We start from the raw sequence: 57671 nt of genomic DNA, 5'->3' as shown, positions 1-57671 counted from the left end.
CTTCTGCTCGAACCAGGAGAGTACCAGAGACAGCGGCAGGTCGTTCACGCCGCAGCCCAATTTTTCCGCCAGGGTGACCGCAAGAATAATGGCTGAATAGGCGTCGTTACACTGACCGGCATCCACCAGGCGCGGCAGCCCTTCAATGTTGCCAAAGTCCAGTTTGTTGAAGCGGTATTTCCCGCACGCCAGGGTCAGGATCAGGCAATCCTGCGGGACGCGGGTGGCGAAGTCGGTGAAATAATTACGTTCACCGCGCGCGCCGTCGCAGCCGCCAATCAGGAAGATGTGGCGCAGTTTTTCACGGCTGACGAGATCAATCAGGGAATCTGCGGCGCCGAGCAGAGTTTCGCGGCCAAAGCCCACGGTGATGAGATGCGGGATCTCGCTGTACGGGAAGCCTGCCATCTGCTGCGCCTGGGCAATAACCGGACCGAAATCGTCGCCTTCGAGGTGGCTTACGCCCGGCCAGCCGACGATGCTGCGAGTCCAGATGCGGTCGTCATAGGCGCCGACGGTCGGGTCGATGATGCAGTTAGAGGTCATCACGATAGGACCAGGGAAGCGGGCGAACTCAACCTGCTGGTTCTGCCAGCCGCTGCCGTAGTTCCCAACCAGGTGTTTGAATTTACGCAGTTCCGGGTAGCCGTGTGCGGGCAGCATTTCACCGTGGGTATACACGTTAACGCCGGTGCCTTCGGTTTGCTGCAGCAGGTTGTAGAGATCCTTCAGGTCATGGCCGGAGATCAGGATGCATTTGCCTTCAGTCGCTTTGACGTTGACCTGAGTCGGCGTTGGATGGCCGTAGGTGCTGGTTTCACCGGCATCCAAAATGCTCATCACGCGGAAGTTCATCTGGCCGATTTCCATTGAGCATTCAAGCAGCGCGTTCATATCGGCAGGCCAGGTTCCCAGCCACGCCATGATGTTGTGGTACTGCGCGTAGATGTCGTTGTCGTACTGACCCAGAACGTGGGCGTGCTCCATATACGCCGCGGCACCTTTCAGGCCGTACAGGCACAGCAGGCGCAAGCCGAGAATGTTCTCGCCAATCGCCGCTTTGTCTTTGTTCGGCGTGAACTCTGCCGCCTGACGCTGCAGGTCGCCCAGATCGTCGCTCACCAGCTGCAGCGCTGACATCGGGTTTTCAACGCGCGCGCTGGCATCGGCATTCAGGCACTGTGTTTTCAGCGCTTCGCGCAGGGCAATCGCTTCGCGGGCATAGCCGACGATGCGTGGGGAATCAAAATTGACGTTAGTCAGCGTGGAGAAAAATGCGCGCGGGGCAAAGCTGTCAACATAGTGGTCGACGATGCCGTACTCGCGGGCTTTGGATGCCCAGGCAGACAACCCCTGCAGGGCAGCGATCAGCAGGTCCTGCAGGTCTGACGTCTCAGCCGTTTTGCCGCACATGCCCTGCGCATAGGAGCAGCCATTGCCTGCTGGGGTACGGATAGTTTGTTCACATTGCACACAAAACATAATCACACCTGTTAAAGTTATATTTAATATACATGTTTAAGATTATGCTTGTGCCGAAAGGGAGAAAAGTCCTTTCTTCTACAAAGTCGAGGGATATTGATTTAGCGCAATTTTGGCGGCAGGGATCCTACCGCCAGAGGAGTATCAGGCAGAGAAAAACGCCATCAAAATGGGCACCAGCAGGCTCAGGATAAAACCGTGCACGATGGCAGCAGGCACCATCTCAAGACCGCCCGAACGTTGCAGAACCGGAAGGGTGAAGTCCATTGAGGTGGCTCCGCATAGCCCCAGTGCGGTCGAGCGGCTGCGGCGGACCAGACCCGGGATCAGCATGATGGCAATCAGCTCACGCGCCAGGTCGTTAAAGAAGGCGGCGCTGCCAATCACCGGTCCGAAAGATTCGGTCAGTAAAATACCGGAAAGGGAATACCAGCCAAAACCCGATGCCATCGCCAGCCCTGTTTTCAGCGGCAGGTCGAGAATAAAGGCGTTAATCACGCCCGCGACCAGGGAGCTGGCAACCACGATAACGGCAACGATCATTCCCCGACGATTAAGGACAATCTGTTTCAGCGTCATGCCGTTATTTCGCAGCTGGATACCAATCAGGAACAGCAGGAAGATCAGCGTATATTCACTGGCTTCTGTGGCGTGCTGTAAAAAAGCCCATCCGGTGAGCCCCAGCAGAAAACCGATGACCACCACGCCGCATAATTTTAACGATTCCAGCGCCATTGCAATTCGCGAAGGCAGTTTTTCCTGATGGTGATGATTTTTCCACGGAATAGTGCGTTCGAGCCAGAAAAGAGCGGCGATATTGCACAGCAAAATAACCACAACCGTGACGGCAGAATAATGAAGAATGGACAGTAAATTAGCGGCAAGATTATCCAGGAAGGCCAGGCTGATTCCCATGAAGAAAAGAATGACGTAGACAATCCAGCTCAGAAAACGATTGATCAGCCGTAATGCGGATTCACGATGCAGCGGGATGAGGTAGCCCACGATCAGGGGCAGCAGAATAATGAGAAGTCCTGAAAACATGAACAGCCGGTCCTTTTGAGTATTCGTTGAGCGCCAGAGACACTACCCAATAAAGGCTGACCAGTAAAGCAGCATTAAAAGCCGGGGGCGGTTACGCCACCCGGCACACGCTTAATTAATCGCGTTTTTCAAGCAGGGTGCGATACAGCACGCCGCCCAGAATACCACCGACGATGGGCATCACCCAGAACAGCCACAGCTGTTGAAGCGCCCAGCCGCCCTGGAAAATGGCAACGGCGGTACTCCTTGCCGGGTTAACGGAGGTGTTGGTGACCGGAATCGAGATCAGATGGATAAGCGTTAGCGCCAGACCAATGGCAATGGGGGCAAAGCCCGCAGGCGCGTGTTTGTCAGTCGCACCGTGGATCACCAGCAGGAAGCCTGCGGTCAGCACAATTTCAATGACGATGGCAGAGAGCATGGAGTAGCCACCCGGAGAGTGCTCACCAAAGCCGTTAGAGGCGAAGCCGCTGGCTGCCGCATCGAAGCCTGCTTTACCGCTGGCAATGACGTACAGAACAGCAGCAGCAATAATGCCGCCCACAACCTGGGCAACAATATAGCCAATAACGTCTTTAGCCGGGAAGCGGCCGCCGGCCCATAAGCCTAATGTGACTGCCGGGTTGAAATGCCCGCCGGAAATATGTCCCACGGCAAATGCCATGGTTAATACGGTTAAGCCGAATGCGAGTGCAACGCCGACAAAACCAATACCTAATTCCGGGAATGCTGCTGCCAGAACGGCACTACCGCAGCCGCCAAACACCAGCCAGAATGTACCGAAACATTCTGCCGCTAATTTTCTAAACATAACCACCTCAATAATAAACTTCTGCACGCTTTCCCGCGCGCAGGCTATATCGCCATAAAGGGATGACGACTCAAAGAGCCATTATTTTAAAAACTAACAACACCCCTTCGCCACTTAAATAAATTCGATAAATTTGATTTAAGGCAATGTGATGTTAATCCTTGTTCAAACCGGAGGTAAACAGAGCATAGTCCAATTTGCGGGCGATAGTATCTTGTGCAGCTAGCGTTATTTCAAATGATACGTCATGGGTAAATTCTGAATTTTTCGTGCTTACGCGAAGTAATCGAAACGGATTACAGTGTCCAGCCAAACATCCTCCCGCTATACTGCTGATAACTTAAAGGAAAAAGTGAACATTTTTCGGGGGATTTATGCTGCTCGAACGTGTGGAAATTGTCGGGTTTCGCGGTATCAACCGTCTGTCGCTACAGCTGGAGCAGAACAACGTCCTGATAGGGGAGAATGCCTGGGGCAAGTCCAGTTTGCTGGATGCACTCACGTTACTCCTTTCGCCCGAAGACGAATTGTATCACTTCGTGCATGACGATTTCTGGTTCCCACCTGGCGACGTCACGGGCCGCGAAAAGCATCTGCATATTATTCTGACCTTCCGCGAATCTGAACCTGGCCGCCACCGCGTGCGCCGCTTCCGGCCGATGTCGTCGTGTTGGGTCCCCTGTGACGATGATTATCGCCGCATTTTTTATCGTCTCGAAGGCGAGATGACTGAAAATGAAGGCGTATTAACCCTCCGTGAGTTCCTTGATGAAAAGGGAAACCCCATCGCGCTGGATAATATTGACGATCTGGCCCGCCACCTCATCCGCCTCACCCCGGTCTTACGCTTGCGCGATGCGCGTTTTATGCGGCGTATCCGCAACGGTACCGTACCGAATATGCCGGACGTGGAAGTGACCGCGCGCGAGCTGGATTTCCTCGCGCGTGAGCTGGTGTCGCGTCCGCAGAACCTGACCGATGGCCAAATTCGTCAGGGGTTATCCGCGATGGTACAGCTGCTGGAACATTATTTTTCCGAGCAGGGAACGTCCCAGTCCCGTCACCGCCTTATGCGCCGTCGCTCGCACGATGAACAGCGAAGCTGGCGCTATCTGGATATCATTAACCGGATGATCGACAGGCCTGGCGGCCGTACGCATCGGGTCATCCTGCTGGGGCTGTTTTCAACGCTGCTGCAGGCCAAAGGGACGGTTCGCCTGGATCGCGACGCGCGCCCGATTTTGCTGGTGGAAGACCCGGAAACGCGGCTACACCCGATTATGCTCTCCGTTGCGTGGCATCTGCTCAATCTCCTGCCGCTCCAGCGCATCACCACCACCAATTCAGGTGAGCTCTTATCGCTCACGCCGGTAGAGTATGTCTGCCGTCTGGTGCGTGAATCCTCGCGCGTCTCTGCATTTCGTCTTGGCCCCGGCGGGCTGAGCGCGGAAGACGGGCGCCGTATCGCGTTTCATATCCGCTTTAACCGCGCCTCGTCGCTGTTTGCGCGCTGTTGGTTATTGGTAGAGGGAGAAACAGAAACCTGGGTTATCAACGAGCTGGCGCGTCAGTGCGGCCACCATTTTGATGCGGAAGGCATTAAGGTCATCGAATTTGCGCAGTCCGGACTAAAACCGCTGATCAAATTTGCCCGCAGGATGGGCATTGAATGGCACGTGCTGGTGGACGGTGATGAGGCGGGTAAGAAGTATGCCGCCACGGTGCGGAGCCTGCTGAATAATGAGCGAGAAGAAGAGCGTGACCATTTAACCATGCTGCCCGCGATGGACATGGAACATTTTATGTACCGTCAGGGATTTGATGATGTTTTCCACCGCGTGGCGATGATACCGGCAGACGTACCGATGAACATGAGGCGCGTGATCGCCAAAGCAATTCATCGTTCGTCTAAGCCCGACCTGGCGATTGAAGTGGCGACGGAGGCGGGAAGGCGGGGCGTGGAATCCGTGCCCGCTTTACTGCGCAAGATGTTTTCACGCGTGCTGTGGCTGGCACGCGGGAAGGCAGATTAACGACGGGTGACCTGAACGATTTGTTCCATCAGGCTATCCAGCAGCGCATAGCGGCGTCGGTATTCAGCGCGCTTTTTACTCGCAATCTCTTCCATCGGCTTGCGCGGCATGACAAGCGGTAGCATGAAGTTACCGTTGTCCTGTTTCTTGCCGCCAATGGAGAGCCAGAAACTGTCGTAATCGGCCAGCAGTTTTCCCTCTTTTTTCTTACGATAACGCCAACTGCGGTAAACATGGGTGGCGTTGCTCACCGCGACAATTTGCTCCACCGGGAACGCAACGCCCAGCGCCATGGCGGCTTCAACAAGAAGACGTTTCGGGAACAGGCCATGACATGCTTTGGTTGCGCCCTGGATCAGCTCATGCGGGATATGCGCTTTTGCACCCTGCAAGCCGCCGACGAACAGCGTCTTTTTTCCGTTGAACGGGCACAGCGTAAACGTCATTTCCGCCAGCACCGTGTTCTGCTCGTCGCAGAAGGTGAGGGTAGCTTCCCCTTCTTTGTCCATGAACGCATCTGCACACAGGCGGATGGTAAACTGCTGTTCGTCTTTGCCGGTGAGGGTTAACAGCGGCATACCCGGCTGTGAAAGATAGCCGTTGAGCAACGCAGCCGGCAGCTGACGGCTCATTGTCTGGTAGTGGCACGCCAGCGAGCCCAGCACGTTCTGACGGTTCATATTCACCGTCAACCACGGACGGTGCAGGCGGCACGGCAGGCCGGGCTGGACACGCAGTATTTGCATCAGGCGAGGCTGCTTTGCCAGGATTGAAAGCAGGCGCGCGGTGTTAAACGGCGTCGCCAGCGAACGAAGCACAAATTTTCGTCGATACGCGGGGTTTTGCCATGCCAGCCCCGGCGTGATGGCACCGGATGCCAGGCTTTTAAAAAGCTGCCAGCCAGATTTTGGCTGAGCCTGTGTGGAATAAGGTGTATCGACGATGGAAGACATGTTAGATCCTGCTCCTTGTGGAAGAACGTTATTTCAGCAGGCGCTTTGTCAACGTTGTGTAAACAAATCTGGGCATTGACAGAAATCAGGGGTTTCGTTGAGGAGTGGTTTAGATAGAATCAACGGTGATGATAGCCAGAACAATTATTTGGAATATTTATGAACCTTAAGGGAAAACGCAGAAAGCTGTTTCTGCTGCTGGCGATAGTGGTTTTAGTGGGCGGTTACTGGTTATGGCAGGTGCTGAACGCACCTGTTCCCCAGTATCAAACGCTGATCGTTCGCCCGGGAGAACTGCAGCAAAACGTGCTGGCGACAGGCAAACTGGATGCGCTACGCAAGGTGGACGTGGGCGCGCAGGTGAGCGGCCAGCTGAAAACGCTGTCCGTTGAGATTGGCGACAAGGTTAAAAAAGGTCAGCTGCTGGGCGTTATCGATCCTGAGCAGGCTGAAAACCAGATCCGCGAAGTGGAAGCGACGCTGATGGAACTCCGTGCGCAGCGCAGCCAGGCGATGGCGGAGCGTAATCTTGCGCAGGTGACGTTAACCCGCCAGCAGGCGCTGGCCAAAACGCAGGCTATCTCGAAACAGGATCTGGATACCGCCGCCACCGAGCTGGCGGTTAAACAGGCGCAGATCGGCACTATCGACGCGCAGATCAAGCGTAATCAGGCCTCTCTGGATACGGCAAAAACTAACCTCGACTACACGAAAATCGTGGCGCCGATGGCCGGGGAAGTCACCCAGATCACCACGCTGCAGGGCCAAACGGTGATTGCCGCCCAGCAGGCACCCAACATTTTGACGCTGGCGGACATGAGCACCATGCTGGTTAAAGCGCAGGTCTCAGAGGCGGATGTGATCCATCTTAAGCCCGGGCAAAATGCCTGGTTTACGGTTTTGGGCGATCCGCAAACCCGTTATGAAGGCGTATTGAAAGATATTTTGCCGACGCCGGAAAAAGTGAACGATGCCATCTTTTACTATGCCCGCTTTGAAGTGCCTAACCCGCAGGGCGTTTTGCGTCTGGATATGACGGCACAGGTGCATATTCAGCTGACCGGCGTGAAAAACGTGCTGACCATCCCGCTCTCAGCGCTGGGAGAATCCGCCGGAGACAGCCGCTATAAGGTGAAGGTGCTGCGCAACGGTGAAACGCGCGAACGTGAAGTGGTGATTGGTGAGCGTAACGACACTGACGTGGTCGTGGTGAAAGGGCTGGAAGAGGGTGAGGAGGTTATCACCAGCGAAAGCCTGCCCGGAGCCACCAAATGACAGCGCTGCTTGAGCTGAATGATATCCGTCGCAGCTATCCGTCGGGCGACGGTCCGGTAGAGGTGCTGAAGGGCATCTCTCTGCGCGTTGAGGCGGGCGAGATGGTGGCGATTGTCGGGGCATCGGGTTCCGGTAAATCGACGCTGATGAACATTCTGGGCTGTCTGGATAAACCCACCAGCGGCACCTACCGCGTGGCGGGAACGGATATTTCCACGCTTGACGGTGACGCGCTGGCGAAACTGCGCAGGGAGCACTTTGGATTTATCTTCCAGCGTTATCATCTGCTCTCCCATTTGAGCGCGGCGCAAAACGTTGAAGTGCCAGCGGTTTATGCGGGCGTGGAGCGTAAAAAGCGCCTGGAACGCGCGAAGGCGCTGTTAACGCGCCTCGGGCTGGCGGAGCGGGTAGATTATCAGCCATCGCAGCTTTCCGGCGGTCAGCAGCAGCGCGTGAGTATTGCGCGTGCCTTGATGAACGGCGGCCAGGTGATCCTCGCGGATGAGCCGACCGGTGCGCTCGACAGCCATTCGGGTGAAGAGGTGATGGCGATCCTCCATCAGCTGCGCGATCAGGGACACACGGTGATCATCGTGACCCACGACCCACAGGTGGCGGCACAGGCCGAGCGGATCGTCGAGATCCATGACGGTGAGCTGATTAGCAATCCGCCGCCGCGTCAGTCGAGGGCCGCCGCACCGAAGGAGGCTTTGCCCGCCTCCACCGGATGGGGGCAATTCTCTAGTGGTTTTCGCGAAGCGCTTGCCATGGCCTGGCTGGCGATGGCGGCTAACAAAATGCGCACCCTGTTGACGATGCTTGGCATCATCATTGGTATCGCCTCGGTCGTATCGATTGTGGTGGTGGGCGACGCCGCTAAACAACTGGTGCTGGCGGATATTCGCGCCATTGGCACCAACACGATTGACGTCTATCCCGGCAAGGACTTTGGCGATGACGAGCCGCAGTTTCAGCAGGCGCTAAAATACGATGACCTGGCGGCTATCCAGAGACAGCCATGGGTGAACTCGGCCACGCCTGCGGTCTCGCAAAACCTGCGACTGCGTTATGGCAACATTGACGTGGCAGCCAGCGCTAACGGCGTCAGCGGCGATTACTTTAACGTCTACGGCATGACCTTCAGCGAGGGGGCGACCTTTAACGCCGAACAGCTGGCGGGCAGGGCGCAGGTGGTGGTGCTGGATGCTAACTCCCGCAGGCAGCTCTTCCCAAATAAAACTCACGTGGTGGGCGAAGTGATCCTCGTAGGGAACATGCCCGCGACGGTGATTGGCGTAGCGGAAGAGAAACAGTCGATGTTTGGCAGCAGCAAGATCCTGCGCGTCTGGCTACCGTATACCACCATCTCCGGGCGCATTATGGGGCAGTCGTGGCTTAACTCTATCACCGTGCGCGTGAAAGAGGGCTATGACAGCGCGCTTGCCGAGCAGCAGCTCGAGCGGCTGTTAACCCTGCGCCATGGGAAGAAGGATTTCTTCACCTGGAACATGGACGGTCTCTTGAAAACGGCGGAAAAGACCACACGTACTCTTCAGATGTTCCTGACGCTGGTGGCGGTCATTTCATTAGTCGTCGGCGGGATCGGGGTGATGAATATCATGCTGGTATCGGTCACCGAGCGGACGCGAGAAATTGGTATCCGCATGGCGGTGGGTGCCCGGGCCAGCGATGTATTGCAGCAGTTTTTGATTGAAGCGGTGCTGGTGTGTCTGGTGGGCGGCGCGATGGGTATTGCGCTGTCGATGATGATCGCGTTTGCGCTACAGCTCTTTTTACCCGGCTGGGAAATTGGCTTTTCGCCGGTGGCGATCCTTACCGCATTTTTATGCTCAACCTTTACCGGCATCTTGTTTGGCTGGCTCCCGGCACGCAATGCTGCACGGTTGGATCCGGTAGATGCCTTGGCCCGAGAATAGCCTGGAAATAAAAATGCCAGCCGATCGGGCTGGCATTTTATCTGCGGGGTGTACACAATGAATCAGAGAGCTAGGCAACCGCTTCTGCTTCAACAGGTACGATAAGACTGGCGTGATTGCCTTTTGGCCCCTGGTGTACATCGAACCGGACGGATTGCCCGGCTTTGAGCGTCCTGTAACCATCCATCTGAATGGTGGAATAGTGAGCGAAGATATCCTCGCCGCCGCCTTCAGGGCAGATGAAACCGAACCCTTTGGCGTTGTTGAACCACTTAACAGTACCCATTTCCATGCTTCGACATCCTTCGTAAATCTTATAAATTAAGATGGAATGAACCGGTGGTGGAGTGGGGGCTGTTCAAAACCTCGCCAACTCACGCTTGTACAATTTAGATAAACGAAAGAAGCCGTCAAGCGTTTGGCGCTGGAGTTGGGACAATAATCAACCAAAATTTGAGGCAGTTAACGCTATTGCAACAGTTTGTGACAGACATCGCGGATGACAGTAATAGATGATTGTTATCTAACATCTGAGGTAGATTCAAAGTGGTTATGCAAAATGGGTAAGACCAATGACTGGCTGGATTTTGACCAGCTGGCGGAAGATAAAGTGCGTGACGCGCTAAAACCGCCATCTATGTATAAAGTTATGTTAATGAACGATGATTACACGCCGATGGAATTTGTTATTGACGTGCTACAAAAGTTCTTTTCTTATGATGTAGAACGTGCAACGCAACTGATGCTTACCGTTCATTATCGAGGCAAAGCGATTTGCGGCATCTTTACCGCTGAAGTCGCGGAGACCAAAGTGGCGATGGTGAACGACTATGCAAGGGAGAACGAGCATCCGTTGCTGTGTACGCTGGAAAAGGCCTGATAAGGCATAAAATTGGGGGAGGTGCCTATGCTCAATCAAGAACTGGAACTCAGTTTAAACATGGCTTTCGCCAGAGCGCGTGAGCACCGACATGAGTTTATGACCGTCGAGCACTTATTGCTCGCACTGCTTAGCAACCCATCTGCCCGCGAAGCGCTGGAAGCATGCTCCGTGGATCTGGTGGCGCTACGTCAGGAACTCGAAGCCTTCATCGAACAAACTACGCCGGTGCTGCCAGCCAGCGAAGAAGAGCGCGACACGCAGCCGACGCTTAGCTTCCAGCGCGTGTTGCAGCGTGCGGTATTCCACGTCCAGTCTTCCGGACGTAGCGAAGTGACGGGCGCAAACGTCTTAGTTGCTATCTTCAGCGAGCAGGAGTCACAGGCTGCCTATCTGCTGCGCAAACACGAAGTCAGCCGACTCGACGTGGTGAACTTTATCTCTCATGGAACGCGCAAAGACGAGCCTAATCAGGCATCGGATTCCAGCAATCAGGTCAATAACAATGAAGAGCAAGCAGGCGGGGAGGATCGTATGGAAAACTTCACCACCAACCTTAATCAGCTTGCTCGCGTTGGCGGTATCGACCCGCTGATTGGCCGCGATAAAGAGCTGGAACGCGCGATCCAGGTGCTGTGTCGTCGCCGTAAGAACAACCCGCTGCTGGTGGGGGAATCAGGCGTGGGTAAAACGGCGATTGCCGAAGGTCTTGCCTGGCGTATTGTGCAGGGCGACGTGCCGGAAGTGATTGCCGATTGCACCATTTACTCGCTGGATATCGGCTCTCTGCTGGCGGGCACCAAGTATCGCGGTGATTTTGAAAAACGCTTCAAGGCGCTGTTAAAACAGCTGGAGCAGGACACCAACAGCATTCTGTTCATTGATGAAATCCATACCATCATCGGAGCAGGTGCGGCCTCTGGTGGCCAGGTGGATGCTGCTAACCTGATCAAACCGCTGCTCTCCAGCGGTAAGATCCGCGTGATTGGCTCCACGACCTACCAGGAGTTTAGCAACATTTTCGAGAAGGACCGCGCGCTGGCGCGTCGCTTCCAGAAAATCGACGTGACCGAGCCGTCCGTCGAGGAAACGGTGCAGATCATCAACGGCCTGAAACCGAAGTACGAAGCGCACCACGACGTGCGTTATACCGCGAAAGCGGTACGTGCCGCGGTGGAGCTGGCGGTGAAATACATCAACGACCGTCATTTGCCGGATAAGGCAATCGACGTCATCGATGAAGCAGGCGCGCGCGCGCGCCTGATGCCTGTCAGCAAGCGCAAGAAAACCGTTAACGTGGCGGATATTGAGTCTGTGGTAGCACGCATCGCGCGTATCCCTGAGAAGAGCGTGTCTCAGAGCGACCGTGACACGCTGCGTACCTTGGGCAATCGCCTGAAAATGCTGGTGTTTGGTCAGGATAAAGCCATTGAGGCCTTAACCGAAGCGATCAAGATGGCCCGTGCCGGACTGGGGCATGACCACAAGCCTGTCGGTTCTTTCCTGTTCGCTGGCCCAACCGGTGTCGGGAAAACCGAGGTGACGGTTCAGCTTTCCAAAGCGCTGGGCATCGAGCTGCTGCGCTTTGATATGTCCGAGTATATGGAGCCTCACACCGTTAGTCGACTGATTGGTGCGCCTCCGGGATACGTGGGCTTTGACCAGGGCGGCCTGCTTACTGACGCGGTGATCAAGCATCCGCATGCTGTACTGCTGCTTGATGAAATCGAGAAAGCGCATCCCGACGTGTTCAACATCCTGCTGCAGGTGATGGACAACGGGACGCTGACCGACAACAACGGGCGCAAGGCGGACTTCCGCAACGTGGTGCTGGTGATGACGACTAACGCCGGCGTACGTGAAACCGAGCGTAAATCCATCGGCCTGATCCACCAGGATAACAGCACCGATGCGATGGAAGAGATCAAGAAGATCTTTACGCCAGAGTTCCGTAACCGTCTGGACAACATTATCTGGTTCGATCACCTGTCAACCGAGGTAATCCATCAGGTAGTGGATAAGTTTATCGTCGAGCTGCAGGTTCAGTTGGACCAGAAAGGGGTGTCGCTGGAAGTGAGTCAGGAGGCCCGAAACTGGCTGGCTGAGAAAGGCTACGACCGTGCGATGGGGGCACGTCCGATGACGCGTGTGATTCAGGATAACCTCAAGAAACCGCTGGCGAACGAGCTGCTGTTTGGCTCGCTGGTGGATGGCGGTCAGGTGACGGTGGCGTTGGATCAGGCGAAGAACGAGCTTACGTACGATTTCCAGAGTGCGGCGAAGCATAAGCCGGAAGCGGCTCACTGATTTCGGATATGAGGCTTAAAAACCGGGCGAATGCCCGGTTTTTTTATACCTGCAACATCAGGTATCAGGACTGGCGTTCTGAATGTGTGTTCATGAAGGGGGTATTTATGATTCACGAAAGTCACTTTTCTCGTCTCTATACCGAACGCTCCCTCAGCGCCGAACTTTAAACGCTGAAGCTGTCTGGGGAGCATACCCGGCCCGGACGACAATACATCTTCATGCTGCGCAACATTGGGTCCAGTAAATAAAAAAGGCCGGGATTACCCGACCTTTTAAATATTCATCTGCCATTACAGGCGAAAACAATTAGCGACTACGGAAGACAATGCGGCCTTTGCTCAGGTCGTACGGGGTCAGTTCAACAGTCACTTTGTCGCCCGTTAAAATGCGGATATAGTTTTTGCGCATTTTACCGGAGATGTGCGCAGTTACCACGTGACCGTTTTCCAGCTCTACGCGAAACATGGTATTAGGCAACGTATCAAGTACGGTACCCTGCATTTCAATATTGTCTTCTTTGGCCATCTAATCCTCTGGGGTATCACTACCAAGTTTTGAACCGGCAAGATAATGCCGAAATTCATCAATTAAGTAAAGAATTGCGCGATTAAAACGCAGCAAAACAGTTTCAGCGCATTGCCCAAGCGTCACGGTACAACCGAACAGGAAGCGCATTCGTAAAGGGGAGACGACAGGATAAACGTCAGGACGTTATCTGAAGCGAGGGTCCCAAACGGCGGCGGGGCAACAGGCAGAAGCTATTCTGCGGCATAATTATAACACCCTCATAAAAAATATGCGGAAAACATTTATGCATTGGGTATAAAGAGGGTTCTTGGTACCCAGAAGTCGCGGGGGAGCTTCTCCTGGCGGCAGTCATCAAGGTGCTCAATGTAGTGACGGCGGGAGATTTCAACCACTCCGAGCGAGGCGGTATGCTCGTTAAGAACCTGGCAGTCCATCAACTGTCCGCCACGCTGGGCAAATTCCTGGCAGAACACCAGCAATGCCGTTTTTGAGGCGTTAATCGCCCGGGAGAACATCGACTCGCCGCAAAACAGTGTGCCTTGTGCCACGCCGTACATGCCGCCCACGAGATCCCCGTTATTCCATACCTCAATTGAATGCGCGTAGCCCAATTCATGGAGCTGATGGTAAGCGGTAATGATGTCGCGGGTGATCCACGTCCCTTCATGACGGTCTTCGGCGCAACCCTCAATAACTCGACCGAAGGCGTGATTTAATGTGACACGGTAGGAAGATTTTGCATGAAACCGCTTCATGCTGCGGCTCAGGTGAAACTGCGCCGGCCAAAGTACGGCACGGGGATCGGGCGACCACCATAAAATCGGGTCGCCGGGAGAAAACCATGGAAAGATCCCACGCTGGTAGGCCATTAATAGCCGGGCAGGGCTGAGATCGCCGCCAAGTGCCAGCAACCCGTTGGGCTCACGGAGCGCCCCCTCTGGCGAAGGGAACGCAATATTATGACGAGAAAGCTGGACCAGGCGCATGACAGCAGAACTCCAATACGCGACGAGTGAGGATCGGTTCAAATATAGTCTACAGACGCTGTTTAAACTGGTAGTAGCGACCCTGTTTCGCCAACAGTTCTGTGTGACTACCTTGCTCAATAATATGCCCGTTGTCCATCACAATTATCCGATCGAAACTCGCCAGACCACGCAGGCGGTGTGTCACCATCAGTACCGTTTTGCCGGTCATCACATTAGCCAGTAAATCAAGGATTTGACTTTCCGTCGTCGCGTCCAGCCCTTCGGTTGGTTCATCGAGCAGCATGAGCGGGGCGTCGTGCAACAGTGCGCGCGCAATCGCCAGACGACGCAGTTCACCACCGGACAGCTGACGACCGCCTTCACCCAGCCAGCTGTTTAGCCCTTCATCCTCAAGCAGCTTATGCAATCCGACCTGTTCCAGCATGGCTTTAAGCGTTTCGTCGGAGGCCTCCGGCGCGGCCAGTAACAGATTATCGCGCAGCGTTGCGCTGAAGAGATGCACGCGCTGCGATGCCACGCTAACCGTCTGGCGCAAAGCCTGCTCGCTGAAGTCGGTCAACGGCACGTCGTTAAAGCAAATTTGGCCACGTTGGGGATCCCAGGCGCGGGTCAGCAGCTGCAACAGTGTTGATTTACCGCAGCCTGTCCGCCCGAGGATTGCGATACGCTGGCCTGCGCTAACCGTGAGGTTGATATTCTCCAGCGCGTTCTGCGCCTGATTGTCGTAGGCGAACGAGACGTCATTCAGCGATAGCGAAACCTGTACGGGAACAGCTGTCTGCGCAGCCGCAAACTTCACTGCGGGCTCCTGCTCGGCAATCTCTGTGATACGCAGGGCAGAGGCAATAACTTGCCCGAGGTGCTGGAAGGCGCCTGTGACCGGTGCCAGCGCTTCAAAGGCTGCCAGCGCACAGAAGACGAAAAGGGCAATCAATGGGCCAGGCTGCGCGCTATTTCCTACGCCACCAGACGCCATCCACAGCATCGCGATGACCGCGAAACCGCCAATCAACATCATCAACGCCTGCGAGAACGCGGTCAATTCGGACTGACGCCGCTGGGCTTCATGCCAGTTTAACTCCGTGCTCTCCATGCGCGCGCGATAACGCTTGCTGGCCCCAAAAATCGTTAATTCTGCTTGTCCCTGAAGCCAGGAAGTCAGCTGCTGTCGATATTCACCGCGCAGACGCGTCAGATTTTCTCCTGTGGATTTACCGGCACGGTAAAACAGCGGCGGCAGAATAAGCAGCGTCAGCAACATGATGCCGCCGAGGGTCAATGCGATAGGCACGTCAAGCACGCAAAGCCCCAGCGTGACCACCACGATCACCACAAACGCGCCGACGATGGGGGAAATGACGCGTAAATAGAGGTGATCGAGGGTATCGACATCCGCCACAACGCGGTTGAGCAATTCGCCCTGACGAAAACGTGCCAAACCGGCAGGGGAGAGGGGCAGCAATTTGCTGAAGGTATAAATACGCAGATGCTGCAGGACGCGGAACGTTGCATCATGGCTGACCAGCCGCTCGAAATAACGCCCGGCAGTGCGGGTGATGGCAGTGCCGCGCACGCCCGCAGCCGGAAGCATGTAGTTAAAGCTGTACAGCCCGGCAAAACCCGCGACGGCCGAGGCCGATAAGAACCAACCCGAAAGCGTCAGCAGGCCAATGCTGGCAAGCAGAGTCACAATTGCCAGCACAATCCCCAGCATCAGCATCCATTTGTGGCGTTTATAGAGCGCCAGGTAAGGCAACAGGGCGCGCATCAGATATCCTCCTGACGATTTGCCAGCAGAGTGGCAAAGGGCCCCTGCGCGGCAACGAGAGAGGCGTAATCGCCTTGCTCAACAATATGACCGTTTTCCATTACCCAGATCCGATCCCAGTCAGCAATACCTTCAAGCTGATGGGTGACCATCAAGGTCGTTTGCTGGCGTGACGCCTCGTTAAGGGCATGCATTACGCGCTGCTCGCTGTGTGCGTCAAGGCTGGCAGCTGGCTCGTCGAGCAGCATAAGCTGGCACTGATTTAACAGGGCGCGGGCAACAGCCACACGCTGTGCCTGACCGACGGACAACCCGGCTGACTGGTCTCCTACAACGGTATCCACACCCTGAGGCAGCAGCGGCAGAAATTCGCTGACCCAGGCGCGTTCGAGAACGGTATGAAGTTCATTCTCGCGCGCGTCTGGCCGCGCCAGCAGGACGTTTTCACGCAGCGTGGCGGCAGGAAGCTGGGGATTTTGTCCCACCCAACTGAGCTGTTTTCGCCATGCATCCGGATCGAGATCGCGCAGCTCCGTCTTATTGATTCGCAGCGAACCGGTATAGGCCATAAAGCCGGAGAGTGCATTCAGCAGCGAACTTTTCCCTGAACCGCTGGTACCCACAAGCACCACACGTTGCCCTGCTGGCAGCATAAAGTTCAGCGGGCCTGCCAGGACCTTGCCTTCTGGCGACAGGATTGAAAAATCACGTGCTTCGATCGTCACCGGGTCTTTGGCATTTAGCGTAACGTCACCACGCTCCGGATGCGCCAGCGGCGTTTCCATGAAGGTTTTCAGGCTATCCGCTGCTCCAACGGCCTGCGCTTTGGCATGATAAAAAGTACCAAGATCGCGAAGCGGTTGGAAAAATTCGGGGGCAAGGATCAGCGCCAGGAAGCCGGCTGAAAGGGTTACCGCCGTACCGTAGTGGCCAAAATCCAGTGCGCCAAGATATGAGAAGCCGAAGTAGACCGCCACCAGGGCAATTGAAAGAGAGGTAAAGAACTCAAGTACGCCAGAAGACAGGAACGCCAGCCGTAAAACTTCCATCGTGCGCTGACGGAAATCCTGAGACGCCCGACGGATGTTTTCGGTTTCCGCTTCGCCGCGGCCAAAAATACGCAGGGTTTCCATGCCGCGCAGGCGGTCAAGAAAATGTCCGCTCAAACGACCCAGGGCCAGGAAGTTACGGCGGTTAGCATCTGCAGCGCCCATGCCCACCATCGCCATAAACAGCGGAATCAGCGGGGCGGTACCCAGCAAAATCAGCGCGGCTACCCAGTTGATTGGGAAAATGGTGATGACAATCAGCAGCGGGACGAAGACGGCCAGCGCCATCTGTGGAAGATAGCGGGCATAATAGTCGTGCATATCGTCAATCTGCTCAAGGATCAGCGTCGCCCAGCTTCCGGCTGGTTTACCCTGGATCCATGCTGGTCCTGCGTCCTGAAGGCGATCGAGCACCTGTCGACGGATCTCGTAGCGAATATGTTGCCCCGCGTGGAAACCAACGCGCTCGCGAAGCCACACGACCCAGGCGCGCAGGATAAAGATCAGAACCAAAACGACAAAAGGCAGCAGCAGCGCTTCTCGCGGTATGTTCTCCATGATCATATGATTAAGAATGCGGGCCAGCAGCCATGCCTGGGCAACAATCAACAGACCACTGACAAGTCCCAGAAGGCGGGAAATCATGAGCCAGCGGCGGGATATAACGCTTTGCTGTTTCAGCCAGCGTGTTAACTCTTGTTGACGGGTTTTTTCCATTGCGTACTTTGCAGGTGACGTTATAAGAAATTAGACAACTGCATGTTACACGCGGGAAAAAATAAAGGCGACCAATGGCCGCCTTTATTTACGTTTGTTACTGACTTGTAAAGATTATTTACCTTGTTCGGCCAACCCGTCGAGGTAGCGTTCAGCATCCAGCGCGGCCATACAGCCGGTGCCCGCTGAGGTGATCGCCTGGCGGTAAATATGGTCCATGACATCGCCCGCGGCGAAGACACCCGGAATGCTGGTCTGGGTCGCGTTGCCGTGGATCCCAGACTGCACTTTGATGTAGCCGTTTTCCAGCTCCAGCTGACCGTCAAAAATGGCGGTGTTCGGGCTATGGCCTATGGCCACAAACAGTCCAGCCACTTCCAGTGACTCTACATTATCGGTGTTCTGGGTATCGCGGATACGCAGACCGGCAACGCCCATCTGATCGCCCGTAACTTCTTCCAGGGTGCGGTTGGTATGCAACACGATGTTGCCACTTGCCACTTTATCCATCAGACGCTTGATCAGGATTTTCTCGGCGCGGAAGGTCTCGCGGCGGTGGATCAGATGCACTTCAGAGGCGATGTTCGCCAGGTAAAGCGCTTCTTCCACCGCGGTATTACCGCCGCCGATAACGGCTACTTTCTGGTTGCGATAGAAGAAACCGTCGCAGGTTGCGCAGGCAGAAACGCCGCGACCTTTAAAGGCTTCTTCAGACGGCAGACCGAGGTAACGGGCAGAGGCGCCCGTGGCGATGATCAGCGCGTCGCAAGTGTATTCCCCGCTGTCGCCGGTCAGACGAAACGGACGGTTCTGCAGATCGACCTTGTTAATGTGGTCGAACAGAATTTCGGTTTCGAATTTGGCAGCATGCTCGTGCATACGTTCCATCAGCAGCGGCCCGGTAAGGTCATTCGGGTCGCCTGGCCAGTTTTCCACTTCTGTGGTGGTGGTCAGCTGACCGCCTTTTTCCATGCCGGTGATTAATACCGGGTGCAGGTTAGCGCGTGCAGCATAGACCGCCGCGGTATATCCCGCAGGTCCAGAACCAAGGATTAGCAGCTTACTGTGTTTGGCCGTGCCCATGAGATCCCCATTGTTGTTGGCAGACATTGGGCTGGATTGTAGGGAATTTGTTGCCGTAAAAAAAGAGCACAGCAATTTTGATATCGATATGTGCAATAGCCACTGACAATGAATTGCACGCTATAACATCACGTCTTCATGTTGAAACCGCTCGTTTATAAGGCAATAAAATGAGGATTAATACCCGACCGCAATGAATATCCGGCACGTTGTACTAAAAATCGATGTTTTGCTTTGACAATCCCCTGCGCTTTTGCGAAAACATTCAAGGAAGAAAAAAATCCGCATTAACCGCGTGCCGCATAGACATGCATGTAAATGCCATTTTTACCGGGTCAATGAAATCTACGCATGGCGTGGACAGACGCCATACGTGATGTCGGTGACTGCCTTAGGGCAACGGTTTTCTTACCAACAGAACCCGAATCCGCATCGCGTTTAATACATAATCAGGCGATGTGATAAATAACGGGGACAGGCTCTGAACAGTGATGTGCACAGGGTCCAGGCAGGAGTAGGGAAGGAATACAGAGAGACAATAATAATGGTAGATAGCAAGAAGCGCCCTGGCAAAGATCTCGACCGTATCGATCGTAACATTCTTAATGAATTGCAAAAGGATGGGCGTATTTCCAACGTCGAGCTTTCAAAACGTGTGGGACTTTCCCCGACGCCATGCCTTGAGCGCGTGCGCCGACTGGAAAGACAGGGTTTTATTCAGGGCTATACAGCTCTGCTGAACCCGCATTATCTGGATGCCTCACTTCTGGTATTTGTTGAGATTACTCTGAATCGTGGTGCGCCGGATGTGTTTGAGCAATTTAACTCCGCTGTACAAAAACTTGAAGAAATTCAAGAGTGTCATCTGGTTTCCGGTGATTTTGACTACCTGTTAAAAACCCGTGTGCCAGACATGTCCGCCTACCGTAAGCTGCTGGGGGAAACCCTGCTGCGTCTGCCAGGCGTGAACGACACCCGTACTTATGTGGTGATGGAAGAAGTCAAACAGAGCAATCGTCTGGTTATTAAGACGCGCTAACACGGAACAGGTGCAAAATCAGCGTAGTTTGATTACACTCCTGTTAATCCATACAGCAACAGTGCCGGGGATACCCGGCGCTGTTGTCCGTTTTAGCAAACAGGCAGGACATGCCTGATACCTGGAGAGCCTTTCTTGAGCCAGGAATACACTGAAGACAAAGAAGTCACATTATCGAAGTTAAGCAGCGGACGTCGTCTCCTTGAGGCGTTACTGATTGTTATTGCCCTTTTTGCCGTCTGGCTGATGGCTGCCTTACTCAGTTTCAACCCCTCAGATCCCAGCTGGTCACAAACCGCATGGCATGAGCCTATCCATAATTTGGGCGGCGTTCCCGGAGCCTGGCTTGCGGACACCCTCTTTTTCATTTTCGGTGTGATGGCGTACACCCTTCCTGTCATTATTCTTGGCGGGTGCTGGTTTGCCTGGCGTCATCGTCAGAACGATGACTACATCGATTATTTCGCGGTTTCGCTACGCTTGATTGGTGCCCTGGCGCTGATCCTCACCTCCTGCGGGCTTGCGGCAATCAACGCCGATGATATCTGGTACTTCGCCTCTGGTGGGGTGATTGGTAGCCTGTTGAGCTCAGCGCTACAGCCGATGCTTCACAGCAGCGGCGGCACGCTGACGTTGCTGTGTATTTGGGCGGCAGGCTTGACCCTGTTCACCGGCTGGTCGTGGGTGAGCATTGCCGAGAAAATTGGCAGTTTTATCCTTACCCTCTTGACGTTTGCCAGCAACCGTACTCGTCGTGATGATACGTGGGTTGATGAAGACGAGTATGAAGAGGAGTATGACGACGAAGACGAGGCCCCCGTGCAGCGTCGAGAATCGCGTCGTGCCCGTATTCTGCGCGGAGCACTGGCGCGTCGTCAGCGTGTCGCTGAAAAATTTGCTAACCCGCTTGGGCGTAAAACCGATGCGGCTCTCTTCTCCGGCAAACGTATGGATGAAGACGAGCAGGTTGAGTATCGTGCTGCGGGTGCCGCAGTCGATCCTGATGATGTACTCTTCTCTGGCAACCGCGCGATGCCGGGCGATTTTGACGAATACGATCCGCTGTTAAACGGCCATTCGGTCACTGAACCGGTCGCAGCGGCAGCAGCAGCCACCACGGCCGCGCAGGCGTATACTGCGCCTGTAGAGGCAGTGATGCCTTCTGCCGCGGTTCCTGCTCCCGAATCTGCCATTCAGCAGCCGCAGGTTGCCTGGCAAACTGCGCCTGGCGTCCACACTCCGGAACCTGTGATTGCGCCAGAACCAGAAAGCTATGTACCTGTGCAGCAGGAACAGTGGCAGCAGCCTTATCAGGCGGAGCCCGTGTATGAACCGCAAGGGTATTCTGAATATGAGCAGCCTGTTGCCGATCCATATCAGGAGTATGTTCCTGAGCCGGAGCCTGTACAACCTCACGTAACGCCACAGCCAGAACCTGACGTTGTGGAAGAGGCCAAACCGGCTCGTCCGCCGCTGTACTATTTTGAAGAGGTCGAAGAGCGCCGCGCCCGTGAGCGTGAGCAGCTTGCCGCCTGGTATCAGCCAGTGCCTGAACCTGTGCAGGAGCCTGTGACGAGAACGCCTGCTGTTTCTGTTCCGTCTGTTGATCCAACGCCAGCTGTCACCCCCGTGGCAGATAGCGTGAAGCAGGCGGCAACAGCCGCGACCGTTGCCGCCCCGTTGTTTAGCCTGGCGACAGACGGTGCGCCGCGTCCTCAGGTGAAAGAGGGGATTGGCCCGCAGTTACCCCGCCCTAATCGCGTGCGCGTTCCAACGCGTCGTGAGCTAGCGTCGTATGGCATCAAGCTGCCTTCCCAGCGCATGGCTGAAGAGAAAGCGCGCGAATCTGACTATGAAGACGACGCTGATGAGTTGCAACAGGATGAGCTGGCACGCCAGTTTGCCATGCAACAAAATCAGCGCTATGGCGAGGAATATCAGCACGATGCGCAGCCGTCGCATGGGCAAGAGAATGAAAATGACGCCGCTGAAGCGGAGCTAGCACGACAGTTTGCGGCCACGCAGCAGCAGCGCTATTCCGGCGAGCAGCCAACGGGCGCAAATCCGTTCTCGCTGTCTGATTTTGAATTCTCGCCAATGAAAGACCTGGTGGATGACGGGCCGAGCGAGCCGCTGTTTACCCCGAGCGTCATGCCGGAAGCAGAACCTGTACGTCAGCCAGCTGCACCTGCGCCACAGGGCTATGCACAGCCACAGCAATCCACTCAGCAGCCCTACGTTCAGCCGCAACAGCCTGCTCAGCAGCATTATGCGCAACCGCAGCAGCCACAACAGCCGCCGCAGTTCCAGCAACCTGCAGCACAGCCGCAGGAGAGCCTTATCCACCCGCTGTTGATGCGTAACGGCGACAGCCGTCCGCTGCAGCGCCCAAGCACGCCGCTGCCGTCGCTGGATCTGTTAACGCCTCCTCCGTCAGAAGTGGAGCCGGTCGATACTTTTGCACTGGAACAAATGGCGCGACTGGTGGAAGCGAGACTGGCAGACTTCCGCATTAAGGCGGATGTGGTTAACTATTCTCCAGGTCCGGTGATCACCCGTTTTGAGCTGAACCTGGCTCCTGGCGTAAAAGCTGCACGTATTTCTAACCTGTCGCGCGATCTGGCACGTTCTCTGTCAACCGTGGCGGTGCGTGTGGTGGAAGTGATTCCAGGCAAGCCTTACGTTGGCCTTGAGTTGCCGAACAAGAAACGTCAAACCGTATATCTGCGTGAAGTACTGGATAACACCAAGTTCCGCGATAATCCGTCTCCGCTGACCGTGGTGTTGGGTAAAGATATCGCGGGCGATCCGGTCGTTGCCGATCTGGCAAAAATGCCACACCTGCTGGTTGCGGGGACCACCGGCTCCGGTAAATCCGTTGGTGTGAACGCCATGATCCTCAGCATGCTCTACAAAGCGCAGCCGGAAGATGTGCGTTTCATCATGATCGACCCGAAAATGCTGGAGCTGTCCGTCTATGAAGGCATCCCGCACCTGCTGACTGAAGTTGTGACCGACATGAAAGATGCTGCCAACGCCCTGCGCTGGAGCGTCAATGAAATGGAACGTCGCTACAAGCTGATGTCGGCGCTGGGCGTGCGTAACCTGGCCGGTTACAACGAGAAAATCGCCGAGGCCGTGCGCATGGGCCGTCCGATTCCAGATCCGTACTGGAAGCCGGGTGACAGCATGGATGCCCAGCATCCAGTGCTGGAAAAACTGCCTTACATCGTCGTGCTGGTGGATGAGTTCGCTGACCTGATGATGACCGTCGGTAAGAAAGTGGAAGAGCTGATTGCCCGCCTGGCGCAGAAAGCGCGTGCGGCCGGTATTCACCTCGTGCTGGCAACGCAGCGTCCGTCCGTGGACGTTATCACCGGTCTGATTAAGGCGAACATCCCGACCCGTATCGCGTTTACCGTGTCGAGCAAAATTGACTCGCGTACCATCCTCGATCAGGGTGGCGCAGAATCGCTGTTGGGCATGGGGGATATGCTGTACTCCGGTCCGAACTCGACCTTGCCAGTGCGTGTCCACGGCGCGTTCGTTCGCGATGAGGAAGTTCACGCGGTGGTGCAAGACTGGAAGGCGCGCGGTCGTCCGCAATACGTGGATGGCATTACTAACGATACCGAAAGCGAAGGTGGCGGTGGTGGTCTTGACGGCGGCGAAGAGCTGGATCCGTTATTCGACCAGGCGGTTAACTTCGTTACCGAAAAACGTAAAGCCTCCATCTCTGGGGTGCAGCGTCAGTTCCGTATCGGCTACAACCGCGCGGCGCGTATCATCGAACAGATGGAAGCACAGGGTATCGTGAGCGAGCAGGGACATAACGGGAACCGTGAGGTGCTGGCACCGCCGCCGTTTGATTAACCCTACCTCGATTGCAAAGAAGGGTAAATCAACCAAAATTAAGCATTTTCTTCTGTCACCTGCCTGCGGGCAGGTCCAGAATAGAAGACGGAAACCCCATATCGGGAAGACGTATTTTAAGGAATAACAATGAAAAAATTCGCAATCGCCTGTGCATTACTGACCAGCTTTGTTACCAGCAGCGTCTGGGCTGATGCAGCCAGCGACCTTAAAAGCCGACTGGATAAAGTAAGCAGCTTCCACGCCAGCTTCACGCAAAAAGTGACTGACGGAAGCGGCAATGCGGTGCAGGAAGGTCAGGGGGATCTGTGGGTGAAACGCCCGAACCTGTTTAACTGGCATATGACACAGCCGGATGAAAGCATCCTGGTCTCTGACGGTAAAACGCTGTGGTTCTTCAACCCGTTTGTCGAGCAGGCCACGGCCACCTGGTTGAAAGACGCCACCAGCAACACGCCATTTATGCTGATTGCCCGTAACCAGTCCAGCGACTGGCAACAGTATAACATCAAACAGAACGGTGATGAGTTTGTCCTGACGCCTAAAGGCAACAATGGCAATCTGAAGCAGTTCACCATTAACGTAAGCAGCAACGGCACGATTAATCAATTCGGCGCGGTTGAGCAGGACGATCAGCGCAGCAGCTATCAGCTCAAAACGCAGCAGAACGGCGCTGTTGATGCATCTAAATTCACCTTTACCCCGCCGCAGGGCGTAACGGTGGACGACCAACGTAAGTAAGAGGCTTGAGTGGGCAACCTGTCGCTCGATTTTTCAGATAATGCATTTCAACCTCTGGCCGCGCGTATGCGGCCAGAAAATTTAGCCCAGTATATCGGCCAGCAACACCTGCTGGCTGCGGGCAAGCCGCTGCCGCGCGCCATTGAAGCCGGGCATTTGCACTCCATGATCCTCTGGGGCCCGCCGGGTACCGGCAAAACCACACTTGCTGAAGTGATTGCCCGCTATGCCAATGCGGACGTTGAGCGCATCTCGGCCGTCACCTCCGGAGTAAAAGAGATCCGCGAGGCAATCGAGCGTGCGCGGCAGAATCGCAATGCCGGACGCCGTACGATCCTCTTTGTGGACGAAGTCCACCGCTTCAACAAAAGCCAGCAGGATGCCTTTCTGCCGCATATTGAAGACGGTACCATCTTCTTCATCGGTGCGACCACCGAAAACCCGTCGTTTGAACTCAACTCAGCGCTGCTTTCCCGCGCGCGCGTTTACCTCCTTAAATCGCTGACCACCGAGGATATCGAAAAGGTCCTTACTCAGGCGATGGAAGACAAAGCGCGCGGTTACGGTGGCCAAGATATTGTTCTTCCGGACGAAACGCGCCGGGCGATTGCGGAGCTGGTCAACGGCGATGCTCGTCGGGCTCTGAATACGCTGGAAATGATGGCCGATATGGCCGAACTGGATGGTTCCGGCAAGCGGGTGCTAAAGCCTGAATTGCTTACCGAAATTGCCGGCGAACGCAGCGCACGCTTTGATAATAAAGGCGATCGTTTTTACGATTTAATTTCGGCCTTGCATAAGTCCGTACGCGGCAGCGCGCCGGATGCGGCACTTTACTGGTATGCGCGCATTATCACCGCAGGTGGCGATCCTCTGTATGTCGCGCGTCGCTGTCTGGCGATTGCCTCTGAAGATGTTGGCAACGCTGACCCACGCGCTATGCAGGTTGCTCTTTCAGCATGGGACTGTTTTACCCGCGTCGGCCCGGCGGAAGGGGAGCGCGCCATTGCGCAGGCTATTGTTTATCTGGCCTGTGCGCCGAAAAGCAATGCCGTCTATACCGCCTTCAAAGCGGCCATGTCTGATGCGCGAGAACGTCCGGACTACGATGTCCCGGTTCATCTGCGCAACGCGCCGACGAAACTGATGAAAGAGATGGGCTATGGGCAAGAGTATCGTTACGCCCACGATGAACCCAACGCCTACGCGGCCGGGGAGGAATATTTCCCTCAGGAGATGGCACAAACCCGCTATTATCACCCCACAAACAGAGGTCTTGAGGGTAAGATTGGCGAAAAGCTCGCCTGGCTTACCGGACAGGATCAAAATAGCCCTATAAAACGCTACCGTTAGCGCGATCGTTGCGGTAATGTTGGCAATGTATCCTTGTGGCCGCAGGCTGTGGTCACATTTTCCTATTTTAATTCGATAAGCACAGGATAAGCATGCTCGATCCCAATCTGCTGCGTAATGAGCCAGACGCAGTCGCTGAAAAACTGGCACGCCGGGGCTTTAAGCTGGATGTAGATAAGCTGCGCGCTCTTGAAGAGCGTCGTAAAGTTCTGCAGGTACAAACTGAAAATCTGCAGGCAGAGCGTAACTCTCGATCGAAGTCCATCGGCCAGGCGAAAGCGCGCGGGGAAGATATTGAGCCACTACGCCTGGAAGTGAACAAGCTGGGTGAAGAGTTGGATCAGGCAAAAGCCGATCTGGACGTTCTTCTGGCAGAAATCCGCGATATCGCGCAGGCAATCCCGAATATTCCTGACGACAGCGTTCCTGTCGGTAAAGATGAAAATGACAACGTTGAAGTGAAACGCTGGGGCACGCCTCGCGAATTCGACTTCGAGGTTCGCGATCACGTGACGCTGGGCGAAATGCACGCGGGCCTGGACTTTGCTGCTGCGGTTAAGCTGACCGGTTCTCGCTTTGTCGTCATGAAAGGCCAGATTGCTCACCTGCACCGCGCGCTGGCTCAGTTCATGCTGGATCTGCACACCGAGCAGCACGGCTATAGTGAAACCTACGTTCCGTATCTGGTGAACCACGATACCCTGTACGGTACCGGTCAATTGCCTAAATTTGCTGGCGATCTGTTCCACACCCGTCCGCTGGACGAGGAAGCCGACAGCAGTAATTACGCGCTGATCCCAACTGCGGAAGTACCGCTGACCAACCTCGTGCGGGATGAGATCATTGACGAAGACGACCTGCCAATCAAACTGACTGCACACTCTCCGTGCTTCCGTTCTGAAGCGGGTTCTTACGGTCGCGACACCCGTGGTCTGATCCGTATGCACCAGTTCGACAAAGTTGAGATGGTGCAGATTGTACGTCCTGAAGATTCCATGGACGCACTGGAAGAGATGACCGGTCACGCTGAAAAAGTGCTGGAGCTGCTGGGTCTGCCGTACCGCCGTATGGCGCTGTGCACCGGTGACATGGGTTTTGGTGCCTGTAAGACCTTCGACCTTGAAGTCTGGGTTCCTGCGCAGAATACCTACCGTGAAATCTCCTCCTGCTCTAACGTCTGGGATTTCCAGGCGCGTCGTATGCAGGCACGCTGCCGCAGCAAATCTGACAAGAAAACCCGTTTGGTACATACCCTGAACGGTTCTGGTCTGGCAGTGGGTCGTACGCTGGTTGCGGTGCTGGAAAACTACCAGCAGGCGGACGGTCGTATTGAGATCCCAGAAGTGCTGCGTCCGTATATGAAGGGCCAGCAGTACATCGGCTAATAATCTGCTTTGAAACAAAAAAGCGCCTCAGGGCGCTTTTTTTATGCCTGTGATTTGATACGACGCAATACCCCCTCCCTCTAAAGTAGTAATACTCCTCCGAATGAAAGTTAGCATAAAAAACTGATAACGAAGCAATTCGTTATATATAAAACTATATAGCGGTTTAAGCCGCCTCTCTTTTCTTTGTGAGCAACCAAAGTGAGTTTCTATGAAAATCAACGCGCCTGAAGCGTTAATGGCTGCCGAGGTCTCTCGCCGTGGGTTGATGAAAACCACGGCCATTGGCGGTCTGGCAGTTGCCAGCAGCGCCTTCACGCTCCCTTTTTCTCGCCTGGCGTCGGCGGCGAATGCTTTATCGCCTGCCACGGCCCCGGAAAATGTGGTGTGGAGTGCCTGTACCGTAAACTGTGGCAGTCGTTGTCCGCTGCGTATGCATGTGGTGGATGGTGAAATCAAGTATGTCGAAACGGATAATACCGGCGACGATAACTACGAAGGGTTACATCAGGTACGCGCCTGTTTACGCGGCCGCTCCATGCGTCGTCGTGTCTACAACCCGGACCGCCTGAAGTACCCAATGAAGCGCGTCGGCAAGCGGGGAGAAGGCAAGTTCGAGCGCATCAGCTGGGACGAAGCCTACGAGATTATCGCTACCAATATGCAGCGCTTAATCAAAGAGTATGGCAACGAATCCATCTATCTTAATTACGGTACCGGCACGCTCGGCGGTACGCTGACCCGTTCCTGGCCGCCAGGCAAAACGCTAGTTGCGCGTCTGATGAACTGCTGCGGCGGTTACCTCAACCACTACGGCGACTACTCTTCAGCACAGATTGCGGCTGGTCTGAACTATACCTACGGTGGCTGGGCAGACGGCAACAGTCCTTCTGATATTGAAAACAGTAAACTGGTTGTTCTGTTCGGTAACAACCCGGGTGAAACGCGCATGAGCGGCGGCGGGGTGACGTACTATCTCGAACAGGCTCGTGCTAAATCTAACGCCCGCATGATCATCATCGATCCGCGCTACACCGATACCGGGGCAGGGCGTGAAGATGAATGGATCCCAATCCGACCGGGTACCGATGCTGCACTGGTCAGCGCGCTGGCGTGGGTAATGATCTCTGAAAACCTCGTTGATCAGCCGTTTCTTGATAAATACTGCGTCGGTTACGACGAGAAAACGTTACCAGCTGATGCGCCGGCAAACGGGCACTATAAAGCGTACATCCTCGGCCAGGGTAGCGACGGCGTGGCGAAAACACCCGAGTGGGCCTCTACCATCACCGGCATTCCGGTTGAGCGGATTGTTCAACTAGCACGTGAAATAGGTTCGGCTAAACCGGCATATATCAGCCAGGGCTGGGGGCCGCAGCGTCATGCAAACGGCGAAATTGCGACCCGTGCCATTTCAATGCTCTCTATTCTGACCGGGAACGTGGGCGTTCATGGCGGCAACACCGGCGCTCGTGAAGGATCCTATTCGCTGCCCTTTGAACGCATGCCAACGCTGGAAAACCCGGTTCAGACCAGTATCTCCATGTTTATGTGGACCGATGCGATAGAACGTGGCCCGGAAATGACCGCCCTGCGCGATGGGGTGCGTGGCAAAGACAAGCTGGATGTGCCGATCAAAATGATCTGGAACTATGCCGGTAACTGCCTCATCAACCAGCATTCTGATATCAACCGTACTCACGAAATCCTCCAGGATGACAAGAAGTGCGAGATGATTGTGGTGATTGACTGCCACATGACCTCGTCGGCGAAATATGCCGATATTCTGCTACCGGACTGCACGGCTTCTGAGCAGATGGACTTCGCACTGGATGCATCCTGCGGGAACATGTCCTACGTGATCTTCACCGATCGGGCCATTAAACCGCGCTTTGAGTGCAAAACTATTTATCAAATGACGTCGGAACTGGCGAAACGTCTTGGCGTGGAGGAGCAGTTTACGGAAGGACGCACGCAGGAAGGGTGGATGCGTCATCTGCATGAGCTCTCACGCAAGGCAATTCCCGATCTACCGGATTTCGATACTTTCCGCAAACAGGGCATGTTTAAACAGCGCGATCCGGAAGGCCACCACGTGGCATATAAGGCGTTCCGCGAAGATCCTCACGCTAACCCGCTGACTACGCCGTCGGGCAAGATTGAAATTTACTCGCAAGAGCTGGCAAAAATTGCCTCTACTTGGGAGCTGCCGGACGGAGACGTTATCGATCCGTTGCCAATCTATACCCCAGGCTTCGAAAACTACAATGACCCGCTGACGGCAAAATTCCCGCTGCAGCTGACCGGTTTCCACTATAAGGCGCGCGTTCACTCGACTTACGGCAACGTCGATGTACTGAAAGCCTCCTGTCGTCAGGAGATGTGGATTAACCCGATGGATGCAAAGGCGCGTGGCATCAGCAACGGCGATCGCGTACGCATCTTCAACGGGCGTGGTGAGGTACATATCGAAGCCAAAGTTACACCGCGCATGATGCCTGGCGTTGTCGCGCTGGGGGAAGGGGCCTGGTATAGCCCGGATGCAAACCGCATCGACCAGGCGGGCAGTATTAACGTACTGACCACGCAGCGTCCATCGCCACTGGCGAAAGGCAACCCGTCCCACACGAACCTCGTTCAGGTTGAAAAGGTGTAAGGAGTAACCGATGACAACCCAGTATGGATTTTATATCGATTCCAGCCGCTGCACCGGGTGCAAAACCTGCGAGCTGGCCTGTAAAGATTACAAAGACTTAACTCCGGACGTCAGCTTCCGCCGCATCTATGAATACGCGGGCGGCGACTGGCAGGAAGATAACGGCGTCTGGCATCAGAACGTCTTCGCCTATTACCTGTCGATTGCCTGTAACCACTGCGAAGACCCGGCGTGCACCAAAGTGTGCCCGAGCGGCGCAATGCACAAGCGCGACGACGGCTTTGTGGTGGTGGATGAAGATGTCTGCATTGGCTGCCGCTACTGTCATATGGCCTGCCCGTACGGCGCGCCGCAGTACAACGCCGCCAGGGGCCACATGACCAAATGCGATGGCTGTCATACCCGCGTCGTCGACGGCAAGAAACCGATCTGTGTGGAATCCTGCCCGCTGCGTGCGCTGGATTTTGGCCCGATTGACGAGCTGCGTAAAAAACACGGCCAGCTTGCGGCCGTCGCACCGCTGCCTTCCGCGCACTTCACCAAGCCGAGCATTGTGATTAAACCTAACGCTAATAGCCGCCCGACGGGCGATACCACCGGCTATCTGGCCAACCCGAAGGAGGTGTGAGATGGGAAGTGGATGGCATGAATGGCCGCTGGTGATCTTCACGGTCTTTGGGCAGTGCGTTGCAGGCGGCTTTATTGTCCTTGCGCTGGCGCTGCTAAAAGGCAATCTGAATGCTGAGCAGCAGCAACGTCTGGTATTAAGCATGTTTGGTCTGTGGGTGATGATGGGGATCGGCTTTATCGCTTCTACGCTGCACCTCGGTTCGCCAATGCGCGCGTTCAACTCTTTGAACCGCGTAGGGGCGTCTTCGCTAAGTAATGAAATTGCCAGCGGTGCCATTTTCTTTGCTGTTGGCGGACTTGGCTGGCTGCTGGCGGCAGTGAAAAAACTGCCGTCTGGACTGCGTAGCCTCTGGCTTGTCGTCACTATGGTGCTGGGGATCGTGTTCGTGTGGATGATGGTGCGCGTCTATAACACTATCGACACCGTTCCCACCTGGTATAGCGTCTGGACGCCGATGAGTTTCTTCCTGACGATGTTTATCGGCGGCCCATTGCTTGGCTTCTTGCTGCTGCGGATTGCGGGTGTAAATGGCTGGGCGATGCGCTTGTTACCTGCGGTTTCTCTGCTGGCACTGGTGATCAGTGCCATCGTGGCGCTTATGCAGGGGGCGGAGCTGGCAACAATCCATAGCTCCATTCAACAGGCCTCGGCGCTGGTACCGGATTACGGCTCGCTCATGTCCTTGCGTATTGTACTGCTGGTCGCCGCGTTAGTATTGTGGATTGCCCCTCAGCTTAAGGGTTATCAGCCTGCGCTGCCGCTGTTGTCACTGGCCTTTGTACTGGTCCTGGCGGGTGAACTGATAGGACGCGGTGTATTCTACGGCTTACATATGACCGTTGGTATGGCCATCGCCAGTTAACGCTGCATTTTGTTATATCAAGCCGGGACGCAGTGCCCGGCTTTTCTTTTTTCAATCATGAAATTTTTCGACTGTCGTTCGGCTTCAATTATTACCCTTAATAAATAAAAACAGATACATAAATAAGTTCGATAGCAGACGTTGCATTAGCAGGATTAGTTTTTTAAATCGACAAGGGGCATATTGTGCGTGCCGCCAGAAACGGTGGATTGACTTTGTTTTTGCCAGTGGCATGATGCGCACGAAATCTGAACCTCCTCACGGTTTTTAATCCATGACCACGTATACCCGGCCAGTGCTCCTGTTGCTCTGTGGCCTGCTTCTGCTGACCCTGGCGATCGCCGTGCTAAACACGCTCGTCCCGCTGTGGCTTGCCCATGAAAACTTACCGACCTGGCAGGTGGGTATGGTTAGTTCATCTTTTTTCACCGGGAACCTGCTGGGTACCTTGGTTACGGGCAGCCTGATTAAGCGTTTCGGTTTTAACCGCAGCTATTATCTGGCATCGCTTATTTTTGCCGCTGGATGTGCCGGGTTAGGGGTGATGGTGGGCTTCTGGAGCTGGATGGCCTGGCGTTTTATTGCCGGTATCGGCTGCGCAATGATTTGGGTAGTGGTGGAAAGTGCGCTGATGTGCAGCGGCACTTCGCGTAACCGCGGGCGTCTGCTTGCGGCCTATATGATGGTTTATTATGTTGGGACCGTGCTCGGTCAGTTGATGGTCAGCAAACTGCCGACCGACCTCATGAGCGTTTTGCCGTGGGTGACTGCAATGGTCATGGCGGCCATCCTGCCGTTGCTCTTTACGCGGATTGTTAGCCAGAGCAGTGAACATCAGGAAGCAACCCATGTCTGGCCGATGCTGAGACTGCGTCAGGCGCGCCTTGGGGTTAACGGTTGTATTATCTCCGGTATTGTCCTGGGCTCGTTGTATGGGCTGATGCCGCTTTACCTTAATCATCAGGGCGTCAGCGATTCCGGAATCGGCTTCTGGATGGCGGTGATGGTCAGTGCCGGAATCGTCGGGCAGTGGCCGATCGGTCGTCTGGCGGACCGCTTTGGCCGCTTGCTTGTACTGCGGGTTCAAGTTTTCGTCGTGATCATGGGCTGTCTTGCAATGCTCAGCAACGCCGCGATGGCCCCAGCACTGTTTATATTGGGGGCGGCGGGCTTTACGCTCTATCCAGTGGCGATGGCGTGGGCTTGTGAGAAAGTCGAACATCATCAGCTTGTGGCGATGAATCAGGCATTATTGTTGAGTTATACTATCGGCAGCCTGCTGGGGCCGACCTTTACCGCCATGCTAATGCAGAATTATTCTGACAACCTGCTGTTTATCATGATCGCCAGCGTATCGTTCATTTATCTCTTAATGCTGCTGCGCAAAGTGGGCGAACATCCAACGCCAGTTGCGCACGCCTGAATAACAAAAAGCCCGTCGATGACGGGCTTTTTGTCCTCATCACATATAAGACTTTTGCACATTGCTTGTTTATTGCGCCAGGCGATAATTCTACTGAGATCTATCACTAAAAGGCAGCAATCATGTCTACTCGTCGTTTTTCCACTACCGCACTGGCAGTGGCGTTATCTCTCATGTTTACAACGGCTCCGGTCATGGCGAATCCAGGAAACGGGAATGGCCACGGTAACGGTGGTGGGCAAGGCAATAGCGGCAATCATGGTAACGGTAATTCCGATAGCCATGGTAATAAACAAAATAACGGTAACCACAATCCCGGCAAATCAAATAAAAGTGTTGGTGATGATGTCGATGCGCGCGTGAGCTTCGATCATGCCCGTCATCTTGCGCTGAATTACGGTTTAACAGGCTATGACGCATTGCCTCCGGGCATTGCGAAAAACCTTGCACGAGGTAAACCCCTGCCTCCAGGAATTGCGAAGAAAACCGTACCTGCCTCTATGCTTGGTCAGCTTCCTTCGTATCCAGGTTATGAATGGCGTGTGGTCGGAGACGACCTGGTGTTAATTGCGCTCAGCACGGCAATTGTGACCACTATTATTAATGGCGTCTTCAAATAGAATTAAAAAAGCCCGGTAACAGTACCGGGCTTTTCTTTAATACATCACTTTGTGACCGTACTGCTCAAGAATACCTTTCACGCGCTCCATCGTCTCTTTTTTAGGCGGCTTAACGCCATCCAGTTTGTACTCTTCGCCCATTGCCACCCATTTATGTTTACCCAGCTCGTGGTAGGGCAGGAGCTCAATTTTCTCAACGTTGCCCATGTCGCGGGTAAACTCGCCCAGCCGATGCGCAGAGTCATCATCGTCTGACCAGCCTGGCACGACGACATAGCGGATCCAGGTCTTGATGCCTTTATCAGCGATATACTTAGCGAACTCTAGCGTACGGTGGTTGGACACACCGACCAGATTCTGGTGGATCTCATCGTTCATCTGTTTGAGATCGAGCATCACCAGATCGGTCACTTCAAGCAGTTCGTCGATCACCGGATCGTAACGGCGAACAAAACCGTTCGTGTCGAGACAGGTATGAATACCTTCCGTACGGCAGGCGCGGAACCAGTCGCGTACGAATTCTGCCTGAAGAATGGCCTCACCGCCGGATGCGGTCACGCCACCGCCGGACGCGTTCATAAAGTGGCGATAGGTAACCACTTCTTTCATCAAATCTTCAACGGTCACTTCCTTACCGCCATGCGTATCCCAGGTGTCACGGTTATGGCAGTACAGGCAGCGCATTAGGCAGCCCTGGAAAAAGGTGATAAAGCGGATACCTGGGCCATCGACAGTGCCACAGGATTCAAAGGAGTGAATGCGACCAATAATTGACATTGCGGTGATATCTCCAGCATCGGCCCGTCCGGGGCCTGTTTATGCACAGCTCAAAACCGGCTGTGTTACGCCTAATGGGATAGGCTCTTAGTCTGTTTTGGCTGATATCCATAAAGTATAGATAGCGGACAAAAGAGACTGAGGTAGAGAGGGTGCTAAAAAGGCCCCACTGACGTGGAGCCTTTATTGTACGCCTTTTAACGCGTGATTTCAGTCAATTCCAGTTAGATGGACTGAGTGAAAGTACGGGTGATAACGTCCTGCTGCTGTTCTTTAGTCAGGGAGTTAAAACGTACTGCGTAGCCAGATACGCGGATAGTCAGCTGAGGATATTTCTCAGGATTTTCCATTGCGTCGAGCAGCATCTCACGGTTCATCACGTTCACGTTCAGGTGTTGACCACCTTCGATGGACGCTTCGTGGTGGAAGTAACCATCCATCAGACCTGCGAGGTTAGTTTTACGGACTTCGTCGTCTTTACCCAGTGCGTTTGGAACGATAGAGAAGGTGTAAGAGATACCATCTTTCGCGTAAGCAAACGGCAGTTTAGCAACGGAGGTCAGAGAGGCAACAGCACCTTTCTGGTCACGACCGTGCATTGGGTTAGCACCTGGACCGAATGGCGCGCCAGCGCGACGACCGTCTGGGGTGTTACCGGTTTTCTTACCATACACAACGTTAGAGGTGATGGTCAGAACAGACTGAGTCGGGATAGCGTTACGGTAAGTCGTCAGTTTCTGAATTTTCTTCATGAAACGTTCTACCAGGTCAACCGCCATGTCATCGACGCGAGAGTCGTTGTTACCAAACTGCGGATATTCGCCTTCGATTTCGAAGTCTACAGCCAGGCCGTCTTCGTCACGAATAGGTTTAACTTTCGCATATTTGATTGCAGACAGGGAGTCAGCAGCAACGGACAGACCAGCGATACCACATGCCATGGTGCGAACGACGTCACGGTCGTGCAGCGCCATCAAAGAGGCTTCGTAGCTATATTTGTCATGCATGTAGTGGATAACGTTCAGTGCAGTGACGTACTGTTTAGCCAGCCAGTCCATGAAGTGATCCATACGATCCATCACTTCATCGAACTTCAGAACATCGCCTTTGATTGGTTCAGATTTAGGACCAACCTGCATTTTCAGTTTTTCATCAACGCCGCCGTTGATTGCATACAGCATGGTTTTCGCCAGGTTTGCACGCGCACCGAAGAACTGCATTTGTTTACCAACGATCATTGGGCTTACGCAGCACGCGATAGCATAGTCATCGTTGTTGAAGTCCGGTCGCATCAGGTCATCGTTCTCGTACTGCAGAGAAGAGGTGTCGATAGACACTTTAGCGGCGAATTTCTTGAAGTTCAGAGGCAGTTTTTCAGACCACAGAACGGTGATGTTCGGCTCCGGTGAAGGACCCATGGTGTACAGGGTATTCAGGAAGCGGAAGCTGTTTTTGGTTACCAGTGTACGGCCATCAACGCCCATACCACCGATTGATTCCGTTGCCCAGATTGGGTCACCAGAGAACAGCTCATCGTATTCAGGGGTACGCAGGAAGCGAACCATACGCAGTTTCATGACCAGGTGGTCAATCATTTCCTGAGCGTCTTGTTCGGTGATTTTGCCTGCTTTGATATCACGTTCGATGTAAGCATCCAGGAAGGTGGATACACGACCGAAGGACATTGCTGCACCGTTCTGAGACTTAACAGCCGCCAGGTAGCCGAAGTAAGTCCACTGGATAGCTTCCTGAGCGTTAGTTGCTGGTCCAGAGATATCGCAGCCATATTTAGCAGCCATCTCTTTGATCTGACCCAGCGCGCGGTGCTGTTCAGCGATTTCTTCACGCAGACGGATAGTTGCTTCCAGGTTTACGCCGTTTTCCAGGTCAGACTGCAGGGAAACGAACTGGGCGTATTTGTCTTTTAGCAGGAAGTCGATACCGTACAGCGCAACGCGACGGTAGTCACCAATGATACGTCCACGGCCATACGCATCTGGCAGACCGGTCAGAACGCCAGATTTACGGCAGTTCAGAATGTCTTTGGTATAAACATCGAATACACCCTGGTTGTGGGTTTTACGGTATTCGGTGAAGATTTTTTTCAACATTGGGTCCAGCTCGCGGTTATACGCTTTGCATGAACCTTCAACCATTTTGATACCACCGAACGGGATGATCGCACGTTTCAGTGGTGCTTCAGTCTGCAGACCCACGATTTTCTCAAGGGCTTTGTTGATGTAGCCAGCATCGTGAGAAGTGATGGTGGAAGCAACGGAGGTGTCAAAATCAACTGGCGCGTGAGTGCGGTTTTCCAGTTTGACGCCTTCCATTACGCTGTCCCACAGCTTGGTTGTCGCGTCAGTTGCGCCAGCCAGGAAGGACTCGTCACCTTCATACGGGGTATAGTTTTTCTGAATGAAGTCACGTACGTTTACTTCATTCTGCCAGTCACCTTTCGCAAAACCTTCCCAGGCTGTGGCTAACTTTTCATTAAGCTCGGACATGTAACACCTACCTTCTTAAGTGGATTTTTTATTTACTGCCTGAGACAACCATCAATGATGGGCATCGCCACGCAGGTAAATGACCCAGTATGTCAACCCAACTAACAGACCCCCACCGATAATGTTCCCGATAGTGACTGGGATCAGATTATCAGTAATGAAATTCATAATAGTCAGGTGAGAGAAACTTTCCGGGCTTGAACCTACTGCAGTCCAAAACTCCGGGCTCGCAAAGTTACGGATAACAATCCCCATAGGGATCATGAACATATTCGCGATACTGTGCTCGAAGCCGCTGGCGACAAACATCGCAACCGGCAGAACCATAATCATGGCTTTGTCCATCAGGCTACGACCCGAGTAGCTCATCCAGACGGCCAGGCAGACCATCAGGTTTGCGAGGATGCCGAGAGCAACTGCTTCGATAAATGTATGGTGCATTTTGTGGTCAGCAGTTTGTAGGACGTTCAGCCCCCAACCACCGTTGGCGGTCATATACTCGCCAGAGAGCCACATCAACAAAACAAAGAGCAGACAGCCAATAAGGTTACCAACATAGACGTTAAGCCAGTTGCGCGCCAGTTGGCCCCAGGTAATTCTTCCGCTGGCTTTCGCCACGACAATCAGTACCGTTGAGGTAAAGAGGTCTGCACCGCAGATAACGCAAAGAATCAGGCCCAGTGAGAAGCAAATGCCGCCAATCAGTTTGGCCATGCCGAAAGGCATCCCGGCTGTACCCGTGGTGGCAGTGATGTAGAAGACGAAAGCGATTGAGATGAACACACCAGCCGTGATCGCCAGATAGAACGTCTTCATCGGGTGTTTCGTTGCTTTATAGACACCCGCTTCTTCGGCAACTTTGGCCATCGCAGCTGGGAGTAAAAGATCAAAAGGGTTGTCAGCTTTCACACTAACTCTCTCTTTATTAAGTCGGCGACGAGATACTAACAAAGCATTATAGAAGAGAAATTGATATAGATCATATCTCGCCTGGCTTATAGGCCCGCACTGTGTATGGTTTTACAGCAAATGCGGAGTAAGTATTTGATTATCCGTATAAAAATAAATTTTAAAAGTTATGGAAAGAGTTGAATATTTTCAGTCGGCCACCTCAAAATCAGTTAATTAAAATGGAGTATTTGCCATAAAAGGTAACACTTAATCCCAGATAAATATTTTTATATTTACCTGTATTTAACTTTATTATCACAATCAAATTTCATTGCTGACGAAAATAAAAAACGGGGCAATGAAATTGCCCCGTAATATAGCCCAGACGATTGAATACGCCTACAGTCGCTAATGTTATGTGCGCTTATTTTGACCAGTAAGCGACTTTTGCTTTTTGCAGTTTCTCATAAGCCTTCAACAGCGACTGGTGTGCCGGGAAGGCCTTCAGATCGTTATCGACAGCCTGCAGGCCGTAGAAAGGCTCTTCTCCGCTCAGCGCTGCGCTGGCCGCTTCAACAGCGTCAGCGCCGTACATACGCACGAAGGCATTCAGGTATTGCAGTGGCTGGCGGTCTTCTTCCTGAGCAAGCAGCAACAGAGTTTGCAGGCAGCGGTAATAGTTGGTGCGTTCGGCGGAGAAGACGGACTGGTTGAACTCCATCGTCCATTCTGTCCAAGCCAGAGCCTGATCCAGATCGCCGCCGGCCAGAGCCAGCATCGCCTTCAGTTCACCAATGCGCAGAGTATACCAGCCGTTGTCTTTACCGGTCGCCAGACCCAGCAGTTCACGCACGCGGGTGAAATCGTCATGACCTTCTTCGTCCAACTGGGCGATCAGGTTCAGATAATCTTCTTTTGCCCACTCGCTGCCCGGCAAGGACAGCAGCGTTTCGCGTAGATGGGCACCCATGCTGTTATTCGCCAGCCACAGATCTTCAGCAGGATAAATATCGGACATGCCTGGCACAATAATGCGGCAGGCATAGACGCCCAGATGTTCGTAGTCGGCAATATAGACTTCCTGATCTTCGGCCGTGAAGATGGCCATCAGCGTGGCGAACTCTTCTTCCGTTGTGCCGGCAAAGCTCCAGTCCACGAACGGATAGTCTGCATCCTGCTTAAACATATCCCAGGAGATAGAGCCGCTGGAATCGATAAAGTGGGTTTCGAGGTTGGTGTGCTCGGCCACTTCTTCATCGTCAAAGGTCGGAGGGGTAAACACGTCGAGATCTTTCAGGCTACGGCCCTGCAGCAGCTCTGTGACGGTACGCTCCAGCGCCACGCCAAAGTCCGGGTGAGCACCAAAGGAGGCAAAGCAGGTTCCGTTAGCCGGGTTGAACAGCACCACGCAGATAACCGGATATTTACCGCCTAGCGAACCGTCATACGCAAAGATTGGGAAACCTTCTGCTTCCAGTTTAGCAATGGACTCCACCACGCCAGGATAGCGCGCCAGCACGTCGGCTGGAATTTCAGGCAGGCTGATGGATTCTGCAATAATGCGGTTTTTGATGTGACGTTCAAAGACTTCAGACAGACCCTGAACGCGCGCTTCATTGCGGGTGTTACCGGCAGACATGCCGTTAGACACGTACAGGTTACCGACGATGTTCATCGGGATAAAAACGGTCTGCTCATCAGACTGACGAGTGAACGGCAGGGCACAGATACCGCGATCCTCATTACCGGACTGCAGATCGATCAGCATGCTGGCGGTCAGTTCGTTTTCAGGATCGTAGAACGCGCGCAGGCGCGGATCCAGGATCCCTTCCGGCAGCTCGTCGTCTTCAGTCAGCGGGAACCACTTTTCATTGGGATAATGAACGAAGGGGCCGTTCGCGATGGTTTCACCCAACCAGAAGTCGGCGAAGAAATAGTTGGTCGACAGACGTTCAAAATATTCCCCCAGAGCAGAGGCCAGTGCCGCTTTTTTCGTCGCGCCTTTACCGTTGGTAAAACACAGAGCGCACTCTTTGTCGCGAATATGCACGGACCAGACGTGTGGCACCGGATTCAGCCAGGAGGCTTCTTCGATATTAAAGCCCAGGTCGGTCAGTTTCTGCTGGAAGCGAGCGATGGAATCTTCCAGAGCGGCGTCTTTGCCGGGGATAAACGTTTGAGTCATGGCGTTCACTTTTATCGTACGTAAAGCGCGCAATGATACGGGTTTTGCGTGACAGGTGCTATCTCCGGCGAAAATAAAAGGCTGAGCTATGCTTACTGTCAGTAACTCACTGTTAAGGCATAGAAAAATGAAAGCATTCGATCTCCAGCGGATGGCGTTTGATAAAGTCCCTCCTGAATTTTTAGGCGAAGTAGCGCTGCGTAGCCTGTATACCTTCGTACTGGTCTTTCTCTTTCTCAAAATTACCGGGCGTCGCGGTGTGCGGCAAATGTCGCTTTTTGAAGTGCTGATCATTCTGACCTTAGGGTCCGCCGCGGGGGATGTCGCCTTTTATGACGATGTCCCGATGGTGCCAGTCTTTATTGTTTTCGTTTCATTGGCTTTGCTGTACCGGCTGGTAATGTGGCTCATGTCGAAAAGCGAAAAGCTGGAAGATCTCCTGGAAGGGAAACCGGTGGTGATTGTGGAAGAGGGGCAGTTGGCCTGGGAGAACGTGCGAAGCGCCAATATGACGGAGTTTGAGTTTTTTATGGAGCTACGCCTTAACAGCGTTGAACAGCTTGGACAGGTACGGCTGGCGATAATGGAAACCAACGGGCAAATCAGCGTCTACTACTATCCCGACGAGGAGGTAAAGGCTGGGCTGTGTATTTTGCCGGATATGCTGATCGACCGATATACCACCGTACCCGAAACCGAGGAGTATGCCTGTATAAAATGCAGCCATGTGGTTGCGATGCAGGCAGGCGCTCATCAATTATGCCCCCGCTGTACAAATCCAGAGTGGACAAAGGTTAGCCGGGCAAAACGTATAACCTGACAGCCATTTTGTCGGTTTTGTGACAGCAAGGTGGTCGATTGTATTGTGTGACGACGGACACATTTCGCCGGTCATAAGTTTTAGACATTGCGGCGCGTGTCACTGAATGATAAAACCGATATCCACAGTTATAACTTATGGCTTTTAGCGTGGTGAGGGGAAATGGCTCAAGTCTTTAATTTCAGTTCAGGTCCGGCAATGTTACCGGCGGATGTACTCAAGCAGGCTCAGCAGGATCTGTGTGACTGGAACGGTCTGGGTACGTCGGTGATGGAAATCAGCCACCGTGGTAAAGAGTTTATTCAGGTGGCGGAAGAGGCAGAAAAGGATTTTCGCGATCTGCTGAACATTCCCTCGAACTACAAAGTATTGTTCTGCCATGGCGGCGGGCGCGGTCAATTTGCCGGTATCCCGCTGAACATCCTGGGCGACAAAACCACAGCAGACTACGTTGATGCAGGTTACTGGGCTGCCAGCGCGATCAAAGAAGCGCACAAATACTGTACGCCGAACGTTATCGACGCAAAAGTGACTGTTCACGGTCTGCGCGCCGTTAAGCCGATGAGCGAGTGGCAGCTTTCACGCGACGCTGCGTACCTGCACTACTGCCCAAATGAAACGATTGATGGCATCGCGATTCACGAAGAGCCAAACTTTGGTGAGAACGTGGTAGTGACCGCGGATCTCTCCTCCACCATTCTTTCCACGCCGCTGGATGTCAGCCGTTACGGTGTTATTTATGCTGGCGCACAGAAAAACATCGGCCCTGCCGGCCTGACTATCGTCATTGTGCGCGAAGACCTGCTGGGTAAAGCGCATAAATCCTGCCCGTCGATTCTTGATTATACCGTGCTGAACGATAACGACTCCATGTTTAACACGCCTCCTACCTTTGCCTGGTATCTCTCCGGCCTTGTCTTCAAATGGCTGAAGCAAAAAGGCGGTGTGGCGCAAATGGACAAGATCAATCAGCAAAAAGCTGAACTGCTGTACGGTGTGATTGATAAGAGTGATTTCTATCGCAATGACGTAGCGCAAACCAACCGTTCCCGCATGAACGTCCCGTTCCAACTGGCGGATAGTAATCTTGATAAAGTGTTCCTGGAAGAGTCATTTGCTGCAGGCCTGCACGCGCTGAAAGGGCACCGCGTTGTAGGCGGTATGCGCGCGTCCATTTACAACGCCATGCCGCTGGAAGGCGTTAAAGCACTGACCGATTTCATGATTGACTTTGAACGTCGTCACGGCTAATTGTGCAGTCTTTCACCCCCGTAGCGCTGCTGCGGGGTTTTTATTATGTTGAGTTGAGAGTTTACGTTTCATGGAATCCCTGACGTTACAACCTATTGCGCGGGTAGATGGCACCATTAATCTGCCTGGGTCAAAAAGTGTCTCGAACCGCGCTCTGCTGCTGGCCGCTCTGGCAAATGGCACCACCGTCCTCACTAACCTGCTGGACAGCGATGATGTGCGCCATATGCTCAATGCGCTGAAAGCGTTGGGAGTTCATTACACGTTGTCTGACGATCGTACCCGTTGCGAAGTCACCGGTAACGGCGGCGCGCTACACGCAGCTGAAGAGCTTGAGCTGTTCCTGGGTAATGCCGGTACAGCAATGCGCCCTCTGGCGGCAGCCCTGTGTCTGGGCAGTAATAACATTATCCTGACCGGCGAGCCGCGCATGAAAGAGCGCCCAATTGGTCATCTGGTGGATGCCCTTCGTCAGGGTGGCGCGCAGATTGAGTATCTGGAGCAGGAAAATTATCCGCCCCTGCGCCTGCGCGGTGGTTTTACCGGCGGCAACGTTGAGGTTGATGGCAGCGTCTCCAGCCAGTTTTTGACCGCATTGCTGATGACAGCACCGCTGGCACCGCAGGATACCCTTATTACCATCAAGGGTGAGCTGGTCTCTAAGCCATACATCGATATCACGCTGCACCTGATGAACACCTTTGGCGTTGAGGTGGAGAACCAGTCTTACCAGCGTTTTGTGGTTCGCGGCGCGCAGCAGTATCAATCTCCGGGCAGCTACCTGGTTGAAGGCGATGCGTCATCTGCCTCCTACTTCCTGGCTGCAGGTGCAATTAAAGGCGGTACGGTGAAGGTGACCGGTATTGGCCGTAATAGCGTGCAGGGTGATATCCGCTTTGCTGACGTGCTGGAGAAAATGGGCGCCGTTGTGACCTGGGGTGATGACTTCATCTCCTGTACTCACGGCGAGCTGAATGCCATCGATATGGACATGAACCATATCCCGGATGCGGCGATGACCATTGCAACGGCTTCGCTGTTCGCGAAAGGCACGACGACGCTGCGAAACATCTACAACTGGCGCGTGAAAGAGACCGACCGTCTGTTTGCGATGGCCACCGAACTGCGTAAAGTGGGCGCAGAAGTGGAAGAGGGCGAAGACTATATCCGCGTCACGCCTCCGACAACACTGCAGTTTGCGGAAATTGGCACGTATAACGATCACCGTATGGCGATGTGTTTCTCGCTGGTGGCACTGTCCAATACGCCAGTCACCATTCTCGATCCGAAGTGTACGGCGAAAACCTTCCCGGACTACTTCGAACAGCTGGCGCGCATTAGCACTCTGGCCTGATCATACTTGCCGCATCATCCGATGCGGCATTTCCTTACGCTTCCTGACGTTCATTCTCGCCTATTTCTTCTACACTCTGCTTCAATCATTCCGTAATTTGCACGCAAAGGTAACAGTTGCGCACGTTGGCGCGTATAATGCGCGGCGTTCATGTTAACGGTATGCCTTAATTAAGGAGAAAAAGATGACGGCAGTTGCCCCGGTAATCACCATTGATGGGCCTAGTGGCGCAGGGAAAGGTACGCTGTGCAAGGCGATGGCGGAAGCATTGCAATGGCATCTTTTAGATTCGGGCGCAATCTATCGTGTGCTGGCGCTGGCTGCACTGCATCATCATGTGGATGTTGCCTCTGAAGAGGCGCTGGTCCCGCTGGCTGCGCATCTGGATGTTCGCTTTATCTCAACGAACGGTAATCTTGAAGTGATCCTTGAAGGCGAAGACGTGAGCGGTGAAATTCGGACTCAGGAAGTCGCGAATGCGGCTTCTCAGGTGGCGGCATTCCCGCGCGTGCGCGAAGCTTTGTTACGCCGTCAGCGTGGATTCCGTGAAGCCCCTGGCCTGATCGCCGACGGGCGTGATATGGGAACCGTGGTTTTCCCTGATGCGCCTGTGAAAATTTTCCTTGACGCCTCCTCGGAAGAACGTGCTCAACGCCGCATGCTTCAGTTGCAGGAAAAGGGGTTTAGTGTTAACTTTGATCGCCTTTTATCCGAGATAAAAGAGCGCGATGACCGCGATCGTAATCGCGCCGTTGCCCCACTTGTTCCTGCAGAAGATGCATTAGTTCTGGATTCGACCAGTTTAACTATTGAGCAAGTGATTGAAAAAGCGCTACAATATGCGCGCCAGAAACTGGCACTCGCGTAATCGCGACCGATTTAGCAGTACCCCCGCTGCAATGGATTGACGGCGGGTATGTGAAACAACCCCATCCGGCACGGAGCCAGGTGGACGTTATATTAACCTGAAGATTAAACATGACTGAATCTTTTGCTCAACTATTTGAAGAATCCTTAAAAACAATCGAAACCCGTCCGGGTTCCATCGTTCGTGGTGTTGTTGTTGCTATCGACAAAGACGTAGTACTGGTTGACGCCGGTCTGAAATCTGAGTCCGCCATTCCGGCAGAGCAGTTCAAAAACGCCCAGGGCGAGCTGGAAATCCAGGTTGGTGACGAAGTTGACGTTGCTCTGGATGCAGTGGAAGACGGCTTCGGTGAAACCCTGCTGTCCCGTGAGAAAGCTAAGCGTCACGAAGCTTGGATCACGCTGGAAAAAGCTTACGAAGAAGCTGAAACTGTAGTCGGTGTTATCAACGGCAAAGTTAAAGGCGGCTTCACTGTTGAGCTGAATGGTATTCGTGCGTTCCTGCCAGGTTCACTGGTAGACGTTCGTCCAGTCCGTGACACCCTGCACCTCGAAGGCAAAGAGCTTGAGTTCAAAGTAATCAAGCTGGACCAGAAGCGTAACAACGTTGTTGTATCCCGTCGTGCCGTTATCGAATCCGAAAACAGCGCAGAACGCGATCAGCTGCTGGAAAACCTGCAGGAAGGCATGGAAGTCAAAGGTATCGTTAAGAACCTCACTGACTACGGCGCATTCGTTGACCTGGGCGGCGTTGATGGCCTGCTGCACATCACCGACATGGCGTGGAAACGCGTTAAGCACCCAAGCGAAATCGTGAACGTTGGCGACGAAATCACTGTTAAAGTGCTGAAATTCGACCGCGAACGTACTCGTGTATCCCTCGGCCTGAAACAGCTGGGCGAAGATCCATGGGTAGCTATCGCTAAGCGTTACCCAGAAGGTACTAAACTGACGGGTCGCGTTACTAACCTGACCGACTACGGCTGCTTCGTTGAAATCGAAGAAGGTGTTGAAGGCCTGGTGCACGTTTCCGAAATGGACTGGACCAACAAAAACATCCACCCATCCAAAGTTGTTAATGTGGGTGATGTAGTGGAAGTGATGGTTCTGGATATCGACGAAGAACGTCGTCGTATCTCCCTGGGCCTGAAACAGTGCAAAAACAACCCATGGCAGCAGTTCGCGGAAACCCACAACAAGGGTGACCGTGTTGAAGGTAAAATCAAGTCTATCACTGACTTCGGTATCTTCATCGGCCTGGACGGCGGCATCGATGGCCTGGTTCACCTGTCTGACATCTCCTGGAACGTTGCAGGCGAAGAAGCAGTTCGTGAATACAAAAAAGGCGACGAAATCGCTGCAGTTGTTCTGCAGGTTGACGCAGAACGTGAACGTATCTCTCTGGGCGTTAAGCAGCTCGCAGAAGATCCGTTCAACAACTGGGTTGCACTGAACAAGAAAGGCGCAATCGTAAACGGTAAAGTGACTGCAGTTGACGCTAAAGGCGCAACCGTAGAACTGGCTGACGGCGTTGAAGGTTACCTGCGCGCTTCTGAAGCTTCACGTGACCGCGTTGAAGATGCAACTCTGGTTCTGAGCGTTGGCGACGACGTTGAAGCTAAGTTCACCGGTGTTGACCGTAAGAACCGTGCAATCAGCCTGTCTGTTCGTGCTAAAGACGAAGCTGATGAGAAAGATGCAATCGCAACTGTTAACAAACAGGAAGATGCAAACTTCTCTAACAACGCAATGGCTGAAGCTTTCAAAGCAGCTAAAGGCGAGTAATATCAAGTTCTCAGCATCCTTTGAGCTGTAACGCATTTACAGTGAGAAGGATGTGGGGCAGACTTGACAGATTGCAGGATTCGTCCTGTAATCAATAACAAAGGGCGGCTACGGCCGCCCTTGTTTAATGAGCTGTTCAGCTAATTGGTTTGAAAGGAACCGGAGGAATCATGACCAAGTCAGAATTGATTGAAAGACTTGCCAGTCAGCAGCCGCATGTCCCGGCGAAAGCCGTGGAAGATGCTGTTAAAGAGATGCTGGAGCATATGGCCACCACTCTTGCCCAGGGCGAGCGCATTGAAATCCGCGGTTTCGGTAGTTTTTCTTTGCACTATCGTGCTCCAAGAACCGGGCGTAACCCGAAGACTGGCGACAAAGTCGAGCTGGAAGGTAAGTACGTTCCGCACTTTAAGCCGGGTAAAGAACTGCGCGATCGCGCCAACATTTACGGTAACTGAGTTTAGCCATCAGCGTTAAACTGGGTTTAAAAGAAAGCACCTTAGGGTGCTTTTTTTGTTTTTCTCTCCTTCACGTTTGAAGATGCCCCGCAATCCTGTGTGAGTCTTTTTGCAAACAGATAAATATGTTGCAGCGCCCGCTGTAATACGCGTTTTTCCCGTCTGACGCAGTCCCATCCTCCCCCGCATACTGCCCAAAAACTGGGAGGTGAAATGGGGATACCCATCATTTGTGCATGTGCCATTGTGGCCATCATTCCACTGTATTGGTTACCGGCGTTGCCCAGCGTTTACGCTATCTGGGTTGTCATTGCTACCGGGGTTATGTTGGGCGCTCAGCGACACAGGGGGCTGCGGATCACGGGGATAGGGTTGTTGTTCTTTTCCTGGGCGGTGCTTGCGGCACAGGAGAGCGTCTGGCCAATGCAGCATTTAACCGCTGGGGCACAACAGGTGGAGGTCGAGATCACCGCTACCGATGGTGCCACGATCCATGAGGCGAGCATGACTGCCCGCGACGGTAAACGCTGGTGGGCTTCCACAGGTGTGACGCTGTATGGCAATTATCTGCCAAAGCCGGTGTGCGTGGGACAGCGTTGGGCAATGACGCTCCGCCTCCGGGCTGTGCACGGTGAATTAAACGACGGCGGGTATGATTCACAGCAACGCGCGTTTGCCCGGCACCAGACGCTGACCGGGAGGTTTACTCATGCCGAAGCCATCGATACGCGCTGTAGTTTACGCTCACGCTACCTGACGTCGCTGCAGACTACTCTCGCGCCCTATGTCTGGGGGCCGGTGATCCTGGGGCTGGGAATGGGGGAGCGCCTCAACGTGCCGCGAGAAACAAAAAATCTGATGCGTGAAACAGGTACGCTGCATTTGATGGCGATTTCCGGTTTGCATATCGCCCTGGCGGCATCCCTTCTTTGGCTGCTGATGCGGGGCATCCAATTTTGGTTGCCCGCTCGTTGGATCCACTGGCAGATGCCCTTACTTGCCAGCCTTATCTTCGCGGCTTTCTATTCCTGGCTAACCGGTTTGCAGCCTCCGGCTCTGCGCACAGTTATCTCTCTGGCAGCGTTAGCGGCTCTAAGGATTAGCGGGCGGCAGTGGTCTCCGTGGCAGGTGTGGCTGTGCTGTGTTGCGGCTATCCTGATTTTCGACCCGCTGGCGGCATTATCGCAGAGCCTTACCCTATCGGCGTTTGCCGTGGCGGCGCTCATTTTCTGGTATCAGTGGCTTCCTCTTCCGCAGGGGGGCTGGAGCCGCAAGATACAGCCGCTGATGAATCTGTTGTATCTTCAGGTCGGGATGTTGCTACTGCTGCTTCCCCTTCAGGTGCTGATTTTCCATGGATTTAGCCTCTCTTCTTTGGTGGCTAATCTCTTCGCCGTCCCGCTGGTGACCTTTGTCTCGGTTCCGCTGATTCTACTCGGTATGCTGTTGCATCTGCTCCCGTGCGTCTCTCTGGAAACGGCTATCTGGTTTGCAGCAGATAAGTCTCTTGAGGCACTGTTCTGGATGCTGATGCGTCTGCCTGATGGTTGGCAGAATGTCGATGAACGCTGGCAGTATCTGACGCTACTTCCCTGGTTTGCCATCATCGGCTGTCGTATGCGTGCCTTCAACACGGTTCCGGCAGTGTGTCTGGGTGCCAGCCTTATGCTGACATTCCCCTTATGGCGAATGGTCAAAGATGATAGCTGGACGCTACATATGTTGGATGTGGGACAGGGGCTGGCAATGGTTATAGAGCGGCAGGGGAAAGCGATTTTGTATGATACCGGTCTGGCCTGGCCGGGAGGCGATAGCGCGCAACAGTTAATTATTCCCTGGCTCCGCTGGCATCACCTGCAGCCGGAAGGGGTGATTTTGAGCCATGAACATCTCGATCATGCAGGAGGGCTGAGGTCACTGCAAACAACATGGCCCGATTTGTGGATAAGAAGTCCGTTACGCTGGGCGCAGCATCTCCCCTGTTTTCGCGGGCAGCGATGGACATGGCAGGGACTCACCTTGACCGTCCACTGGCCGCCAGAGGGATATTCTGCAACGGGTAACAACCGCTCGTGCGTAGTGAAAATCGATGATGGCGAGCAGAGTATTTTACTGACGGGTGACATTGAAGCGCGCGCTGAACAGGCTATGCTTAGCCATTACTGGCGTTATCTGTCTTCAACGGTCGTTCAGGTTCCTCATCATGGCAGCAGTACATCTTCATCCACGTCCTTTGTGCAGCGGGGGGAGGGTAACATGGCATTGGCCTCTGCGGCTCGCTATAACGCCTGGCGATTCCCGTCGGTGAAAGTGGTGAGGCGTTATCAAAAAGAGGGCTATATCTGGCATGATACTCCACATTCAGGGCAAATATCGGTGACATTTACGCAGCATGGCTGGCACATCCGGCGCTTGCGAGATCAATATTTACCACGTTGGTATCATCAGTGGTTTGGCGCGCCCGTAGATAACGGGTAGAATATGCGGCTATTTCAACAAATGCTGGTTTTTTGAATGCATAACGACAAAGATCTCTCCACGTGGCAAACCTTCCGCCGACTCTGGCCGATGATTGCACCTTTCAAAACAGGCTTGATCGTGGCGGGCGTAGCGTTAATCCTCAACGCAGCCAGCGATACGTTTATGTTATCGCTTCTCAAACCGTTACTGGATGACGGTTTTGGTAAAACGGATCGCTCAGTGCTGCTATGGATGCCGCTGGTGGTTATCGGGCTGATGATTTTACGCGGTATTTCCAGCTATGTTTCCAGCTACTGCATCTCATGGGTATCGGGAAAGGTGGTCATGTCTATGCGTCGTCGGCTCTTCGGCCATATGATGGGCATGCCGGTCGCGTTCTTTGATAAGCAATCCACCGGTACACTGCTGTCACGTATTACCTATGATTCAGAGCAGGTAGCATCATCGTCATCCAGCGCGCTTATTACCGTTGTGCGTGAAGGTGCCTCGATCATTGGCCTGTTTATCATGATGTTCTACTACAGCTGGCAGCTGTCGCTCATCCTGATCGTCCTGGCGCCTATTGTCTCTATTGCTATTCGTGTCGTGTCTAAGCGTTTTCGCAACATCAGTAAGAATATGCAGAATACGATGGGGCAGGTGACCACCAGCGCTGAACAGATGCTGAAAGGGCACAAAGAAGTGTTGATTTTCGGCGGTCAGGAGGTCGAAACCAAACGCTTTGATAAGGTCAGCAACAAAATGCGTCTGCAGGGAATGAAAATGGTGTCGGCCTCTTCCATCTCCGACCCTATCATCCAGCTGATTGCCTCGCTTGCACTGGCGTTTGTTCTGTATGCCGCAAGCTTCCCGAGCGTAATGGAGACGCTGACTGCGGGGACCATCACCGTTGTCTTCTCATCCATGATAGCGCTGATGCGTCCACTTAAATCTCTGACCAACGTCAACGCCCAGTTCCAGCGCGGGATGGCAGCATGTCAGACGCTATTCAGCATCCTGGACTCTGAACAGGAGAAAGACGAAGGGAAGCGCGAAATTGAACGCGCGAAAGGCGATGTTGAATTCCGTAATGTCACCTTCACTTACCCGGGCCGTGAAGTCCCTGCGCTGCGCAATATCAGCCTGAACATTCCGGCGGGTAAAACCGTTGCTCTGGTCGGACGATCGGGTTCAGGTAAATCAACCATTGCCAGCTTAATCACCCGTTTTTATGACATTGATGAAGGCCAAATCCTGTTAGATGGCCACGACTTGCGGGAATACACCCTGCAATCGCTGCGTAACCAGGTTGCGCTGGTTTCTCAAAATGTCCATCTCTTCAACGATACGGTCGCGAATAACATCGCCTATGCTCGTACTGATGAATACAGCCGTGAGCAGATTGAAGAAGCCGCTCGCATGGCCTATGCGATGGACTTTATTAACAAAATGGATAACGGTCTAGATACCATCATTGGTGAAAATGGGGTGCTGCTCTCAGGCGGCCAGCGTCAGCGTATCGCCATTGCCCGTGCGCTACTGCGTAATAGCCCTATTCTGATCCTCGATGAAGCCACTTCGGCGCTGGATACAGAATCTGAACGTGCTATTCAGTCCGCGCTGGATGAACTGCAAAAGAACCGTACGTCATTGGTCATCGCGCACCGTCTCTCAACGATCGAACAAGCGGATGAAATTGTCGTTGTTGAAGACGGCGTGCTGGTTGAACGCGGCAGCCATGCAGATTTGTTGGCGCATCGCGGCGTATATGCTCAGCTTCATAAGATGCAGTTCGGCGAATGATTGCACGCATCTGGTCCGGTGAATCACTGCTGTGGCTGCTGCTTCTGCCGCTCTCCTGGCTGTATGGCCTGGTGAGCGGTGCCATTCGTTTGCTCTATCATCTGGGGCTAAAACGCGCCTGGCGTGCGCCGGTTCCGGTTGTGGTTGTGGGCAACCTCACGGCAGGGGGTAACGGCAAAACGCCGGTGGTGATCTGGCTGGTGGAGGAACTCCAGAAACGCGGTCTCCGGCCAGGCGTTGTGTCGCGGGGATATGGCGGTAAGGCCGCGAAGTATCCTCTGCTGCTGACGGCTGAAACAACGACAGCAGAAGCGGGTGACGAACCGGTATTAATCTACCAGCGTACAGGCGCGCCGGTTGCGGTGTCACCGGTACGTAGCGATGCCGTTAAAGCGCTTCTCAGCGAGCACCCCGTAGACATTGTTATCACCGATGATGGCCTGCAGCATTATGCCCTGGCGCGTGATAAAGAGATTGTGGTCATCGACGGGGTTCGCCGTTTCGGTAACGGCTGGTGGCTGCCCGCCGGGCCGATGCGTGAGCGTGCTTCACGCCTGAAGTCCGTCGATGCGGTAATTGTTAACGGTGGTCAGGCCATGTCTGGTGAAATTCCAATGCATCTCCATCCGGGAATGGCCATTAACCTGTTGACCGGAGAACGCAAGGCAGTTGACCAATTGCCTGCGCTGGTAGCGATGGCGGGTATTGGGCATCCACCACGTTTCTTTGCGACGCTTGCGCAGTGCGGTGCACGGATTGAAAAACAGGTTCCGCTTGCAGACCATCAGGCACTGATGGCGGGGCAGGTAGAAGCGCTAACCGCGTCCGGACAGACCCTAATCATGACAGAAAAAGACGCGGTGAAATGCCGTGCTTTTGCGAAAGAAAACTGGTGGTATCTGCCGGTTGACGCTGAGCTCAGCGGTGAGCAACCGGAACAATTGCTCAAGGAACTGATTGCGTTAGTGCAGTAATACCTTTCGCGATTCCGGTGGCGCTCTGACTAACAGGAAAACGCATGTCTCTACCGCAACTCTCACTTTCCGCTGCACGTAACCTACACCTTGCTGCGCAGGGATTACTGAAAAAGCCCCGCCGCCGCGCGCAGCCCGCCGATATCCTCTCTACCGTACAACGCATGTCGTTGCTGCAAATCGACACCATTAACATTGTGGCGCGTAGCCCCTATCTGGTGCTATTTAGTCGCCTGGGTAACTATCCGCCGCAGTGGCTCGATAATGCGTTGAGTCGAGGGGAACTGATGGAATACTGGGCGCATGAAGCCTGTTTCTTGCCTCGCAGCGATTTCGCGCTGGTTCGTCACCGCATGCTTTCCCCGGGCAAAATGGGCTGGAAATACCGTCAGGAATGGATGCATGAACACGCGGCAGAAATTGAGCAGCTCATTGCGCATATTCAAGAAAAGGGTCCTGTACGCTCCGCGGATTTTGAACATCCACGCAAGGGAGCGAGCGGCTGGTGGGAGTGGAAACCACACAAACGTCACCTTGAAGGACTGTTTACGTCGGGAAAAGTGATGGTGGTTGAACGGCGTAATTTTCAGCGCGTCTATGACCTGACGCACCGCGTTATGCCTCACTGGGACGATCGGCGCGATCTGCTCACTCAAGAATCAGCTGAAGCCATCATGCTGGAGAATAGCGCCCAGAGTCTGGGTATTTTCCGCCCGCAATGGCTGGCTGATTACTATCGCCTGCGCCAGCCGGTGCTGAAACCCTTGCTGGAAAAATGGCAGCGCGAGCAGCGTGTGATTCCGGTCACTGTGGAAACGCTGGGTGACATGTGGCTGCATACAGATTTACGCCCGCTGTTGCCACAGGCTCAGGAAGGAAAACTTCAGGCCACCCACAGCGTGGTGCTGTCGCCCTTCGACCCGGTAGTTTGGGACCGGAAGCGGGCTGAGCAGCTCTTTAACTTTAGCTACCGGCTGGAATGTTACACCCCTGCACCCAAGCGTCAGTATGGTTACTTTGTTTTGCCATTATTGCATAAAGGGCAACTGGTCGGACGCATGGACGCCAAAATGCACCGTAAAACGGGCACGCTTGAAATCATTGCATTTTATCTTGAGGACGGAGTGAAAATGACGGCTACTCTGGAAAAGGGATTAACATCTGCCATCAACGACTTCGCGCTCTGGCAGGGGGCATTTATTGTGACGCTTGGACGTCTGCCCGATGGGCTATTCATGTCCTGTCGAAGTGGCTGGGAAACAGGCACTCCCTGAAAAGGGAATGTGATAAGCTTTAGCGATTACCTATACGGAGGAACTATGGATCACCGTTTACTTGAAATTATTGCCTGCCCGGTGTGCAACGGCAAACTCTACTACAGCCAGGACAAACAAGAACTGATTTGCAAACTGGACAGCCTGGCCTTCCCGCTGCGTGAGGGTATTCCGGTTCTGCTGGAAAATGAAGCCCGTTCCCTGGTGGCAGAAGAGAGCAAACCATGAGTTTTGTTGTCATTATCCCGGCGCGTTATGCGTCGACGCGTCTGCCGGGAAAACCGCTGGTTGATATCAACGGCAAGCCGATGATTGTGCATGTTCTTGAACGTGCCCGCGAGTCAGGTGCTGACCGCGTGATCGTGGCAACCGATCATCCGGACGTCGCGCGTGCGGTTGAAGCGGCTGGTGGAGAAGTGTGCATGACTCGCGCCGATCATCAGTCAGGCACCGAGCGTCTGGCTGAGGTCGTTGAAAAATGCGGCTTCAGCGATGATACGGTGATCGTTAATGTACAGGGCGACGAGCCGATGATCCCGGCGGTTATTGTTCGCCAGGTAGCAGAAAACCTCGCTCAGCGTCAGGTCGGTATGGCCACGCTTGCGGTGCCTATTCACCATGCTGAAGAGGCATTCAACCCTAACGCGGTGAAGGTGGTCATGGACGCGGAGGGCTACGCGCTCTATTTCTCCCGCGCGACCATCCCGTGGGATCGCGATCGCTTTGCGGCATCAAAAGAGACCATTGGTGATACGTTCCTGCGCCATCTGGGGATCTACGGCTACCGCGCTGGCTTTATTCGTCGATACGTCACCTGGGCACCGAGCCCGCTTGAACATATTGAAATGCTGGAGCAACTCCGCGTCCTTTGGTACGGAGAAAAAATCCACGTTGCCGTTGCGGAGCAAGTGCCTGGTACAGGGGTTGATACCCTGGAAGATCTTGAGCGCGTCCGCGCAGAATTACGCTAATTACCCTGCATCCCTCCGTTGGGGGGATGTTCTCCCTGATGACTCTTTTTCCGCTTTCTCATCCATAATTGATCTCTTCCGGGTGACATCTGCTGTCTGCGCGCTCATTATAAAAGCAGTAGTTTTAATGGGGGTAATCTCATATGGAACAGTTGCGTGCCGAACTAAGTCATCTGCTCGGCGAGACGTTAAGCCGGGTCGAGTGCGTGAACGAAAAGGCAGATACGGCACTCTGGGCGTTGTACGATAGCCAGGGAAATCCCATGCCGCTGATGGCAAGAAGTTTCTCCTCACCGGGCGTTGCCAGGCAGCTTGCATGGAAAATATCGATGCTGGCGCGGGAAGGAACGGTCCGCATGCCGACGGTCTACGGCGTCATGACGCACGAGGAACACCCCGGTCCGGATGTTCTGCTGATTGAGCGGCTGCGCGGAGTATCGGTCGAAGCACCGGCGCGTACGCCAGAACGCTGGGAACAGCTGAAAGATCAGATTGTCGAGGCGCTGCTGGCCTGGCATCGACAGGATAGCCGCGGCCTTGTCGGCGCCGTCGACAGCACGCAGGAAAACCTGTGGCCGCTATGGTATCGCCAGCGGGTCGAGGTGTTGTGGGGAACACTGAACCAGTTCAACAACACCGGGTTGACGATGCAGGACAAGCGCATTCTGTTCCGTACCCGCGAGTGTTTACCGGCGCTATTTGAAGGCTTTAACGACAACTGCGTGCTCATCCACGGTAATTTTACCTTGCGCAGCATGTTAAAAGATTCGCGCAGCGACCAGCTGCTGGCCATGGTCGGGCCGGGGATCATGCTTTGGGCACCGCGCGAATACGAGCTGTTCAGGCTAAGCGATAGCGGAGCCGCGGAAGGCTTGCTGTGGCACTATCTCCAGCGCGCCCCCGTGGCAGAGGCGTTTCTGTGGCGACGCTGGCTTTATCTGCTTTGGGATGAAGTGGCGCAGCTGGTGAACACCGGCCGTTTCAATCGCGCCAACTTCGATCTCGCGACAAAATCACTCTTGCCCTGGCTCGCCTGACGATCCTTTCAGCCACTGCCAGAGACGGCCTAGCGTCTCGTACCCTACGCGATCGCTATGCATTAACCAGACCGGGGAGGGAATCGCCCGTTCCCACGGGTTGAGCGGCGCGTTTATGGCCATCTGGTTTGCTGGCGCAGGCAGGGGATGCAGCCCCTGCTTTTCAAAGAAAATCATCGCTCTTGGCAGGTGAGAGGCAGACGTTACCAGCAAAAACGGCACATCGCCGATAGCCTGCTTCACTGCCGCCGCCTCTTCCTCTGTGTCTTTTGGGCTGTCCAGCGTGATGATCGATGAGCGCGGCACGCCGAGGGATTCCGCGACCCTTGCACCGGCTTCAGCCGTGCTGACCGGGTTAGTTTTTGCGGCGGCCCCGGTGAAGATCATTTTCGATCCCGGATTGGCAAGCCACAGGCGAATACCTTCGTTCAGCCGCGGCAAACTGTTGTTGATCAGGTTTGAACTGGGCGCCCAGTTCGGATCCCAGGTGTACCCGCCGCCCAGCACGACAATGTATTCTACTTTTTGATTTCCCTGCCATGTTGGATACCGATTTTCGACAGGGCGCAATAAGCTATCCGCGACCGGTTGCAGGCTCAGCAGCAGCAAAGCAAGCCAGCCGAGCGTAATGAGCGATTTGCCACTTTTCTGAAAACGACTGAACCACACCAGGGCCAGGCCCGCCGCGATCAGCAGTAGCAGCAGTGGAAGGGGAAGCAGCATGCCTCCAATGTATTTTTTTAGGGTAAAAAGCATCCTTTTTGGTTCCTTTTTTGACCATACAGCAGGCGATTGCCTGTGATATTACACCAGAGAGGTTCATTCTCTGCTCGGGTGTGACAAAATAGCGGTTTTGCTGTTAGCGAGTGGAACTCTCCCAATGCGGGATCGCAATTTTGATGACATCGCGGAAAAATTTTCGCGTAACATTTATGGCACCACAAAAGGCCAGCTACGTCAGACGATCCTCTGGCAGGATCTGGACATGCTGCTTGCCGATTTCGGTGACCGCAAGTTGCGCGTGCTGGATGCCGGTGGCGGTGAAGGCCAGACAGCGATTCTTATGGCGCAACGCGGTCATCACGTCACGCTTTGCGATCTTTCTGCAGAGATGGTTGCGCGCGCCCAACGCGCGGCAAAAGAGAAAGGTGTGAGCGACAACATGCATTTTATACATTGCGCCGCTCAGGACATCCCGCAGCATTTGGAAACTCAGGTTGATCTGATATTGTTTCATGCTGTGCTGGAATGGGTAGCCGAACCGCAAGCCATGTTAAAAACGCTGTGGTCGATGTTGTGTCCGGGCGGTGCGTTATCGCTGATGTTCTACAATGCTAACGGCTTGCTGATGCGTAATGTGCTGGTCGGCAATTTCGGCTACGTGCAGCAGGGTATGTATAAAAAGAAACGGCGCACGCTATCGCCAGATTTCCCGCGAGAACCGCAGCAGGTCTATGGCTGGCTGGAGGAGATTGGCTGGAAGATCACCGGTAAAACAGGCGTGAGGGTGTTTCATGATTATCTGCGTGATAAACAAAAACAGCATGACTGTTTAGACGCCTTAACAGAAATAGAAACGCGGTATTGCCGCCAGGAGCCTTACCTGAGCCTTGGCCGCTATATACACGTCACCGCGCGCAAGCCGCAGATGCAAGGATAATCTATGAGTGAATTTTCCCAGACAGTCCCCGAACTGGTTGCCTGGGCCAGGAAAAACGATTTCTCCATCTCGCTGCCGGTAGACAGACTCTCTTTTCTGCTGGCGGTTGCCACGCTGAACGGCGAACGGCTGGATGGCGAAATGAGCGAGGGTGAACTGGTGGATGCGTTCCGCCATGTCAGTGATGCGTTTGAGCAAACCAGCGAAACCATTAGCGTGCGTGCCAACAACGCAATTAACGATATGGTACGTCAACGTCTGCTGAACCGCTTTACCAGCGAGCAGGCGGAAGGAAACGCCATCTATCGTCTGACGCCACTGGGTATCGGTATTACCGATTACTACATCCGCCAGCGCGAGTTTTCCACGCTGCGTCTTTCTATGCAGCTCTCCATTGTGGCGGGCGAGCTTAAGCGCGCCGCCGATGCCGCGGATGAAAACGGCGACGAATTCCACTGGCATCGTAATGTGTATGCGCCGCTGAAGTACTCGGTGGCAGAGATTTTCGACAGTATCGATCTTACCCAGCGTCTGATGGACGAACAGCAGCAGCAGGTGAAAGACGATATCGCCCAGCTGCTGAACAAAGACTGGCGCGCAGCCATCTCCAGCTGTGAGCTGTTACTGTCAGAAACGTCGGGAACACTGCGAGAGCTGCAGGATACGCTGGAGGCGGCGGGCGATAAACTGCAGGCCAACCTGCTGCGCATTCAGGATGCCACGTTAGCGCACGACGATCTTCATTTTGTGGACCGTCTGGTCTTTGACCTGCAGAGCAAGCTCGATCGTATTATCAGCTGGGGCCAGCAGTCGATCGACCTGTGGATCGGCTATGACCGCCACGTGCATAAATTTATCCGTACCGCGATTGATATGGATAAAAACCGCGTCTTTGCTCAGCGTCTGCGCCAGTCGGTACAGACCTATTTTGATGCGCCATGGGCGCTGACCTACGCCAGTGCCGATCGTCTGCTTGATATGCGCGACGAGGAAATGGCGCTGCGAGATGAAGAGGTTACCGGTGAACTGCCACCGGATCTTGAGTATGAAGAATTTAACGAAATTCGCGAGCAGCTTGCGGCGATGATCGAAGAACAGCTTGCCGTCTACAAAACCAGACAAGCCCCGCTGGATCTTGGGCTCGTGGTACGCGAC

The 57671-nt window shown here is 54.0% G+C and carries 45 protein-coding genes (2 of these 45 cut by a window edge); 30 read left to right on the top strand and 15 right to left on the bottom strand.

What is annotated here, in order from left to right; all coding sequences use genetic code 11:
- The 3 genes from hcp to aqpZ all read right to left on the bottom strand — a co-directional run.
- On the bottom strand, positions 1–1482 hold the 5' portion of the coding sequence (gene hcp, locus V5P19_RS09335; RefSeq protein ID WP_334402406.1) for a hydroxylamine reductase. 171 nt of this gene lie to the left of the window's left edge; the window shows 1482 of its 1653 coding nt (coding positions 1–1482); its start codon is at positions 1480–1482; the stop codon falls past the left edge of the window.
- Between the two features lie 144 nt (positions 1483–1626).
- Positions 1627–2526 (bottom strand): lysine exporter LysO family protein, encoded by a 900-nt coding sequence (locus V5P19_RS09330; RefSeq protein WP_334402404.1) that lies wholly within the window; start codon positions 2524–2526, stop codon positions 1627–1629.
- Between the two features lie 115 nt (positions 2527–2641).
- The gene (gene aqpZ, locus V5P19_RS09325) at positions 2642–3337 is read right to left on the bottom strand and encodes an aquaporin Z (protein WP_334402402.1); all 696 of its coding nucleotides are present in this window, start codon (positions 3335–3337) and stop codon (positions 2642–2644) included.
- A gap of 374 nt (positions 3338–3711) precedes the next feature.
- Between aqpZ and V5P19_RS09320 the strand changes: the two genes are divergently transcribed.
- Entirely contained in the window at positions 3712–5370 is a 1659-nt protein-coding gene (locus tag V5P19_RS09320) for an ATP-dependent endonuclease (protein ID WP_334402400.1), read from the top strand.
- Here V5P19_RS09320 and V5P19_RS09315 read toward each other — a convergent pair.
- Positions 5367–6323: a VirK/YbjX family protein gene (locus V5P19_RS09315; RefSeq protein ID WP_334402398.1), complete on the bottom strand. Its 957-nt coding sequence runs from the start codon at positions 6321–6323 to the stop codon at positions 5367–5369. The two genes, V5P19_RS09320 and V5P19_RS09315, sit on opposite strands and share 4 nt — an antisense overlap.
- A 159-nt stretch (positions 6324–6482) precedes the next feature.
- Here V5P19_RS09315 and macA point away from each other — a divergent pair, with 159 nt between their 5' ends.
- Positions 6483–7598 carry a macrolide transporter subunit MacA gene (gene macA / locus V5P19_RS09310; RefSeq protein WP_334402395.1) on the top strand — a complete coding sequence of 372 codons (1116 nt, stop codon included), beginning with the start codon at positions 6483–6485 and terminating at the stop codon, positions 7596–7598.
- Positions 7595–9535, top strand: a complete 1941-nt coding sequence (gene macB / locus V5P19_RS09305; RefSeq protein ID WP_334402393.1) for a macrolide ABC transporter ATP-binding protein/permease MacB — start codon at positions 7595–7597, stop codon at positions 9533–9535. Before macA ends, macB begins: the two co-directional genes overlap by 4 nt.
- Before the next feature lie 70 nt (positions 9536–9605).
- Here the strand turns inward: macB and cspD are convergent, their stop codons facing one another.
- On the bottom strand, positions 9606–9827 hold the full coding sequence (cspD, locus tag V5P19_RS09300; RefSeq protein ID WP_006174390.1) for a cold shock-like protein CspD: 222 nt from the start codon (positions 9825–9827) through the stop codon (positions 9606–9608).
- A gap of 267 nt (positions 9828–10094) precedes the next feature.
- Here cspD and clpS point away from each other — a divergent pair, with 267 nt between their 5' ends.
- On the top strand, positions 10095–10415 hold the full coding sequence (gene clpS / locus V5P19_RS09295) for an ATP-dependent Clp protease adapter ClpS (protein ID WP_006174393.1): 321 nt from the start codon (positions 10095–10097) through the stop codon (positions 10413–10415).
- A 27-nt stretch (positions 10416–10442) separates the two neighbouring features.
- Positions 10443–12722, top strand: coding sequence for an ATP-dependent Clp protease ATP-binding subunit ClpA (clpA, locus tag V5P19_RS09290; protein ID WP_334402391.1), 2280 nt, complete (start codon positions 10443–10445; stop codon positions 12720–12722).
- A 309-nt stretch (positions 12723–13031) separates the two neighbouring features.
- On the opposite strand, the gene infA is transcribed toward clpA, so the two are convergent.
- The 5 genes from infA to trxB form a co-directional block, all read right to left on the bottom strand.
- The gene (gene infA, locus V5P19_RS09285) at positions 13032–13250 is read right to left on the bottom strand and encodes a translation initiation factor IF-1 (RefSeq protein ID WP_002211347.1); all 219 of its coding nucleotides are present in this window, start codon (positions 13248–13250) and stop codon (positions 13032–13034) included.
- Positions 13251–13534: 284 nt separating this feature from the next.
- Entirely contained in the window at positions 13535–14239 is a 705-nt protein-coding gene (gene aat, locus V5P19_RS09280) for a leucyl/phenylalanyl-tRNA--protein transferase (protein WP_334402389.1), read from the bottom strand.
- A gap of 49 nt (positions 14240–14288) precedes the next feature.
- A complete protein-coding gene (gene cydC, locus V5P19_RS09275) occupies positions 14289–16010 on the bottom strand; it encodes a cysteine/glutathione ABC transporter ATP-binding protein/permease CydC (RefSeq protein ID WP_334402387.1) in 1722 nt (573 codons plus the stop codon).
- Positions 16010–17776 (bottom strand): cysteine/glutathione ABC transporter permease/ATP-binding protein CydD, encoded by a 1767-nt coding sequence (cydD, locus tag V5P19_RS09270; protein WP_334402385.1) that lies wholly within the window; start codon positions 17774–17776, stop codon positions 16010–16012. The genes cydC and cydD overlap by 1 nt, the downstream gene beginning before the upstream one ends.
- 114 nt (positions 17777–17890) lie before the next feature.
- The gene (gene trxB, locus V5P19_RS09265; protein ID WP_334402383.1) at positions 17891–18859 is read right to left on the bottom strand and encodes a thioredoxin-disulfide reductase; all 969 of its coding nucleotides are present in this window, start codon (positions 18857–18859) and stop codon (positions 17891–17893) included.
- 544 nt (positions 18860–19403) lie between these two features.
- Between trxB and lrp the strand changes: the two genes are divergently transcribed.
- The 10 genes from lrp to V5P19_RS09215 all read left to right on the top strand — a co-directional run bounded on the left by lrp (position 19404) and on the right by V5P19_RS09215 (position 33442).
- Positions 19404–19898: a leucine-responsive transcriptional regulator Lrp gene (lrp, locus tag V5P19_RS09260; protein ID WP_002439523.1), complete on the top strand. Its 495-nt coding sequence runs from the start codon at positions 19404–19406 to the stop codon at positions 19896–19898.
- A 135-nt stretch (positions 19899–20033) separates the two neighbouring features.
- On the top strand, positions 20034–23771 hold the full coding sequence (gene ftsK, locus V5P19_RS09255; protein WP_334402380.1) for a DNA translocase FtsK: 3738 nt from the start codon (positions 20034–20036) through the stop codon (positions 23769–23771).
- 129 nt (positions 23772–23900) lie between these two features.
- Positions 23901–24512 (top strand): outer membrane lipoprotein chaperone LolA, encoded by a 612-nt coding sequence (gene lolA / locus V5P19_RS09250; RefSeq protein WP_334402377.1) that lies wholly within the window; start codon positions 23901–23903, stop codon positions 24510–24512.
- 9 nt (positions 24513–24521) lie between these two features.
- Positions 24522–25865: a replication-associated recombination protein RarA gene (rarA, locus tag V5P19_RS09245; protein WP_334402375.1), complete on the top strand. Its 1344-nt coding sequence runs from the start codon at positions 24522–24524 to the stop codon at positions 25863–25865.
- 92 nt (positions 25866–25957) lie between these two features.
- Positions 25958–27250 carry a serine--tRNA ligase gene (gene serS, locus V5P19_RS09240; protein ID WP_334402373.1) on the top strand — a complete coding sequence of 431 codons (1293 nt, stop codon included), beginning with the start codon at positions 25958–25960 and terminating at the stop codon, positions 27248–27250.
- A gap of 211 nt (positions 27251–27461) precedes the next feature.
- Positions 27462–29906 carry a dimethylsulfoxide reductase subunit A gene (gene dmsA, locus V5P19_RS09235; RefSeq protein ID WP_334402371.1) on the top strand — a complete coding sequence of 815 codons (2445 nt, stop codon included), beginning with the start codon at positions 27462–27464 and terminating at the stop codon, positions 29904–29906.
- Positions 29907–29916: 10 nt separating this feature from the next.
- The gene (locus V5P19_RS09230) at positions 29917–30534 is read left to right on the top strand and encodes a DMSO/selenate family reductase complex B subunit (protein ID WP_334401374.1); all 618 of its coding nucleotides are present in this window, start codon (positions 29917–29919) and stop codon (positions 30532–30534) included.
- Position 30535: 1 nt separating this feature from the next.
- Positions 30536–31399, top strand: a complete 864-nt coding sequence (locus V5P19_RS09225) for a dimethyl sulfoxide reductase anchor subunit family protein (protein WP_334402369.1) — start codon at positions 30536–30538, stop codon at positions 31397–31399.
- Positions 31400–31673: 274 nt separating this feature from the next.
- On the top strand, positions 31674–32822 hold the full coding sequence (locus tag V5P19_RS09220; RefSeq protein ID WP_334402367.1) for an MFS transporter: 1149 nt from the start codon (positions 31674–31676) through the stop codon (positions 32820–32822).
- A gap of 122 nt (positions 32823–32944) precedes the next feature.
- Positions 32945–33442, top strand: a complete 498-nt coding sequence (locus tag V5P19_RS09215; RefSeq protein ID WP_334402364.1) for an anti-virulence regulator CigR family protein — start codon at positions 32945–32947, stop codon at positions 33440–33442.
- A gap of 36 nt (positions 33443–33478) precedes the next feature.
- Here the strand turns inward: V5P19_RS09215 and pflA are convergent, their stop codons facing one another.
- From pflA to ycaO, 4 genes are all read right to left on the bottom strand, one after another.
- Positions 33479–34219 (bottom strand): pyruvate formate lyase 1-activating protein, encoded by a 741-nt coding sequence (gene pflA / locus V5P19_RS09210; protein WP_334402362.1) that lies wholly within the window; start codon positions 34217–34219, stop codon positions 33479–33481.
- A 224-nt stretch (positions 34220–34443) separates the two neighbouring features.
- Entirely contained in the window at positions 34444–36726 is a 2283-nt protein-coding gene (pflB, locus tag V5P19_RS09205) for a formate C-acetyltransferase (RefSeq protein ID WP_334402360.1), read from the bottom strand.
- A gap of 51 nt (positions 36727–36777) precedes the next feature.
- Complete coding sequence (gene focA, locus V5P19_RS09200) at positions 36778–37635, bottom strand: formate transporter FocA (RefSeq protein ID WP_334402358.1); 858 nt, start codon at positions 37633–37635, stop codon at positions 36778–36780.
- A 406-nt stretch (positions 37636–38041) separates the two neighbouring features.
- A complete protein-coding gene (gene ycaO, locus V5P19_RS09195) occupies positions 38042–39802 on the bottom strand; it encodes a 30S ribosomal protein S12 methylthiotransferase accessory factor YcaO (RefSeq protein WP_334402356.1) in 1761 nt (586 codons plus the stop codon).
- A gap of 127 nt (positions 39803–39929) precedes the next feature.
- Between ycaO and V5P19_RS09190 the strand changes: the two genes are divergently transcribed.
- The 13 genes from V5P19_RS09190 to V5P19_RS09130 all read left to right on the top strand — a co-directional run bounded on the left by V5P19_RS09190 (position 39930) and on the right by V5P19_RS09130 (position 54856).
- Positions 39930–40622: a DUF421 domain-containing protein gene (locus V5P19_RS09190; RefSeq protein ID WP_334402354.1), complete on the top strand. Its 693-nt coding sequence runs from the start codon at positions 39930–39932 to the stop codon at positions 40620–40622.
- Positions 40623–40784: 162 nt separating this feature from the next.
- Positions 40785–41873: a 3-phosphoserine/phosphohydroxythreonine transaminase gene (serC, locus tag V5P19_RS09185; RefSeq protein ID WP_334402352.1), complete on the top strand. Its 1089-nt coding sequence runs from the start codon at positions 40785–40787 to the stop codon at positions 41871–41873.
- 70 nt (positions 41874–41943) lie between these two features.
- Positions 41944–43227 (top strand): 3-phosphoshikimate 1-carboxyvinyltransferase, encoded by a 1284-nt coding sequence (gene aroA, locus V5P19_RS09180; RefSeq protein WP_334402349.1) that lies wholly within the window; start codon positions 41944–41946, stop codon positions 43225–43227.
- Between the two features lie 184 nt (positions 43228–43411).
- A complete protein-coding gene (gene cmk / locus V5P19_RS09175; protein WP_334402347.1) occupies positions 43412–44095 on the top strand; it encodes a (d)CMP kinase in 684 nt (227 codons plus the stop codon).
- Positions 44096–44205: 110 nt separating this feature from the next.
- Positions 44206–45879 (top strand): 30S ribosomal protein S1, encoded by a 1674-nt coding sequence (rpsA, locus tag V5P19_RS09170; protein ID WP_010429251.1) that lies wholly within the window; start codon positions 44206–44208, stop codon positions 45877–45879.
- Between the two features lie 170 nt (positions 45880–46049).
- Positions 46050–46337 carry an integration host factor subunit beta gene (gene ihfB, locus V5P19_RS09165; protein WP_014069584.1) on the top strand — a complete coding sequence of 96 codons (288 nt, stop codon included), beginning with the start codon at positions 46050–46052 and terminating at the stop codon, positions 46335–46337.
- Between the two features lie 213 nt (positions 46338–46550).
- On the top strand, positions 46551–48815 hold the full coding sequence (locus tag V5P19_RS09160) for a ComEC family protein (RefSeq protein WP_334402341.1): 2265 nt from the start codon (positions 46551–46553) through the stop codon (positions 48813–48815).
- A gap of 36 nt (positions 48816–48851) precedes the next feature.
- A complete protein-coding gene (msbA, locus tag V5P19_RS09155; RefSeq protein ID WP_334402338.1) occupies positions 48852–50600 on the top strand; it encodes a lipid A ABC transporter ATP-binding protein/permease MsbA in 1749 nt (582 codons plus the stop codon).
- A complete protein-coding gene (lpxK, locus tag V5P19_RS09150; protein ID WP_334402336.1) occupies positions 50597–51574 on the top strand; it encodes a tetraacyldisaccharide 4'-kinase in 978 nt (325 codons plus the stop codon). Before msbA ends, lpxK begins: the two co-directional genes overlap by 4 nt.
- 44 nt (positions 51575–51618) lie before the next feature.
- Positions 51619–52848: a winged helix-turn-helix domain-containing protein gene (locus tag V5P19_RS09145; protein ID WP_334402334.1), complete on the top strand. Its 1230-nt coding sequence runs from the start codon at positions 51619–51621 to the stop codon at positions 52846–52848.
- A 45-nt stretch (positions 52849–52893) separates the two neighbouring features.
- The gene (ycaR, locus tag V5P19_RS09140) at positions 52894–53076 is read left to right on the top strand and encodes a protein YcaR (RefSeq protein WP_334402333.1); all 183 of its coding nucleotides are present in this window, start codon (positions 52894–52896) and stop codon (positions 53074–53076) included.
- Positions 53073–53819, top strand: a complete 747-nt coding sequence (gene kdsB, locus V5P19_RS09135) for a 3-deoxy-manno-octulosonate cytidylyltransferase (RefSeq protein ID WP_334402331.1) — start codon at positions 53073–53075, stop codon at positions 53817–53819. The genes ycaR and kdsB overlap by 4 nt, the downstream gene beginning before the upstream one ends.
- A 143-nt stretch (positions 53820–53962) precedes the next feature.
- Complete coding sequence (locus V5P19_RS09130) at positions 53963–54856, top strand: YcbJ family phosphotransferase (RefSeq protein WP_334402329.1); 894 nt, start codon at positions 53963–53965, stop codon at positions 54854–54856.
- Here the strand turns inward: V5P19_RS09130 and elyC are convergent.
- Positions 54833–55612: an envelope biogenesis factor ElyC gene (gene elyC / locus V5P19_RS09125; protein ID WP_334402327.1), complete on the bottom strand. Its 780-nt coding sequence runs from the start codon at positions 55610–55612 to the stop codon at positions 54833–54835. The two genes, V5P19_RS09130 and elyC, sit on opposite strands and share 24 nt — an antisense overlap.
- Positions 55613–55736: 124 nt before the next feature.
- Here elyC and cmoM point away from each other — a divergent pair, with 124 nt between their 5' ends.
- Together cmoM and mukF are read left to right on the top strand one after the other, a co-directional pair.
- Entirely contained in the window at positions 55737–56516 is a 780-nt protein-coding gene (gene cmoM, locus V5P19_RS09120) for a tRNA uridine 5-oxyacetic acid(34) methyltransferase CmoM (protein WP_334402325.1), read from the top strand.
- 3 nt (positions 56517–56519) lie between these two features.
- Positions 56520–57671: the 5' portion of a chromosome partition protein MukF gene (gene mukF, locus V5P19_RS09115; RefSeq protein WP_334402323.1), read on the top strand. The gene runs 171 nt beyond the window's last position; 1152 of the gene's 1323 nt are visible here — the first part of the coding sequence; its start codon is at positions 56520–56522; its stop codon lies beyond the right edge, outside the window.

This window comes from Enterobacter sp. UNJFSC 003 (genome assembly GCF_036903355.1).
Taxonomy (GTDB): domain Bacteria; phylum Pseudomonadota; class Gammaproteobacteria; order Enterobacterales; family Enterobacteriaceae; genus Enterobacter.
The sequence above is the reverse complement of the archived record's forward strand: the minus strand, read 5'-3'. Positions and strand labels throughout refer to the sequence as shown.

Bases quoted from the DNA above. Each gene is read 5' to 3' on its own strand.
- V5P19_RS09330 (WP_334402404.1), bottom strand. From the start codon at position 2,526: ATGTTTTCAGGACTTCTCATTATTCTGCTGCCCCTGATCGTGGGCTAC.
- ihfB (WP_014069584.1), top strand. From the start codon at position 46,050: ATGACCAAGTCAGAATTGATTGAAAGACTTGCCAGTCAGCAGCCGCAT.
- V5P19_RS09315 (WP_334402398.1), bottom strand. From the start codon at position 6,323: ATGTCTTCCATCGTCGATACACCTTATTCCACACAGGCTCAGCCAAAA.
- V5P19_RS09230 (WP_334401374.1), top strand. From the start codon at position 29,917: ATGACAACCCAGTATGGATTTTATATCGATTCCAGCCGCTGCACCGGG.
- elyC (WP_334402327.1), bottom strand. From the start codon at position 55,612: ATGCTTTTTACCCTAAAAAAATACATTGGAGGCATGCTGCTTCCCCTT.
- trxB (WP_334402383.1), bottom strand. From the start codon at position 18,859: ATGGGCACGGCCAAACACAGTAAGCTGCTAATCCTTGGTTCTGGACCT.
- V5P19_RS09220 (WP_334402367.1), top strand. From the start codon at position 31,674: ATGACCACGTATACCCGGCCAGTGCTCCTGTTGCTCTGTGGCCTGCTT.
- lrp (WP_002439523.1), top strand. From the start codon at position 19,404: ATGGTAGATAGCAAGAAGCGCCCTGGCAAAGATCTCGACCGTATCGAT.
- cspD (WP_006174390.1), bottom strand. From the start codon at position 9,827: ATGGAAATGGGTACTGTTAAGTGGTTCAACAACGCCAAAGGGTTCGGT.
- lpxK (WP_334402336.1), top strand. From the start codon at position 50,597: ATGATTGCACGCATCTGGTCCGGTGAATCACTGCTGTGGCTGCTGCTT.
- V5P19_RS09145 (WP_334402334.1), top strand. From the start codon at position 51,619: ATGTCTCTACCGCAACTCTCACTTTCCGCTGCACGTAACCTACACCTT.
- ycaO (WP_334402356.1), bottom strand. From the start codon at position 39,802: ATGACTCAAACGTTTATCCCCGGCAAAGACGCCGCTCTGGAAGATTCC.
- msbA (WP_334402338.1), top strand. From the start codon at position 48,852: ATGCATAACGACAAAGATCTCTCCACGTGGCAAACCTTCCGCCGACTC.
- V5P19_RS09190 (WP_334402354.1), top strand. From the start codon at position 39,930: ATGAAAGCATTCGATCTCCAGCGGATGGCGTTTGATAAAGTCCCTCCT.
- ycaR (WP_334402333.1), top strand. From the start codon at position 52,894: ATGGATCACCGTTTACTTGAAATTATTGCCTGCCCGGTGTGCAACGGC.
- serC (WP_334402352.1), top strand. From the start codon at position 40,785: ATGGCTCAAGTCTTTAATTTCAGTTCAGGTCCGGCAATGTTACCGGCG.
- aroA (WP_334402349.1), top strand. From the start codon at position 41,944: ATGGAATCCCTGACGTTACAACCTATTGCGCGGGTAGATGGCACCATT.
- cmk (WP_334402347.1), top strand. From the start codon at position 43,412: ATGACGGCAGTTGCCCCGGTAATCACCATTGATGGGCCTAGTGGCGCA.
- cydD (WP_334402385.1), bottom strand. From the start codon at position 17,776: ATGGAAAAAACCCGTCAACAAGAGTTAACACGCTGGCTGAAACAGCAA.
- V5P19_RS09225 (WP_334402369.1), top strand. From the start codon at position 30,536: ATGGGAAGTGGATGGCATGAATGGCCGCTGGTGATCTTCACGGTCTTT.
- pflB (WP_334402360.1), bottom strand. From the start codon at position 36,726: ATGTCCGAGCTTAATGAAAAGTTAGCCACAGCCTGGGAAGGTTTTGCG.
- kdsB (WP_334402331.1), top strand. From the start codon at position 53,073: ATGAGTTTTGTTGTCATTATCCCGGCGCGTTATGCGTCGACGCGTCTG.
- clpS (WP_006174393.1), top strand. From the start codon at position 10,095: ATGGGTAAGACCAATGACTGGCTGGATTTTGACCAGCTGGCGGAAGAT.
- dmsA (WP_334402371.1), top strand. From the start codon at position 27,462: ATGAAAATCAACGCGCCTGAAGCGTTAATGGCTGCCGAGGTCTCTCGC.
- lolA (WP_334402377.1), top strand. From the start codon at position 23,901: ATGAAAAAATTCGCAATCGCCTGTGCATTACTGACCAGCTTTGTTACC.
- cydC (WP_334402387.1), bottom strand. From the start codon at position 16,010: ATGCGCGCCCTGTTGCCTTACCTGGCGCTCTATAAACGCCACAAATGG.
- pflA (WP_334402362.1), bottom strand. From the start codon at position 34,219: ATGTCAATTATTGGTCGCATTCACTCCTTTGAATCCTGTGGCACTGTC.
- V5P19_RS09160 (WP_334402341.1), top strand. From the start codon at position 46,551: ATGGGGATACCCATCATTTGTGCATGTGCCATTGTGGCCATCATTCCA.
- V5P19_RS09215 (WP_334402364.1), top strand. From the start codon at position 32,945: ATGTCTACTCGTCGTTTTTCCACTACCGCACTGGCAGTGGCGTTATCT.
- macA (WP_334402395.1), top strand. From the start codon at position 6,483: ATGAACCTTAAGGGAAAACGCAGAAAGCTGTTTCTGCTGCTGGCGATA.
- cmoM (WP_334402325.1), top strand. From the start codon at position 55,737: ATGCGGGATCGCAATTTTGATGACATCGCGGAAAAATTTTCGCGTAAC.
- V5P19_RS09130 (WP_334402329.1), top strand. From the start codon at position 53,963: ATGGAACAGTTGCGTGCCGAACTAAGTCATCTGCTCGGCGAGACGTTA.
- V5P19_RS09320 (WP_334402400.1), top strand. From the start codon at position 3,712: ATGCTGCTCGAACGTGTGGAAATTGTCGGGTTTCGCGGTATCAACCGT.
- aat (WP_334402389.1), bottom strand. From the start codon at position 14,239: ATGCGCCTGGTCCAGCTTTCTCGTCATAATATTGCGTTCCCTTCGCCA.
- infA (WP_002211347.1), bottom strand. From the start codon at position 13,250: ATGGCCAAAGAAGACAATATTGAAATGCAGGGTACCGTACTTGATACG.
- rpsA (WP_010429251.1), top strand. From the start codon at position 44,206: ATGACTGAATCTTTTGCTCAACTATTTGAAGAATCCTTAAAAACAATC.
- clpA (WP_334402391.1), top strand. From the start codon at position 10,443: ATGCTCAATCAAGAACTGGAACTCAGTTTAAACATGGCTTTCGCCAGA.
- macB (WP_334402393.1), top strand. From the start codon at position 7,595: ATGACAGCGCTGCTTGAGCTGAATGATATCCGTCGCAGCTATCCGTCG.
- serS (WP_334402373.1), top strand. From the start codon at position 25,958: ATGCTCGATCCCAATCTGCTGCGTAATGAGCCAGACGCAGTCGCTGAA.
- aqpZ (WP_334402402.1), bottom strand. From the start codon at position 3,337: ATGTTTAGAAAATTAGCGGCAGAATGTTTCGGTACATTCTGGCTGGTG.